This window comes from Mycobacterium sp. E183, assembly GCF_001667735.1.
Classification (GTDB): domain Bacteria; phylum Actinomycetota; class Actinomycetes; order Mycobacteriales; family Mycobacteriaceae; genus Mycobacterium.
Map to the genome: position 1 here is coordinate 1 of NZ_LZJN01000062.1, position 46,746 is coordinate 46,746.

Sequence of the window (46,746 nt, forward strand, 5' to 3'; positions counted from 1 at the left end):
GATCACCGCGATGGTCGTGCGCGAGGACTCGATGACGCTGTACGGCTTCACCGACACCGAGACCCGAGACCTGTTCCTGACCCTGCTGACCGTGTCGGGGGTGGGCCCCCGGCTGGCGATGGCGACGTTGGCGGTTCACGACGCGGCGGCGTTGCGGCAGGTGCTGCACGACAGCGACGTGGTCGCGCTGACCCGGGTTCCCGGGATCGGCAAACGCGGTGCCGAACGAATGGTGCTCGAGCTGCGGGACAAGGTGGGCGCGGTGTCAGCGGGCGCGCCCGCGTCCGTGGTCAACGGGCACGCGGTGCGCGGGCCGGTGGTCGAGGCGCTGGTCGGCCTGGGCTTCGCCGTCAAGCAGGCCGAGGAGGCCACCGACAAGGTGCTGGCCACCGATCAGGACGCGACGACATCCGGCGCCCTGCGCGCCGCCCTCTCGCTGCTGGGCAAGACCAAATGAGCAGCCCCGACGATGACTTCGCCGACCGCGAGCTGTCGCCGGCGCTGGCCGTCGGGGAGGGGGACATCGACGTCAGTCTGCGGCCGCGCTCGCTGCGGGAGTTCATCGGCCAGCCGCGGGTGCGCGAACAGCTGCAGCTGGTGATCGAGGGCGCCAAAAATCGCGGCGGCACACCGGATCACATCCTGCTCTCGGGTCCGCCGGGGCTGGGCAAGACGTCGCTGGCCATGATCATCGCCGCCGAGCTCGGGTCCTCGTTGCGCGTGACGTCGGGTCCGGCGCTGGAACGCGCCGGTGACCTGGCCGCCATGCTGTCCAACCTGGTCGAGCACGACGTGCTGTTCATCGACGAGATTCACCGCATCGCCCGGCCCGCCGAGGAGATGCTGTACCTGGCGATGGAGGACTTTCGCGTCGACGTGGTGGTCGGCAAGGGTCCAGGCGCGACGTCGATCCCCCTGGAGGTGGCGCCCTTCACCCTGGTCGGCGCCACCACCCGGTCCGGCGCGCTGACCGGGCCGCTGCGCGATCGGTTCGGGTTCACCGCCCACATGGACTTCTACGAGCCCGCCGAGTTGGAGCTGGTGCTGGCCCGCTCAGCCGGCATCCTCGGCATCGAGCTGGGCGCCGAGGCGGCCGAGGAGATCGCCCGGCGCTCGCGCGGGACACCGCGCATCGCCAACCGGCTGCTGCGGCGGGTCCGCGACTTCGCCGAGGTGCGCGCCGACGGGGTGATCACCCGCGACGTCGCCAAGGCCGCACTGGCGGTCTACGACGTCGACGAGCTGGGCCTGGACCGGCTGGACCGGGCCGTGCTGTCGGCCCTGACCCGCAGCTTCGGCGGGGGCCCGGTCGGGGTCTCGACCCTGGCGGTGGCCGTGGGGGAGGAGGCCACCACGGTCGAGGAGGTGTGCGAACCGTTCCTGGTCCGCGCCGGGATGGTCGCCCGCACGCCGCGCGGCCGGGTGGCCACCGCGCAGGCATGGACACACCTGGGCATGAGCCCGCCGGCGGGCGTCACCGGGTTGGGCCAACCAGGCCTGTTTGACTAGTGGCGATCGCGAGCGCGGCGAAGGCCGGGCGATGCGGGTCGCCACCGTTTGACTAGTGGCGATCGCGAGCGCGGCGAAGGCCGGGCGATGCGGGTCGCCACCATTGGACTAGTGGCGATCGCGAGCGCGACCAAATCGTGACCTTTGCGGGTCAGCCCGGCCGCGGCGGTCCGCGGCTACGCTGTCCGGCCTGCTCAGGCCCCTGCCACCCCGGCGGACCAGCCACAGCCGGCGTTCCCAGCCGACACCCTGGCGGCCCGCGATCGGTTATGCGTGGGCGTCGTCGGGTAACCAAGCTCACAGCAGTAATACCTGTTGAAGGAGATTCTGATGAGGACCACGCGCTACGACAACGAACGCCCTCGCGCGCTGTACATGCCACGCACCCGCGGCGCGCTAACCGGGCTGCTCCTGATTCTGTTGGGCGCCTGGGGCGCACTGGTGCCGTTCTTCGGGCCCAACATCGACTGGGCCTACCTGACCGACCCGGCGTGGACGTGGACCACGACCAAGGGCTGGCTCGAGGTGCTCCCCGGGGCCGCCACGGCGTTGGGCGGCCTGCTGGTCCTTACGTCGGGCAACCGCGCCAGCGGCGTCTTCGGCGGTTGGCTGGCGGTCCTCGGCGGGGCCTGGTTCGTGGTCGGCCGCGCGTTCGCGTCGACCCTGGGCATCGGCGACCTCGGGCAACCGGTGGCGTCGACGGACCTGAAACGAGCCCTGCTCGAGGTCACCTACTTCACCGGCCTGGGCGCCCTGATCGTGTTCCTGGGCGGGGCGGCCGTGGCGCGCCTGGCGGTGCGGCACGCGCGAGACGTCGTGGTGACCGAGCCGGCCCCGGTGGCCGCCGAGGCGGTGCCGGCCGGCGGCCCGGCCATGTACGACGAGACGCGGGGCGGCATGCCCGCCGCGCGGACGGACCGGGTCGAAGCCGAGCCCCGCGGGCGTGGTTTCTTCGGTCGGCGCGCCGGTGGCGGCCTGTTCCACCGGCACCACCACGCCGGCGTGTAACGAGTGACGCGGGAGGCGCCGGTAGCCATTGGCTACCGGCGCCCTTTCGCGTCCGGGGCGGTCCGGGCGACCGCAGGTCGGTAAAGTTCCACCGCGCAGGCCTCGACCACCGAGGAGGAGCGATGATCACTGCCGGGTTGGTGTTCGCCGGACTGGCGGCTTTACTGCACGTCTACATCTTTGTAATGGAATCGTTCACCTGGACCTCGCCGCGCACCCGCGCCACGTTCGGCACGACGGCCGAGGAGGCCGAGACAACCAAGTTGCTGGCCTTCAACCAAGGCTTCTACAACCTGTTCCTGGCCGTGGTCACCGGCCTCGGCATCGGGGCGATCATCTTGCGGCACAACGCCGTTGGGGCGGCGCTCATCTTCGCCGGCGTCGGGCCCATGGCCGCGGCCGCGGTGGTCCTGCTGCTGTCCGCACCGGAGAAGGGGCGTGCCGCGGTCACGCAGGGCGTCTTTCCGGCGATCGCGATCGCGCTGCTGCTGCTCGGCCTCAGGTTTTAACATCTGTCTCACCAGCCCCAATGGTCACCGCCGGGGGCGGAATTCCGCGCGCCGCATGGGTTACAAGCGGAAATGGTCGGGTACCCATGCCGGGCCGGAAACAGGCCCGGTATTCAACGAGGGGATGTCATGAAATACGCAGAAGACGGCCAAACACGCGGGCTGAGCATGCCGCGTTCGCGTGGCGCGGTCAGCGGACTGCTCCTGGTCATCATGGGAGCTTGGGGGGCGTTAATACCGTTTGTCGGACCGCGCTTCAACTTCGCCTACACGCCCGATCGGGAGTGGGCGTGGAGCACGGCTCGAGGGTGGCTCGAGGTTCTGCCGGGGGCGGCGACCGTGCTGGGTGGCCTCTTGCTGATCGTCGCCGGAAACCGCGTCGCGGCGATGCTGGGCGGCTGGCTGGCGGTCCTGGCCGGCGCCTGGTTCGTCGTGGGCGGCCAGTTCGCGCCGCTGCTGGGAATCGGCTCCGCCGGTGATCCCGTCGCCGCGACCGACCGCAAGCGCGCGGTGCTCGAGGTCAGCTACTTCTCCGGACTGGGTGCGCTGATCGTCTTCGTGGGCGGAGTTGTGCTGGCGCGCACGGCCGTGCGGCTGGCGCGTGACGTCCAGCCCGTCGCGCCGGTGGCCGCCGCCGCGCCGGGCGTCGAACCGTACCGCGAATCGACGTACGAGTCGGCCGAGGTGTCCTCGGGCGCACTGACCAAGCCGCGCACGGCTGCCGACCCGGAGCCCAAGCGCGGGTGGCGTCGCCAGCGCTCGGGCGCGGCGGCGGGTGCCAACGCCGCGTACCTGCGCTGGCCGCATCCTTCGCAGTAACGCGCTCACACAAAGACCGATCGCCGGCCCGAAGCCGGGCTGGCGATCGGTCTTTGCTGCCTTTACAGCAGTCCGAGCAACTGCAGGTCGGTGATGTACTTGACGATGATCGGCGCCGAGACATGCGGGATGTCTTTGTCGGGGCCGACTTTCGCCTCTTGCACCGCGGCGCGGAAGCGGTCGGTCGGTGCCATCGAACCGTTGATCGGCACTGAAGGCTTCTGGTAGTTGTGCAGCAGCGGTAGCAGCGAGTACTGGCGTTGCCGCTCCGGCAGGCCCCGCATCGTCTGCTCGAACCGCCGCAGCCATTCGCCGTAGTCGGCGATGCGCTGGATCCCATAGCCGGCCTCGATCAGCCAGTCGACGTACTCGTCGAGGCCGATGCCGTCGTCGTAGGGGTTCATCACGTGGTACGTCTGGAACCCGTCGCCTCGAGAGACGTCGTCCAGCACCTGCGTGCCCAGCGTGGAGATCGCCGCGGCGATGAACTCCACCGGCAGGCCGTCGTAGTGCGAACGCTGGCGGTTGCCCTCGGCGTCCAGTTCGTAGAACGAACCGGGCGCGACACCGGTGGCGACCAGGCTCAGCATCAGCCGGGTGAACATGTCCGGCAGGTTGAGCTGGCCGGCGTAGGTGGTGTCGGCCAGGATCATGTCGCAGCGGAACACCGCCACCGGCAGGCCACACAGGTCGTGCGCCTCGCGCAGCAGCACCTCGCCGGCCCACTTGCTGGTGCCGTAGCCGTTGGCGTAGTTGTCGTTGATCGCGCGGGTCGCGCTGATCTGCCGGATGTCGGCGTCCTCGACGAACTGGCCGGGCTTGATCTGGTCGCCGACGCCGATCGTCGACACATAGGTGTACGGCTTGAGCTTGGTGGTGAGCGCGATCCGGATCAGTTCGGCGGTGCCCAGCGCGTTGGGGCCGAACAGCTCGCTGTACGGCAGCACGTGGTTGACCAGGGCGGCCGGGTCGACGATCAGGTCGACCGTGTCGGCCAGCCGCTGCCAGGTGTGCGGGTCCAGGCCGAGGTTGGCCTCGCCCTTGTCGCCGGCGATGACCTCCAGGTGGTCGGCGGCAAGCTCCCGGTAGTGCGCCAGCAGCTTGGGGTCGCCGCTGTCGAAGGTTTTGTCCAGCCGGCCGCGGGCCTCCGCGTCGGACTTGGCGCGGACCAACGCAATCACCTTGCCGTCGACCATGTCCATGCGCTCGAGCCATTCCAGCGCCAGGTAGCGACCCAGGAAGCCGGTCGCGCCGGTTAGCAGCACCGTCCGCACCTCGCTGGTGGGCTTGGGCAGGCTGGGCGCGGCGGCCAGCGTCTCGGCCTCGAGGAACTTGTCCAGTGTCAGGTCACCGGCGTGCACCTCGGTCGCGTCACGGCCGTGCACGGCGGCGAAGGTGGGCCGCTTGGTGCCCTGGCGCTCGCCCTCGATGTAGTTGGCGATGGCCTGCAGGTCGCTGGCCGGGCTGACGATGACGCCGACGGGGACGTCGATGTCGAAGATCTCGCGCAGCAGGTTCCCGAACGTCAACGCCGACAACGAGTCTCCGCCCAGGTCGGTGAAGTGCGCGTCGGGCGTCAGCTCGCTGCTCGCCGTGCCCAGCATGGCCGCGGCGGCCCGGCTCACGGTCTGCAGCACGGGCGCGTTCGCGCCGTTGCGCCGCAGTTCGGCCAGCTCGTTGGCCTGTCCCTGGGCCAGCTCGGCGTAGAGCTGCTCGAGCCGCTCGCCGTAGTGCTGCTTCAGCTTCGGCCACGCCAGCTTGCGGATCCCGGTCAACAGACCGTTCTCCAGGCTGAACGGGGTGGACTCTATGATGAAGTCGCGCGGCACCTCGTAGGACTGCAGGCCGGCCTGGCGCGCGACGTGCTGCAGCGAGTCGGCGATCTTGGGCTTGAGGCTCTCCTGGTCGCCCGAGGCCAGCGCCTCCTCCGTCGGGACCACGACTGCCAGCAGGTAGGGCTGGGAGCTGTTCCCGTAGACGTAGATCTGGCGCACCAACGGGCTGTTGCCGAACTCGGCCTCCAGCTTGGCCAGGGTCACGAACTCGCCCTGCGCCAGCTTGAGCACGTTGTTGCGGCGGTCGACGTAGACCAGCTTGTCGGGCGCGACCTCGGCGAACACGTCGCCGGTCCGGTAGTAGCCGTCCTCGTCGAACACGTTGGCCGTCGTCTCGGCCCGCTTGTAGTAGCCGGGGAACATGTTCTCGGTCCGCAACAGCAACTCGCCGCGGGGGTACGGCCGGTCGGTACCGAAGTAGCCCAGGTCCGGCACGTCGACGAGCTTGTAGTCGATCACCGGCGGGCGCTGGATCTCGCCGTCGAACAACACCATGCCGGCCTCGGTGGAGCCGTAGCCGTCCATCAGGTGCATCTCGAGCAGCGATTCGACCCAGGTGCGCAGTTCGGGCGAGGTGGGCGCGGAGCCCGTCATCGCGAAGATGTAGCGCCCACCCAACAGGTACTGACGCTGGTCTGCGAGAACTTGCGCCTCGACCGCTGCGCGGTCGCCGCCGTCGGCGAGCCGCCGTTCCACCAGGCGCTGGAATTCGCCGAACAGGGTCTCCCAGATGCGCGGCACGAAGTTCAGCTCGGTCGGCCGCACCAGCTCGAGGTCCTCGAGCAGGGTCGAGAGGTCGCTCTTGGCGGCGAAGTAGGCCGTGCCGCCGTTGCCGAGCGTGCCGTAGAGGATGCCGCGGCCCATGACGTGGCTCATCGGCATGAAGTTCAGGGTGATTGACGCGGCGCTTTCGCCGAACCAGTTCCTGCTGCCCCGGCGCCAGATCTTGGCGACGTTGCTCTGCGGGTACATCGCGCCCTTGGGCGCGCCGGTGCTTCCGGAGGTGTAGACGAGCAGGGCCAGAGGGTCGGATTCCTCGCTGGCCGGGAGCGGCGCGTCCGGCAACGCCTTGCCGCGCTCGAGCACCTCGGCGAGCGTTTCGACCACGACGTCGGTGTCCGCGAGCCGGGTGCGGGCGGTCTCCACCGCCTCCCGCTCGTCGTCGACCTCGGGGTGGTAGTCGAACACCACCAGCCTGGCGGGCCGGTAGCCGCTCAGGATCAGCTCCACGGCGTCGGGCAGCTGGTTGGCGCTCGCCGCGATCACGGTGGGCTCGGTCTCGGTCACGATCGGCTGCAGCGACGTCAGCGACGCGCTGGTCTGCAGCGGGACCGACACCGCACTGATCGTCGCCAGCGCCATGTCGATGGTGGTGTAGTCGACGCTGTTGAAGCCAAGCACGCAGACCCGGTCACCGGTGTGCACCTCGTCGTCGGACCAGGCGCGGCCGAGCGCGGAAACCCGCTCGCCGAGCTCCCGATAGGTCAGCGTCTCGAACCGGGAAAGCAACTCCAGCCTGGTGCGTCCGCTGGCCGGGTCCTTGACGAACTCCACCGCGCGGTGCGCCAGCGCCGGCCGGTCGGCATACCCCTCGAGCACGGTCCGGATCACCTGCGGGAGGCGCAGCCCGGGCCGCTCGAGCGCCGATTCGACCGCCGGGTCGGGGCGGGCGGCGGCGAACTGGGGGTCGTTGGCGGTCAGGTCCTCGATGCGGCGCTCGAGCCGCTCGTCGTGCTTGGTGGTCGACATAGAAATTCCCTCGCAATGAAAGATATTGAGTCTTCTCGCGCCGATGCGCTGACCATTAGAACGTTAGCTAAAGTAACGGTATTCCACCATGGCCGCGCCGCGGCGCAAGTTGTGAGATTGCCCACCCGGGCCGGTCGACCCCGTCTTACAGGGCGGCCAGCAATCCCGCCAGGACGTCGATGCCCTCGTTCAGCAGCTCGTCGCTGATGGTCAGCGGCGGCAGCAGCCGGATGATGTTGCCGAACATGCCGCACGTCAACACGACGACGCCGGCGGCGGGTCCTGCGGATACGGCCGTGGCTGGGCCGGCGGCCGTCCACCCTGCGGTGCGGGTTGCGCCGGTGCGGGCTGGCCGGGCGGCGCCTGCCCCGACGGCGGGGCGGGGCCGGGGGGCGGCGCCTGCCCGGGCGCAGGCTGGCCCGGCGGCGGCGCCTGCCCGGGCGGGGGCGCCTGCGGCGCAGGCTTGGGCTGGAGCTCCTGCGCCGGCATCGAGTTCAGCACCGGGCGGATGTAGAGACGAGCGGTCTGCCCCAGGTTGCGGGCCTCGTTGCCGTCGTTGCCGGGCACGGTAATGACCAGGTTGTCGCCGTCGACCACGACTTCCGAACCGGAGACGCCCAGCCCGTTGACGCGCGCGCCCGCGGGGAACGCGCCACCGGCCGACGTGCCGCCGGCCGAGCAGCCCGCGCCCCCGGACCCGCGCAAGGAGCTCGCCGATCGCATCGCCGATGAGAAGAAGTGGCGGCAGAGCACCCGCCAGGGCGTCCAGTTCCTGGCGCTGCAATTCCAGGCGACCCGTTGCGACAAAGAGGACATCCTCGCCGGCAACGACGACCCGAATCTGCCCCTGGTGACCTGCTCGACCGACCACAAGGTGGCGTACCTGCTGGCGCCGTCGATCATCAGCGGCGACCAGATTCAGGACGCCACCTCGGGGATGAACCAGCGCGGCATCGGCTACGTGGTGGACGTGCAGTTCAAGCCGGCGGCCGCCAACACCTGGGCCGACTTCACCGCCGCCCACATCGGCACCCAGACCGCCTTCACGCTGGATTCCCAGGTCGTCAGCGCGCCGATGATCCAGGAAGCCATCCCCGGCGGCCGGACGCAGATCACCGGCGGCGACCCGCCGTTCACGGCCGCGACCGCCAAGCAGCTGGCCAACGTCCTCAAGTACGGCTCGCTGCCGCTGTCCTTCGAAGCATCGGAGGCCCAAACCGTCTCGGCGACACTGGGATTGACCTCGTTGCGGGCGGGGCTGATCGCGGGTGCCATCGGGCTGGTCCTGGTGTTGCTGTATTCGCTGCTGTACTACCGGGTGCTGGGCCTGCTGACGGCCCTGTCGTTGATCGCGTCCGGCGCAATGGTTTTCGCGATACTGGTGATCCTGGGCCGGCAGATCAACTACACCTTGGACCTCGCCGGTATCGCCGGTCTGATCATCGGTATCGGCACTACGGCGGACTCGTTCGTGGTGTTCTTCGAGCGCATCAAAGACGAGATCCGCGAGGGCCGATCGTTTCGGTCGGCGGTGCCCCGGGGTTGGGTGCGGGCCCGCAAGACGATCGTGTCGGGCAACGCCGTCACGTTCCTGGCCGCCGCGGTGCTGTACGCCCTGGCGATCGGCCAGGTGAGGGGATTCGCCTTCACGTTGGGGCTCACCACGATCCTCGACGTCGTGGTGGTGTTCCTGGTCACCTGGCCGATGATCTACCTGGCGTCCAAGTCGCCGACGTTGGCCAAACCGGCATACAACGGCCTGGGGGCCGTTCAGCAGGTCGCCCGCGAACGCCGGGCTTCGTCGCAAGTGAAGACGGGACGGGGATAGCCCATGAGTGCCTCCAAGGCATCCAAGGACGCGACCGAGATCACCGAGTCCACCGGCGACGCCGCGCAATTGACCGACGGCGGCGCCGGCGAGCCGCGGCACGGCTTCATCTCGCGGCTTTACACCGGCACCGGCGCGTTCGAGGTGATCGGCCGCCGCCGCCTCTGGTACGGGATCAGCGGGGCCATCGTCGCGGTGGCGATACTGTCGATCCTGTTGCGGGGCTTCACCTTCGGCATCGATTTCAAGGGTGGCACTACGGTGTCCTTCCCGCGCGGCACCGTCCAGACGTCGCAGGTGTCCGACGTCTTCAGGAAAACCATCGGCCGGGATCCGGAGTCGGTGGTGATCGTCGGCAACGGCGGGTCCGCGACCGTGCAGATCCGCTCCGAAACGCTGACCAACGACCAGACGGCCAAGCTGCGCAACGCCCTGTTCGATGCCTTCCAGCCCAAGGGCGCGGACGGTAAGCCCAGCAAGCAGGCCATCAGCGACGCGGCAGTGTCGGAGACCTGGGGTGACCAGATCACCAACAAGGCGCTGATCGCGCTGGTGGTGTTCCTGGCGTTGGTCAGCCTGTACATCACGGTCCGATACGAGCGGTACATGGCCGTCTCCGCGCTGACGACGATGGTTTTCGACCTGACCGTCACCGCGGGGGTGTACTCGCTGGTCGGTTTCGAAGTCACCCCGGCCACCGTCATCGGCCTGCTGACGATCCTCGGTTTCTCCCTCTACGACACCGTCATCGTGTTCGACAAGGTCGAGGAGAACACCCACGGCTTCCAGCACACCACCCGCCGCACGTTCGCCGAGCAGGCCAACCTGGCGATCAACCAGACATTCATGCGCTCGATCAACACCAGCCTGATCGGTGTGCTGCCGGTGCTGGCGCTGATGGTGGTGGCGGTGTGGCTGTTGGGCGTCGGCACGCTCAAGGACCTGGCGCTGGTCCAGCTGGTCGGCATCATCGTCGGCACCTACTCGTCGATCTTCTTCGCCACCCCGCTGCTGGTCACACTGCGCGAGCGCACGGAGCTGGTGCGCACGCACACCCGCCGCGTCACGCGCCGCCGCAAGGGCGGCGCCGAACCCGCGGAGGAGACCAAGGCCGCGGAGGAGCCGAAGGCCGCCGAGGACGACTCGGCGTCGACGGCGTGCACCGCGTCCGCGCCGTCCGACAAGCCCGCACCGAGCAAGCCGGCGCCGGGCGCGCGCCCGGCGCGCCCGACCGGGACCCGGCGTCCGAGCGGCAAGCGAAACGCCGGCCGGCGGTAGTCGCCATGGCCGCCAGGTATCGCCTCGCTTGGGGCGCTATCGGTTTGGCCGCAATGCTCGTCGCGGCCGTCACGCTGGCCGCGTGCTCGGGCAGCGCCGCCTCCCAGATCGACTACGTGGTCGACGGGCGGCTGGTCACCTACAACACCAACACCGTCGTCGGCGCGGCGTCCGCAGGCGCGCAGGCCTTCGCCCGCACGCTCGCCGGCTTCAGCTACCACGGCCCGGACGGGCAGACCGTCGCCGACCGTGACTTCGGCACGGTGTCGGTGGTGGGCGGCTCGCCGTTGGTTCTCGACTACCAGATCGCCGACAACGCGGTGTACTCCGACGGCAAGCCGGTCACCTGCGACGACCTGGTGCTGGCGTGGGCCGCCCAGTCCGGCCGGTACCCGGACTTCAACGCCGCCACCCAGGCTGGCTACCTCGACATCGCCAACGTCGAGTGCCTGCCCGGGCAGAAGAAGGCCCGGGTGTCGTTCATCCCGGACCGCGGCGTCGTCGACTACAACCAGCTGTTCACCGCCACCACGCTGATGCCGTCGCACGTCATCGCCGACCAGCTGCACATCGACGTGACCGCCGCGCTGCTGAGCAACAACACCCAGCTGGTCCAGCAGATCGCCAGGCTGTGGAACACCATCTGGGACCTCAAGCCCGGGCTGGACCTCAAGAACTTCCCGTCGTCGGGCCCGTACAAGATCGAACGCGTCCTGGACGGCGGCGCGGTGGTGCTCGTCGCCAACGACCGCTGGTGGGGTCCCAAGGCCATCACCAAGCGCATCACCGTGTGGCCGCAGGGCCCCGACATCCAGGACCGTGTCAACAACCGCAGCGTCGACGTCGTCGACGTGGCGGCGGGCTCGTCGGGAACGCTGACAACCCCGGACAACTACGTTCGCGCCGATTCGCCGTCGGCCGGCATCGAGCAACTGATCTTCGCCCCGCAGGGTCCGCTCTCGCAGCCCAAGGCCCGGCGCGCGCTCGCGCTGTGCACGCCCCGCGACACCCTCGCACGCGACGCGGGGGTGCCGATCGCCAATTCGCGCCTCAACCCCGCCGCCGACGACCCCGCCACCGCCGGCGACGGCGCCGCCGAGGCCGCCCAGTTCGCCAAGGCCGACCCCGCCGCCGCCCGCGCCGCGCTCGGCGGCGCGCCGACGACGGTGCGGATCGGCTATCCGGGGCCCAACGCGCGGCTCGCGGTCAACGTCGGGGTGATCACCAAATCCTGCGCCGCGGCCGGTATCACCGTCGTCAACGTCGCCCTGGACACCTCCGGGCCGCAGGCCCTCAAGGACGGGAAGATCGACGTGCTGCTGGCCAGCACCGGCGGCGCCACCGGCAGCGGGTCGACGGGGTCGTCGGCGATGGACGCCTACGACCTGCACAGCGGCAACGGCAACAACCTGTCCGGCTACTCGAACCCGCAGATCGACAGCGCCATCGGGGCGCTGGCGGTGTCGGCCGACCCCGCCGAACGCGTCCGGCTGCTGGGTGAGGCGGCGCCGGTACTGTGGGGCGACATGCCCACGTTGCCCCTCTACCGGCAGCAACGCACGCTCCTGATGTCGAAGAAGATGTACGCGGTGAGCAAGAACCCGACGCGCTGGGGCGCGGGCTGGAACATGGATCGATGGGCGCTGGTGCAGTGACGAGCGTCGGCGGGACCTCGTCGGTGGCGGACGTCATCGCCTCGCTGCTGCGCGAGGTCTCGGACTTCCCCAAGCCGGGGGTCCAGTTCAAGGACCTCACCCCGTTGTTCGCCGACCCGCGGGGGCTGACGGCGGTCACCGACGCGCTGGCCGAGATCGCGTCCGGCGCCGACCTGGTGGCCGGGATCGACTCCCGCGGGTTCCTGGCCGCGGCGGCCGTCGCCGACCGCCTGCGCACGGGCGTGCTTGCCATCCGCAAGGGCGGAAAGCTGCCCCCGCCGGTGCACGCCGAGCACTACGACCTGGAGTACGGCAGCGCCACGCTGGAGATCCCCGCGGACGGCATCGACTTACGGGGACGCCACGTGGTGATCATCGACGACGTGCTGGCCACCGGGGGCACCCTGGCCGCGGCCGCCCGGCTGCTGGAACGCACCGGCGCCACCGTGATCGCGGCGGCGGTGGTCCTCGAATTGGCCGCGCTCGGGGGCCGTCGGGCGGTCGCGGACCTGCCCGTGCACAGCCTGAGTCGGGTCTAGCCGGCCAACCGCGCGATATCCTCGAGGTCGGAGGTGACACCGTGGCGGACGAGAAGAGCGCGGCGCAGGCGCTTGACGCGCCCACTGACGTCGCGGAGTCCCTGCTGGTCGGGGAGGCGGTCACGGCCCAGGCAGCCGAGCCGCCGGAGCAGCCGACCGAGACGCTGAAGACGTCCAGCAGCGCGTCGCGCCGGGTGCGGGCCAGGCTGGCCCGCCGGATGACCTCCCAGCGCACCACGCTCAACCCGGTGCTGGAACCGCTGGTGGCGGTGCACCGCGAGATCTATCCGAAGGCGAACCTGTCGCTGCTGCAGCGCGCGTTCGAGGTCGCCGACGAGCGGCACGCCACGCAGTTGCGCCACTCCGGCGACCCCTACATCACCCACCCGCTGGCCGTCGCGAACATCCTCGCCGAATTGGGCATGGACACCACGACTTTGGTGGCCGCGCTGCTGCACGACACCATTGAGGACACCGGCTACACGCTCGAGCAGATGTCCGAGGAGTTCGGCGACGAGGTGGCGCACCTCGTCGACGGCGTGACCAAGCTGGATCGGGTGGTGCTGGGCACCGCGGCCGAGGGCGAGACCATCCGCAAGATGATCACCGCGATGGCCCGCGACCCCCGGGTGCTGGTGATCAAGGTCGCCGACCGGCTGCACAACATGCGCACCATGCGCTTCCTGCCGCCGGAGAAGCAGGCCCGCAAGGCCCGCGAGACGCTGGAAGTCATTGCGCCCCTTGCTCACCGGCTGGGCATGGCGAGCGTCAAGTGGGAATTGGAAGACCTGTCGTTTGCGATCCTGCACCCGAAGAAGTACGACGAGATCGTCCGGCTGGTCGCCGGCCGCGCCCCGTCGCGGGACACCTACCTGGCCAAGGTCCGCGCCGAGATCACCAACACCCTGGGCGCCTCGAAGATCAAGGCTGTCGTGGAGGGGCGGCCCAAGCACTACTGGTCCATCTACCAGAAGATGATCGTCAAGGGACGGGACTTCGACGACATCCACGACCTGGTCGGCATCCGCATCCTGTGCGACGAGATCCGGGACTGCTATGCCGCTGTCGGCGTGGTGCATTCGCTGTGGCAGCCGATGGCGGGCCGGTTCAAGGACTACATCGCCCAGCCGCGATATGGCGTCTACCAGTCGCTGCACACCACCGTCGTCGGGCCCGAGGGCAAGCCGCTGGAGGTGCAGATCCGCACCCGGGACATGCACCGCACCGCCGAATACGGCATCGCCGCGCACTGGCGCTATAAGGAAGCCAAGGGCCGCAACGGCGTTCCGCACCCGCACGCCGCCGCCGAGATCGACGACATGGCCTGGATGCGCCAGCTGCTCGACTGGCAGCGGGAGGCCGCCGACCCCGGCGAGTTCCTGGAGTCGTTGCGTTACGACCTTGCGGTGCAAGAGATCTTCGTGTTCACCCCCAAGGGTGATGTGATCACCCTGCCCAACGGGTCGACGCCGGTGGACTTCGCCTACGCCGTGCACACCGAGGTCGGTCACCGCTGCATCGGGGCGCGGGTCAACGGCCGGCTGGTGGCGCTGGAGCGCAAGCTGGAAAACGGCGAGGTCGTCGAGGTCTTCACGTCGAAGGCACCCAACGCCGGCCCGTCGCGGGACTGGCAGCAGTTCGTGGTGTCGCCGCGCGCCAAGGCGAAGATCCGGCAGTGGTTCGCCAAGGAGCGGCGTGAGGAGGCGTTGGAAGCCGGCAAGGAGGCGATGGCGCGCGAGGTGCGCCGGGGCGGACTTCCCTTGCAGCGCTTGGTCAATGGCGAATCCATGGCGGCGGTCGCCCGCGAATTGCACTACACCGACGTGTCCGCGCTCTACACCGCGATCGGCGAGGGCCACGTGTCGGCCCGGCACGTGGTGCAGCGGCTGCTCGCCGAGCTCGGCGGGATCGACCAGGCCGAAGAGGATCTGGCCGAGCGGTCCACGCCGACGACCATGCTGCGCCGCCCGCGCAGCAGCGACGACGTCGGCGTCTCGGTCCCCGGCGCCCCGGGGGTGCTGTCCAAGCTGGCCAAGTGCTGCACGCCGGTGCCGGGCGACCAGATCATGGGGTTCGTCACGCGCGGTGGGGGAGTGAGCGTGCACCGCACCGACTGCACCAATGCGGCGTCGCTGCAACAGCAGTCCGAGCGGATCATCGAGGTGCACTGGGCGCCGTCGCCGTCGTCGGTGTTCCTGGTGGCCATCCAGGTCGAGGCGCTCGACCGGCACCGGTTGCTCTCCGACGTCACGCGGGTGCTGGCCGACGAGAAGGTCAACATCCTGTCGGCGTCGGTCACCACCTCCGGTGACCGCGTGGCGATCAGCCGGTTCACCTTCGAGATGGGCGACCCCAAACACCTGGGCCACCTGCTCAACGTGGTGCGCAACGTCGAAGGCGTCTTCGACGTCTACCGCGTGACATCCGCGGCGTAAGGGGCGCGCGCCCCGCCGCGAGTCCTGTCAGCCGATGCGCACGGAGTTGATGGTGACCGGGTTGGTGGGGGCGCCGCTCTGCCGATTGCCGGCGATGCCGGCCTCGGCGACCTTGTCCACGACCGCAAGACCGGCCTGGCTGATGGTGCCGAGCACGGTGCTCGTCGGCTGCATTTCGGAGTCCCGGAAAACGAGGGAGAACTGGCTGCCGTTGGTGTTCGGCCCGTCGACGGCCATGATCACGGTGCCGCGCGGATAGAGCACGGTCGCCCGGAGGCCGGGGTCCCCGGCCGGGTATTGGTTGGTCGGGTACTCGTCGGCGAATTGGTAGCCGGGGCCGCCGGAGCCGTCGGACTCGGGACCGCCGCACAGCAGCGATCCGCCGTCGGTGGAGTTGATCAGCCGGGCGCATTGGGTGTTGTCGAAGAACTGCTGCTTGGCCAGGCTGACGAAACTGTTTACCGCGCAGGGGGATTCGGAGTTGGCAAGCTGGATGCCGATGTCACCGAAGTTGGTGGAGATGGTGGCCGCGATTTCCGCGGGTTCGGTGGAGACCCTCCCGGACGGGGGAGGGCTGACGGGTTTGACGATGGTGTCCGCTGCGCTGGGGTACTGGCAGTTGGCGCCCGGATCGGCCGGCGGCGCGAACGCCGGCAACGGGGGCACCGTCGCCATGGCCTGCCCGGTCGGACCGGAGGTTGATCCCGGCCGGCCGGGCACCCGGGCGCGGGACGCGCTGGTGGACGCCGCGCTGTTGGCCGAGCCGTCGTTCTGGGTGACCAGCGCGATGACCAGCGCCACCACCGCGGCCAGCGCCAGCGTGGCCGCGCCGACGATGCCCAGCAGCAGACGCCGGGAGTGGGTGGGGGCGCGATACGCCGGCTGCGGGTCCGGACTGGGGCCGGTCGGGGGGTAGTCCTGCGTGGGCGGCCCGGCGGTCGGAGGCGGCGGCGCGGCCGGCGCCTGCGGCGGATTCCATGCCGCGGTCCCGGCCGGGGCGGCCAAGGCGGCCCTGGCGGCCTCGGCAAGTTCCATCGCCGACTGATAGCGCTGTTCAACGTCTTTGGCCATCCCGCGGGCGACCACGGCGTCGAGGGCCGGGGAGACGCCGGCCACGGTTGCCGACGGCCGCGGCGGCGGCGTGTTGAGGTGCGCGTTGAGTTGCTCCTCGAGGCTCTCGCCGGCGTAGGGGCGCTTGCCGGTCAGGCACTCGTGCAGCACGCAGGCCAACGAATACACGTCGGCGCGGTGATCCGTTGCGCCCCTGAATCGCTCGGGCGCCATGTAGGCGACGGTGCCCATCGTGTGACCGGTCTGCGTGAGCGACGTGTCGGCCAGCGTGCGGGCGATGCCGAAGTCGATCAGGTAGACGAAGTCCCGCGCCTTGGTGACCAAGATGTTCTTCGGCTTGATGTCGCGATGGACCAGCCCGGCCTGGTGGGCGCTGTCGAGCGCCGCGGCCACCTGTTCGACCACCGCGACCGCGCGCTCGGGCGACAGGCGTCCACCGTTTTCGGCGATGTACTGCAACAGGTCGCGGCCCTCGATCAGCCGCATGTCGACATAGAGCCGTCCGTCGATCTCCCCGTAACTGTGGATGGGCACCACATGCGGGTCGTTCAGGCTCGCCGCGATGCGCGCCTCCCGGCGGAATCGTTGCTGAAACTCCTGATCCTCCGCCATGTTCGGCGGCAGCACCTTGAGGGCGACGACCCGGTCGGTGGCGGCGTCGTAGGCGCGGTACACCTCGCCCATGCCGCCACGCCCAAGCACGTCCAGCAATTGGTAATGCCCGAAGGATTCTGACCCCACGCCACGACCTTAAGCGGTGGACCGCCCGCGGGTCGCGCGATCTCGCCAATCGGCGTTGTGCTGCTTGGCTTTAGTCGAGCAACAGCGAGGTGATGGTGACTTCGGAGGCCGGGGCGCCATCCTCGCCGCCGCCGGCCACGCCGGCTTTGGCGATCTTGTCCAGCGTCGCCAGCCCGTCGGGCTGAATGGTGCCGAAGACGGTGTACTGGGGCGGCAGCTGGGAGTCCTTGTACACCATGAAGAACTGGCTGCCGTTGGTGCCGGGCCCGGCGTTGGCCATCGCCAGGGTGCCGCGCGGGTAGAGGACGGGCTGCTGCGCCTTCGGGTCGTTCGGCGGGTACTGGTCGGTCGGATATTCGTTGGCGAACTGGTAGCCCGGGCCGCCGGTGCCGTCGCCCTTGGGATCACCGCATTGCAGGACGCCCAGGTCCGCGGACGTGGTCAGCCGGTGGCACTTGGTGTTGTCGAAGTATTTCTGACCGATCAGGCTCGCGAAACTGTTTACCGTGCAAGGGGATTCGTTGTTGGCCAGCATGAGCCCGATCCGGCCCTGATTGGTCACCATACTGGCGCTCACCTGGGCCGGGTCGGTCGGCACCTTGCCGGTGCGGGGCGGCTTGACCTGCTTGGCGGCCGGTTCTGGCGACGCCGGGTACTGGCAGTTTGCGCCGAGCTCGGCCGACGGCTTGAACGCCGGCAGCGGCGCAACCGGCGGCGTCGGCCCGGCCGGCGTGGTGGTCTCCGGGGCGCTGCTGGGGGCCGAGGTGGTGGAGCTCGCGGCGCTGTTGCTCTTGTGCTCGTGCTTGGTGTTGATCACGGCGAGCACCACCGCGACCACCACCGCGACGGCCACCAGCGAGCCCGCGGCGATCACCACGATCCGGCGCATCTTGGCTTGCTTCGCGCGGCGCTCGAGCTGCCGTTCGAGCTTGCGCTTGGCGTTGGCACGTCGCTGTTCGTTGGTCGGCACGGCCGTATGCCTCCATGGTCGGTAGGTCGGGGGCCCGCAAAAGGCGTCAGTGGCCAGCCCAGGCTAATGTGGGCGCCGCGACCGGTGTCAACTGGGGCCCGTGGGAAACTGGGAATCGTGTTGATCACCGGATTTCCCGCCGGCATGTTGCAGTGCAACTGCTATGTGCTGGCTGAGCGGCCGGGAACGGACGCCGTCATCGTGGATCCGGGGCAACGGGTGATGGGCCCGTTGCGGCGCATCCTCGACGAGAACCGGCTGACCCCGGCCGCGGTGTTGCTCACCCACGGACACGTCGACCACATGTGGTCCGCGCAGAAGGTGTCCGACACCTACGGCTGCCCGACCTTCATCCACCCCGAGGACCGGTTCATGCTCAAAGATCCGATCTACGGCCTGGGCCCGCGGGTGGCCCAGCTGGTGGCGGGCGCCTTCTTCCGCGAGCCCAAGCAGGTCGTCGAGCTGGACCGCGACGGCGACAAGCTCGACCTGGGCAGCGTGACCGTCAACGTCGACCACACCCCGGGGCACACGCGCGGGTCGGTGGTCTTCCGGGTGTCGTCCGACAAGGACGACAAAGACTATGTCTTCACCGGTGACACCCTGTTCGAACGCTCGGTGGGGCGCACCGACCTGCACGGCGGCAGCGGCCGCGACCTGTTGAACTCGATCGTCAACAAGCTGCTGGTGCTCGACGACGACACCGTGGTCCTGCCCGGGCACGGCAACGCCACCACCATCGGCGCCGAGCGTCGTTTCAACCCGTTCATCGAAGGCCTGAGCCCGTGACCGAGTTCTCCGCTCCCAAGGGCGTGCCCGACTACGTGCCGCCCGAATCGGCGCAGTTCGTGGCGGTCCGCGACGATTTGCTGGGCGCCGCGCGCCGGGCCGGCTACGGCGACATCGAGCTGCCGATCTTCGAGGACACCGCGCTGTTCGCCCGGGGCGTCGGCGAATCCACCGACGTGGTGTCCAAGGAGATGTACACGTTCGCCGACCGCGGCGACCGCTCGGTGACGTTGCGCCCCGAGGGCACCGCCGGGGTGGTGCGCGCGGTAATCGAGCATGGGCTGGACCGCGGCGCGTTGCCCGTCAAGCTCTGTTACGCGGGGCCGTTTTTCCGCTATGAGCGTCCGCAGGCCGGCCGCTACCGGCAGCTGCAACAGGTGGGTGTGGAGGCGATCGGCGTCGACGACCCGGCGCTGGACGCCGAGGTGATCGCGGTCGCCGACGCCGGCTTCCGGTCGCTGGGGCTCGACGGATTCCGCCTGGAGATTACCTCCCTGGGCGACGACAGCTGCCGTCCGCAGTATCGGGAACTGTTGCAAGAGTTCCTGTTCGGGCTCGACCTCGACGAGGAGACCCGCAGGCGCGCCGAGATCAACCCGCTGCGGGTGCTCGACGACAAGCGCCCCGCGGTGCGGGCCATGACGGCCGACGCGCCGGTGTTGCTCGACCACCTGTCCGACGTCGCCAAGCAGCACTTCGACACCGTGCTGGCCCACCTGGACGCGCTCGGCGTGCCGTACGTCATCAACCCGCGCATGGTGCGCGGCCTGGACTACTACACGAAGACGACCTTCGAGTTCGTGCACGACGGGCTGGGTGCGCAATCGGGCATCGGCGGCGGCGGCCGCTACGACGGCCTGATGCGCGAGCTCGGCGGCCAGGACCTGTCCGGGATCGGGTTCGGGCTCGGCGTGGACCGCACGCTGCTGGCGCTGCGCGCCGAGGGCAAGAGCGTGGGGGAGACCGCGCGCTGCGAGGTGTTCGGGGTGCCGCTGAGCGAGCAGGCCAAGCTGAAGCTGGCGGTGCTGGCCGCGCGGCTGCGTGCCGCCGGGGCCCGCGTCGACATGGCCTACGGCGACCGGGGTCTCAAGGGCGCGATGCGCGCGGCCGACCGTTCGGGCGCCCGTGTTGCGCTCGTGCTCGGCGACCGCGACATCGAGGCGGGCACGGTCGGGGTGAAGGACCTCGCGACCGGCGAGCAGGTTTCAGTGCCCGCCGATTCGGTTGTCGCCGAAGTTCTTTCGCGACTCGAGCGGTAGTGCTATTTCTTGCTCGGAATGACGATGACGACGATCAGGGTGAGGATCGAGAAAAACAGCCCGAGAATTCCCCAGCCCAGCGGGTTGCGTCCCTTCATCATTGCGATTAATCCGCACACAATTGCGGCGATGACGCTGCCGATGGCGACGAAAATTCCCTTGATGCCGCGGAGGATAAAGCCCGCGGCGACCGGGTCCGAACTCGCCAGGATCACCGAATGCAACATGTCAGGTCCTTTCGTGAGGGGCCCTGTCTTGATACCCGCCCGAATGCGGGATAAAACCGCGGCCTGTTTTATGCGCTAAACCGGAAAGGCGGTTATCCGCGCGGATAACCGCGCCGGACCGTGCGATCCAGAATGCCCAGGGTGGCCCGCAATGCGCCTTCGGACAGAATCGGGAAAATCCCGGCTTCGCGCCACTTCGGGTCGATGTTCGACCAGTCGTAGAACGAGGTGACCACGGTGGCCGAGCCGTCTTCGGTCGGGTGCAGTTCGTAGCCGTAAACGTGGCCGATCGGCGGCTGAATCTGGCCGAGGACCGTCCACGCGATCAGGCGGTCCCGCTCGAATTCCTTGATGTCGACGGTGACGTCATATTTGCCGAATTGCGGAAAATCGTTCAAGGCCTCGCGGTCCATGTGGACGACGAATTGGTCGCCGACACCGTTTACCGGGGCGCCCTCCGCGTCCTGGAGCATTCCGGACGAGTCGATCGCGACGTGGCCCTGCGGGTCACACAGCACGGCGAAAATGTCCGCCGGCGGGGCCGCAATCGTGCGCTGAACCTCGATGCGTTCGGTCATCATTTCCTCGCAGCCGTCGTGGATACGACACGATCGTCGCTCACTCTACGACTCGGCTGCCGCGCGCCGACGCCGATCCGCGCGGAGCGCGCGATGGGGTGGGGTTCATCAGCCGTCCGTGCGCCCTGCGCGACTACGGCAATCAGGCGTCATTCGCCGATCGGGCACGCGCGGCGTGGCGGGAGGCGGGCCGGTCAGGGCAGCCGCGGCTGCACGCCAGCGTGAACTTCGCGTTCGGCGATGAGGACACCGTCGGGCTCGGCCGGGAGCATCTGCGGCGCTACTACGGATTCAAACCGGACTACGCAGCGCTCAACGTCGCCGACATGGTGACCACCCCGCAGGACGCGGCGGCCACCGTGCGCGCCTACCGCGACCTCGGTTTCGATGGGCTGGTGTTCCATCCCAGCGTCGCGGCGCTCGACCAGGTGGATCGCCTCGCCGACGCCGTCCTCTGAACCGCCGCGCCCGAGACCATGTCATCTCGCACCGGGCACCCGTTCGTCGTCCGCGCCGACGACTTCCCAGTCTTTGAGGTTGGCGACGGGACCGAAGAGATCGGTTGGCACGTCGGGCGATAACGGCTTGCCGCGTAGGACTCGATGAGGCCAGTCGCGGTTGGCAAGCGCCGGTTTGGCCAGGGCGACCACATCGGCGGCGCCCGAGTCGATGATGGCGGCGGCGTCGCGCGGGTCGTCCAGATGGCCGTTGGCGATTACCGGCAGCTTGCTGAATTGCTTTGCCAGCTGCGCGAGCGAGCTGTCGCTTCCGGCGAATGCTGGTGCCAGCGCGCGATATTCGGTGGTGTGGATGTAGTCGATGCCGGTCTCGCCCAGCGTGCCGAAGATGACCGCCGCGTCCTCCTCGTCGCCGGCCCACCGATGGTGGTTGTCGGAGACCTTTCCCTGGGAGATCCGGATGCCGACGGCGATGTCGTCACCGACGGCCGACGCGACGTCGTGGCAGACCTCGGCCGCCAGGCGTACCCGACCGGCGGTATCGCCGCCGTACTCGTCGGTGCGCGTATTCAGATAGTCGGTGAGAAATTCGTCGAGCAGATAGCCGTTGGCTCCGTGGATCTCCACGCCGTCGAACCCGGCGTCGCGCGCCTGCCGCGCCGCATTCACGAACGCCCCGCGGACTTGGTTGATGTGCTCGGCGGTCATCGCTTGGGGAATCTTGAACGGACCCGCACCCCGGTACATGGGCAGCTGATCGCCTTTCGGCCGAACTGCGGACGGCCCCCAGGTGATCGGCGTGTGCGGGTTGCCTTGCGACTGGCTGCCGGCGTGCATGAGCTGGGCGAAAAATTTGGCCCCGCAGTTGTGCACGCCGTCGATGACCGGTCGCCAGCCGGCCGCGTGAGCCGCGTTCGCGATGCCCGGCTGGAACAGGTACCCCTGGCTGGTCTGATCGTCGATGTAAAGCCCTTCGGTGATCAACAGCGCGAAGCCGCCCTCGGCGAAAATGCGGTAGTAGGACGCGATCCGGTCGGTGGGCACGCCGTCGGCCGTCGCGCTCACTCGCGTCATGGGCGCCAGCGCGACCCGGTTGGTGAGGGCGACGTTGCCGATGGTTGCCGCCTGGAAGAGCGTCCGATGTGGTGGGCGAATTCGGTCGGGCACAGGTCATCCATTTCCGTGTCGGTAATACGGGGTTGTGATGGGCGCTGCCGTCAGGAGCGCTGCCCATGGTCTCGACGAAGCTGAACGAGATTCACGGCGGCCAACAGCATGAAAACCAGGGGGATGATGGGAGGCTTTATTTTGAGCGGGAGGACGTTGGCGGGCACCTCCGGGTGCACGTGCACGTAGGTGGCGCCCGCCATGTTGGCGATCAGCCCGGCCGAGGCGGCGGACGCGATCGGGCCGACGAGATTCGAGGTCTCCCGTCCGACGCGGGCGGCCGAAAGCAGGCCCAGCCCGATGGATATCTCCCCGGCGATACCCATGGGGATGCAGAGTCGCGGCAGCCCGCTCTTGGTGATCTGGACGTCGAACCACGAACGAAATGGGTCGAAGAACTTCAAGAACCCAAACAAGAACATCGTCGAACCCAGGAACATCGAGTTATATTTCACGGCCTTGTTATCCGATATCGGCGTCATGATTCCTCCCTCGCAGGGTGGGCCGCGCCGCGACCGGCGTCGGGAGCGGTTCGGTGCGGGGGCATGTCGTCTTGTTCGCGGGTCGGGCAGTCCACGCGAAAATTGTGCTGAAGCCAAAATGGACTATCAAGTCCAATCCGCTTTACACTTCGCGCATGTCATCAGAGGAGCGCCCCGGCGCCGGGCGCCTGACGACTCGCGGTGCCGCGACCAGGGCCCGCATCGTCGCCGCCGCGGCATCGCTCGTCCGCGGGCAAGGCGTCGCCGGGACGAGTCTGGACGACGTGATGGCGGCGACCGGCACAAGCAAGTCGCAGCTATACCACTACTTCGCCAATAAGGACGCCCTCATCCGCGAGGTTGTGAAGACCCAACTCGGCGACATCATCGCGGCACAGCAGCCCAATCTGGGCGACGTGTCGTCCTGGGAGGGTCTGCAGCGGTGGTGCGACCACGTCGTGGCCATGACCCGCGCGACGCAAGGCGTCGGGGGTTGTCCGTTGGGCTCGCTCGTGGGTGAGCTTGCCGAGCGGTCGGATTCGGCGCGCCGGGAGCTTGCGCAAGCCTTCGCCGAGTGGCAGTCATATCTGTCCGCGGGTTTGGCGACGATGCGCGACAGCGGCGAACTCTCCGCAGCTGCCGACCCTGCCGAGCTCGCATTGGCCATCATGAGTGCGCTGCAAGGCGGACTCCTGATGGCGCAGACGATGCGCAGCGCGCGACCTGTCGAGCTCGCCGTGGACATGGCGCTGGGGCACGTCGCTGCCTTCCGTCGCGGTCCGTGAAATCACCTGACGGATCCGGCCTTGGCCGGTTCCGTTGGCGCCGAGATCGTTTCGCGGTTCGCGTGGGAGCGCTGACGGTTGCCGGATGTCAGCTGTGGCCGGCCCGGCGTGCGACGATGAGCGGTGCTGCGTCTGATGAGGTGATCCGTTCGGTGGTCGGTCGCTATGCGGCTTGGGATTAGGGGTCCTCGTGGTCCACTGTGAGGCGAACGTGACCGGAGCGATGTTGCGTTGGGCTGCTTGACGTTTTAGTTGCAGCGCAATGTGCGGTCGTCAAGGGCGTGGAGCCGCCCGAAGAGTTTTCAGACCGCAGATCGACCGCGGTTTCTCTACCAGGTGCGTGCAGCTTGCAGCGCCACTGCGACTTGGGCCAGCCAGAAATTGTCGGCCAGCGGCCGTCCGGTGAGTTCGGCGAATCGGCGCAATCGGTAGTTGATGGTGTTGCGGTGACAGTGCAGTTCGTCGGCGGTGGCCGAGACGGACTGGCCGCGCTGCAGCCAGGTGTCGACCGTGGTGAGGAGTGGTTCGCGCCGTTCGGCTGGCAACTCGAGTACTGGTCCCAGTGTGGTTGTCACCACGGATGCGGCGGCGTCTGGCGAGCTGGCGAGCAAGACCGCGATGACGTCGCGGTTGTAGCGGGTGCTCGGGCGACTGTTCGACGAGGCTGACATGGCGACTTGAGCCTGAGCGCGGGCTTTTGAGCAGTCGGCGATGTCGGTGAAGGGGCTGCTGAGGCCAATCATGACGGGGATGTCGGTGCAGATGGTGGCGGCGATGGTGTCCAGCGCGTCCGCGCGGTTTCGTCGAAGCGATACGACCCCCAATTGCGCATGGGACGTGAGACGAAACCACGAGTCCTGAACGGCGGGCTGCGCCGAGATCAGCGTCTCGATGTCCGGAGGTGAATGCTGCACCGAAGGCTCAGCGCTGGTTGCCGAGATGATCGTGAGCTGGCCCGTCCGCGGGAGACCGAGGGCGGCGACCGCGTCCCAGAACGCTGCCCCGATGCTGGATTCGTTGAACAGCACCGTATCGAGGAGGGCGGCACGAACTTGTTCGTTGCGTCGGGCGTTGCGGATGTCGATTTCGCGGAAAACCGCGTGTGCGCGAAGCGAATTGGCGTTCATCCAGGCGAAGATGGACGGTGTCGCCGCGATGAGGGCTTCCTTTTCGATTTCCCCGGTGTCCGCCAGGCGTGCGAGCTCGTCCCAGATGGTCGCCGCGCCGAGGCGGTAGGCGTGCAACAGACTTGACTGCGTCAGACCTTGGCTGGCGCGGTGATGAATGGCGGAATCGAAGCTGTGGTGGCCGGGGTCAGTGCCACGGTCGATCCATTCGAGCATCTCGTCGAGGTACTCGGCGATGTTGCCCCTAACGGTCTCGCCGTTGTCGTCGTCGATGGGCAAATAGTCGGGTACTTCTGCGCGCAGCCGGGCGAGGACCTTGGTCACGATTGCGCCCGACTGTTGTCGTACGCGATTGGTGAGCACGGTCAGCGGTCGTTGCTGCAACATGTAGCGGATCGTAAATCGCCGCGCCCCGTTGTGCCCCCGCACAGGTTTCGTGATCGTAAATCTGGGCTGCTGTTCATTGTGAAGTTCACGCAGAACGATCACGCTTCTTGCTGTGAACGCCCCCTCCGATCAGACCATCGTTTTGATCCACGGCCTGTGGATGACACCCCTGGCATGGGAGGACTGGGTCGCGCGTTACCGCGCTCGCGGTTTCTCGGTCCTGACACCGGGCTACCCCGGCGTGGCCCCCGGCCCGGCCGGAGTCGCCGCGCTGCGCGAGAACCCCGCACCCTTGGCGGACCTCGGGGTGCGGGAGGTCTTCGACCATCTCGCCGAGATCGTCGAGGAACTCGCCGAGCCGCCGATTTTGATGGGCCATTCCTTCGGCGGCACCTTCGTGCAGCTCCTGCTCGATGCCGGCTACGGGCGAGCCGGGGTGTCCATCGACGGTGCCGCCGTCAAAGGCATCAAAGCGCTGCCGTTCTCCGAAGTGCGGGCTACATTCCCGGTATTGAAGAATCCCGCCAACCTGCACCGTGCGGTGCCCATCACGCCCGAGCAGTTCCATTACGCGTTCACCAACACACTCACCGAAGCCGAGTCTGCGAGTGCCTATGAGCGGTACGCGGTTCCAGTACCGGCGCGCATCCTGTTCCAGGGCGGCCTGGCCAACTTCACACACCGCGCGGCCACCACGTACAACTTCGCCAACGACGACCGCGCGCCGCTGCTGTTCATCGCCGGCGGCCACGACCACATCCTGCCGCCCGCTGTGCAGCACGAGAACTACACGAAGAACGCCAAACACTCGGCCGCGATCACCGCCTTCAAGCTCTTCCCTGAGCGAGACCACTTCACTTGCGGCGCACCGGGATGGGAAGAAGTCGCCGACTTCGCCTTGAACTGGGCGCTCAGCCCCGTGCCCGGGGAACTCGACTGACTCCTTTCACAACTGCGAACGAAAGCAACGGCCTTCCATGACCACAGTGCGCGACGCCATCCTCGACCTGTTCCGCTCACACGATCTGACCACCTGGTTCGGCAACCCCGGCTCGTCGGAATTGGCACTGCTGCAGGACTTTCCCGACGACTTCCGCTACTTCCTGGGCCTGCAGGAGATGATCCCGGTCGGGATGGCCGACGCCTACGCTCAAGTCACCCGCCGTCCCGCCGTGGTCAACCTGCACACCGCCCCCGGCATGGGTAACGCGCAAGGCCAGATCTACAACGCCTACGTCAACAAGACGCCGCTGCTCATCACCGCGGGCAACCAGCGCCGCAACATGCAGAACCAGTACTGCCTGCTGACCAATCACGAACCCACCACCACGCCAAAGCCGTTCGTGAAGTGGGCCGCCGAGCCGGCGACCGCCAGCGAGTCCCCGGCCGTGCTGGCCCGGGCGATCCACCTGGCCACCACCCCGCCGATGGGCCCGGTGTTCGTCTCGCTGCCGATGGACGACATGCCGATCGAACTGACCGACGGCCAGCTCGCCGACATCGCGGTGGTGCGCGAACGCACGGTGACCCACGCAACCGGTTTCCCGACCGAGCTGGCCGAGCAGGTCGGCGCACAACTCGACGCCGCCACCTCCCCGGCGATCATTGTGGGCGGCGATATCGACCGCTACGACGCGTATGACGCGGTGATCGAGCTGGCCGAGCGCACCGAATCGCCGGTATACACCGCACCATTGACCGGCTGGAGCGGCTTCCCGGAGAATCACCGGCTCTATCACGGCGCGCTGCCCCCGGGGGCGGGCTGGATCTCCGGGCTGCTCGCGGGCCACGACCTGATCCTCACGATCGGGACGCCGGTGTTCCGCTATTACCCGCTGGTGCCCGGGCCGTACCTGCCCGAGGGCGCTCGCTTGATCCAGATCACCAACGATCCCGACGAGGCCGCCCGCGCCCCCGTCGGTGACGCGATCGTCGCGGACATTCGCGCCGCCACTCGGGCCTTGGCGGCGGCGGTCAAACCCACCCAGCGCTCCGCGCCCGCGCCACGCGCCGCAGTCCCCGAACGGGTTTCGGAGCAGGTGCCGCTGAAGCCCGCGGATCTGTGGACCGCTGTTGCTCACGCCGCACCCGCGGACACGCTATGGGTCAGCGAAGCGGGCAGCAACGAGATCACCATGACCGAAAGCATCCGTCCGGGCAATCCGCGGTCACATCTGTCGGCCGCCGGCGGGGGACTCGGCTGGGGCCTGCCGGCCTCGGTCGGTGCTCAAGTCGCGGCTCCGGACCGGCCGGTCGTGTCGTGCATGGGTGACGGCTCCATCCACTATGCGATCACCGCGCTGTGGAGCGCGGCGCGCTACAACATCCCCCTCACCGTGGTGGTGGCGTCTAACGCCGAATACGGTGTGGTCAAAGAGTTCGGCGTGTGGGAAAAGACCCCGAACGTCCCCGGGCTCGACATCCCCGGCCTCGACATCGTCGCGACCGCGGCCAGCTACGGCGTCGACGCCCACGAAGCGCACAGCTCCGACGAGGTATTCGAACTGGTCAAAGCCGGCATCGCCGACCGCGACCGTCCCACCCTGATCAACGCCCGCACGACACCCGTGCCCGGGGGATTCGGCAGCTAGGAGACTTCTGGTGGACGGCACGATCATTTCGGCGTTCGCCGCGGCGCTTCAGGGCCGCGACGCGGTGGCCGCCGACGAGGCCACCCTGGCCGAACACACCAAAGATTACTGGGGTTTCGGCCGACAACCTGGTCTGGTGTTGCGCCCGCGCAGTCGCGACGACGTCGTCGCCGCCGTCAAAGTTGCTGCTGAACATCATGTTTCGTTGGTTACCCGCGCCGGCGCATCGAACTGCAGTGCCGGAGTCATGGCCGGCGCGGACCGCGTGGTGATCGATCTGACCCAGATGAACCAGATCCTCGACATCAACCCGGCAGCTCGCACGGCTCGGGTCCAGCCCGGTGTCATCAACTTCGATCTGCAACAGCAGCTAGCCCCACACAAACTGGTGTTCTCACCCGACCCGGTATCGGCACATCTGGCTAGCGTCGGCGGCAACATCATCGAAAACGCCGGTGGGCCACACGCTCTCAAGTACGGCGTCACCTACAACCACGTCCTCGGCGTCGAAGCGGTTCTGGCTGATGGCACCGTGATCAACCTCAGCGCGGCCGACGACGGCCCGGATCTGCTCGGGGTGCTGATCGGGTCGGAAGGTACTCTTGCGATCCTCACGGAGGCGACCGTCGCGTTGCGCCCCATTGCGCCGGTCACTCGCAGCCTGATGGGCAGCTTCGACACCGCCCGGGAGGCAGCTGAAACCATCTCCGCGATCATCCGGACCGGGACCGTGCCCGCGGCGGTCGAATGGCTCGACCGAGCCGGCATCAACGGCCTGCAGCAGTTCACCGACACCGGCTATCCCACCGACGCCGACGCGATCGTGCTCATCGACGTCGACGGGACCGCCGCCGAGGTCGACCGCGACGGCGCGATCGTAGAAAAGGTTTTGCGACAACACGCCACCGAGGTGCGCCGCGCCGATGATGACGACGCCCGCGCCAAGCTCTGGTACGGACGCCTGCACGCCCCGGACGCCGTCGTGCACAGCGGCAAAGGCTTCTTCATCGGCGACGTCACCGTTCCGCGCCAACACATTCCGGAGATGCAGCAGGCAATCCAGGACGCCGCCAAACGACACTCGGACGCCCTGCTGTTCATCGCCGTGACCGGACATGCCGGAGACGGGGACCTACACCCGACCACCTTTTACGACAAGGAGAACCCCGACGCGCCCGCGGCTTTGGAAGCCGCCAACAACGAGATCATCGAAGCGGCATTGAAGCTGGATGGCACGATCACCGGCGAGCACGGGGTGGGCACCGAGAAAATCCAATTCATGACGAAACGCTTCACCCCGGTCGAGATCGCCGCGCAACGCATCCTCAAGCGGGTCTTCGATCCCGCGCACACCTTCAACCCCGGCATCATGTTGCCCGAACCCTCACCAGAAGAACCCGCGCTGCCTGCGTTCGAAGCCGCCGTGCGCGCGGCGCTCGAAGGTCATCCGAACACCGCACCGCACGCCGACGGCGACGACACCACGGTCGAGGTCAACACCGGCAACTTGAACCTGGTGGTCGGCGCCGCGGTCACCCTCGGCGACCTGTCGCGCAAACTCCACGAGCAAGGTGTGACCTGCCCGGCCGTCCCAATGGAGGGCCTCGACCGCACCGTCGGCGAACTGATCGCCAACGCGACCGGCCAGGAACGCCTCGAGGTGCGCCACGGGCTGCTCGGCGTCGAGGTCGTCCTCCCCGACGGTGCCGCCGCTGCCCGCTTCGGCGGCCAGAACATGAAAGACGTCGCGGGCTACGACACCAAACGGCTGTTCATCGGCGGGGGAAACGCATTCGGGACGATCACCAGCGCTGTCTTCAAGATCGCGGTCGCACGGTAGACCGATGTCCTGGCAGATGCATGCCATCGCTACCTACGGGCGAGTCGTCCGTCGACCTCGCACCTATGCCACTGCGCGAAGCGCGCGCGCCTATCTCAATCGGCCCAAGAACAGCGGCGGGCCACCGCCTGGGATCGCGACGTCAGCTCGTTACCGTCTGACCCGTGCCACCGTGGGCGGGTTCGATTGCTACACAGTGCAATCGGCGAGCGGTACGCCAATTCCTGCCCGCGGCCCGTCGGTGGTCTACGTCCACGGGGGCGCCTACGTCAACCAGATCGCGCCCGCGCACTGGAAACTCGTCTGCGCGATCGCCGACGCGACCCGGCGCCCTGTGCACGTCCCCCTCTACGGACTCGCGCCGCAGCACCATGCCGAGGAAGCGATCGACTTCCTCGGGCACGTGATCGGCCGAGCCGCGCATGACGGGCCCACCTATCTGGCCGGTGACTCCTCCGGCGGGGGCCTGGCGCTCGCCGCTACCCAGGCGACCATCAGCGCCGGAGCCACCCCGCCGCTCGGGCTCACCCTGATCAGTCCGTGGCTCGACATCGCACTGACCAATCCCGCCATCCCAACCCTCGCCAAGCGCGACCCCTGGCTCGCGGTTCCCGGCCTGCGCGAGTGCGGCCGCGTATGGGCCGGACATCTCCCGGCGGACGACTACCGGGTCAGCCCCATCTTCGGTGCGCTGCACAATCTTCCACCCATCGACCTCTACGTCGGCGACCGCGACATCTTCGTCGCCGACTGCCGCCGGCTGCGGGACACCATCGGCACCGGCCGCATTGCCTACCACGAGCAGCCCGGGGCGATTCACGTCTACCCGCTGCTGCCCGTTCCGGAAGCCAAGCCCGCACGCCGCGCACTGCTCGGCCACATCGACGCCGCCCTCGTCAAAAGTGAGCAATTTTGACGAGTCGCACAGTCGGCCTCCCGCACACCACCACACTCGAAAGCCTGCGCTTCACCACGCTGGTGGCGCTGCCCAACGTGGCCGAGGGCCTCTTCAGCCGCCGACCCGCGGTAACCGCTGCGCTCAACCGAGCCGGTGTCGCCCGCAGCGCACACCGGCTGCTCACCGCGCTGCACCGGCGCTACGGTGACGGACCGATCTGGGTGAAGGTGGGAGGCAAGCCCACGCTGCTCGTCTTCGGCCCGGATCAGATCCGTTTCGTACTCTCCCACGCGCCGGAGCCTTTCGCGTCCGACCCCGAGCCCAAACTCTCCGGAATGAACAAATTCCAGCCGCACGCCCTGACCATCTCACGAGGCGACCATTGGTCCGACCGCCGCCGATTCACCGAGGCTGTCCTGGCGCAAGCCGCCGGTAGCGGCGCGGTCGCCCACCGGTGCGACACCGTCGCGGACCAGGAAGCCCGAGCCATGCCCGACAACCTTGACTGGCCATGGTTTCACAGCGTGATACAGCGAATCGCGCGCCGAATCATTCTCGGCGACAACGCAGCTGACGACCAAAAAATATCGGCGCAACTCGTGACGCTGATGGCCAAAGCCAACCCACCCGGCAGGGGAGACCCCGAGCTTTTCGACACCTTCCTGACCGCGCTGAGCCGCTACGCTCAAGCCGCGGACGCACACAGCCTGGTCGGACAATTCGCCGCGGCGCCCGCCTCCGACGTCACGTACCCGACCCATCAAGTCATCCACTGGATGTTCGCGATGGGTGACACCCTGGCCATCAATCTCTGGCGTTGTCTGGCGCTGCTGGCCACACACACCGAGATTCTCCTCAACGCGCAGAACGCAATCGACGAACACAGTGCCCACGACTACCTCGTGGGCTGCCTATCCGAAGCGATGCGCCTCTGGCCCAGCACCCCCGTCTTGGCGCGAACCCTCACCGGGCCCACCAAGTGGGACGGCGAGATCGTGCCCGCGGGAACACAAGTCATGATCGTCAACACCTTCAACCACCGCGACACCAGCCGTTTCCCCGGGGCCGATCAGTTCAATCCCACAGCGTGGACCCAAGGGGCCGCCCAATCGTCGTGGTCATTCAACTTCTTCAGTCACGGCCCGCAAGCATGCCCGGGCGCCGACCTTGCGCTACGAATCGGCGTCGCCGTATTGACGGCCGTCCTCGGCGAGCGCAGCCCGGCGGCGACCGGTGCCAATCTGGACCCACACCGACCGCTGCCACGCACGCTCGACCACTCGCGTGTCGGCATTCGATTGAGACGCCGGCCCTGAAACACAGGCACCGCGCAGACTCGTCGGCCACGCTCAACGCCTTCGGGGTGCGGCCATCGCCGAGCCCCCGCCGGCGATCGAGGTGCCCGGTCACACCCGACTCGACCCCAAAGCTTGACTCGATGTCGAACGGATGTTCGAATAGAGGTCATGCGCTGGGCGGGCCAGGCGGTCGCCGTCAACGGGGACCCCGTCGAGGACGGGGCGCTACCGGGGCTGCAGCGGATCGGCCTCGTCCGCAGCGTGCGGGCCCCGCACTTCGAGGGCATCACGTTTCACGAGGTGCTGTGCAAGTCGGCACTCAACAAGGTGCCGGACGCCTCCGCGCTGCCGTTCCGGTACACCGTCAACGGCTACCGCGGTTGCTCGCACGCATGCCGCTACTGCTTCGCGCGGCCCACACACGAATACCTGGACTTGAACTGCGGCAACGACTTCGACAGCCAGGTCATCGTCAAGACCAACGTCGCCGAGGTCCTTCGCCGCGAGCTGCGCCGGCCGTCGTGGCGGCGCGAGACCGTCGCGCTGGGCACCAACACCGATCCCTACCAGCGGGCGGAGGGGCGCTACGCGCTGATGCCCGGCATCATCGCCGCCCTCGCCGAATCCGGCACACCGCTGTCGATCCTCACCAAGGGCACGCTGCTGCGGCGCGACCTGCCGTTGATCGCCGATGCGGCGCAACACGTTCCGCTGTCGGTCGCGGTGTCGCTGGCGGTCGGTGACCCGGACCTGCATCGCGACGTCGAGCCGGGCACGCCGAGTCCGCAGGCGCGCCTGGGCCTGATCGCGGCGATCCGCGAGGCCGGCCTGGACTGCCACGTGATGGTGGCGCCGGTGCTGCCGCAGCTGACCGACTCGACGGAGCACCTCGATCGGCTGCTCGGCCAGATCGCGGCGGCCGGCGCCACCGGTGTCACGGTCTTCGGCCTGCACCTGCGCGGCTCGACGCGTGGCTGGTTCATGGCCTGGCTGGCGCGCTCGCATCCCGACTTGGTGGCCCGCTACCGCGAGCTTTACCGGCGCGGTGCGTACCTGCCCCCGGATTACCGCGAGATGCTGCGGGGCCGGGCCGCGCCGCTGATCGCGAAATACCGGCTCGGCGGCGAGCTGCGGTCGTTCCGGCGCCCCGTCGCGGCTACCCCGGCGGAGCCGGAACACGTTCAGGCGACGCTGTTTTGACCTAGGCCGGTTTGTCGCGGCGCGGCTTGGTCAGCGTGAACCGGTCCACCTCGGTGACCGCGCCGAACGGCCCGCTCAACGCGTAGTGCGTGGCCTTGATCGAGGTGTTGCCACCGGGCTGGCCCGGGTCCACGTCGAACGCCGCGAACCCATAGGGATTGTCCCGGTCTCTGAACGCGGACCACGGCGCGTCCTCCACGACGTAGATCGGCGGCTTGGGCCCGAGCGCCGGATCGAACGCGCCGACGCCGGTCAGCACACGGCAGCGCGGCTCGGGGAACAAGAACGCGTTGGTGGGCGCGGACGTGCCGCCGCCGCCGATGACGAGATGCACCGTTCCCTTGGTCGCGTCGATGACGTCGCCGCGGGTGTCGACGGGGATCGGTGTGCGGGTGTCGGTCGGCAGTGTTCCGCGCAAGGGGTGCGAGCGCTCGTAGTGGTGTTCGTGGCCGCACACCACCAGGTCGACCTGGTACTCGTCGAACAACGGGAGCCATGCCTCGCGGATTCCCAGGTCGGCGCCGTTGGCGGGCTTGTCGGCGCTGGAGATCGCCGTCTGGTGCATGCACACGACCACCCAATCAATGTCCGGATCACGCCGCGCTGCGGCGAGTTCGGCTGCCAGCCAACGCTTTTGCTCACCACCCGAGTATCCGTGCACGTAGAAGTTGCCGCCGTCCTGAAACGCCACGTCGTCGTTGTTCAGGCTGATCACCCGCACCGAGCCGGCGGTGAACGAATACCAGAGCCCGCGCGTCTCCGGGCTCGAGCCCGAGTCGGGCACCGCGAAGTACGCCTGATAGGCGCCGTAACCGATTGGGCCGTTGCCCAATTCGTTTTCGTGGTTGCCTGCCGCCGGCATCCACGGCCGGTAGCGCGCCGAGCGGGTGTTGTTCTCGAACCACGCGGACCAGGTACGGATCCGGTCTTGCGCGAGGTTGGCGTAGCACAGGTCGCCGTTGATCAGATTGAACAGCGGCGCCATCCGCTCGACCGCCAGCGTGGTGTCGGCCGACGCGGGCGAGCCGATGTTGTCCGTGCCGTAGCTGCCGTCGGGCATCCTCACCAGCGTCGGCGTGGACTGATCTCCGAAGCTGGTGAATCGGAACGGCTTTCGGCCGGACGGTGCCGTCCTGATGGTGCCCATCTCCGGCTCGGCGCCGTCGTGCACGGCGGCGTACACATAGTCGGTGTCCGGGGCGAGGCCGGTCAAGCGGGCGTGATTCACGCGGACTTCGGTGTTGGACTTGGCATCGCGGTAGGTGCGGGTTTCGGCCGCCACGGTCCGGCCGAGGCCCGACGCCGGCGTGCCGTAGCTGACGCGGGGGTTGCGGATCGCGTCGACGGTGTGCCAGGACACCACCACCTCCGAGGCGGCCTGCCTGCCGAATTGCAGGTGCAGCCCCGTCACCGGCGGCGCGCCGGCGCGGCTCGGCTGGTAGACGAAGGCGGGCGCACCGCGGTGGGACCACACCAAGGCGGCGCCACCCCCGACGCCCGCCCCGAGGGCGGCCGAGACCGCGCTGGTGGTCAACAACCTGCGGCGGCTGATGCCGGGCGCGGCAGCACCGCCGTGGGGCGGTGCGGGTTCGTCGACCACCCCTGCTTCATACCCGAGCGGGGTGAACGTCCGCGGAACGGGCGCGCTAGTGGCTGTGCGGCTCGAGCAGTCCCGCCTGCCCGGTGGAGGGCGGGCGGGCCGCCAGCCACTCGCGGGTGGCCGCGTGCGACCGTTCGATAAGCGTTGCACCGTGGGAGAAGTCGGCCCCGGAGATGGCGACGGGGCACAGCGGGCGGACGACCCGCAGGTCGACCGTTCGCTCGAAGCGTTCGACGTCGACGGCGAGGCGATGGTTCACGGCCAGGGTCAGGGCGTGCAACGCCATGTTGACCGCCGTCTTCGGCGCCGCGGGCAGGGCGCACGAGTAGCCGGTCGGGAGCACCCAGACCCGGTCGGCGCCCAGCGCGATGGCGTGCGACACCGGCGTGTTGTTGACCACGCCGCCGTCCATCAGGTCGCGGCCGTTCACCCGGACCGGTGGAAAAACGCCGGGAATCGCGGCGCTGGCCGCGATCGCGTCCACGGCGTTCCCCGACGACAGCAGGACGTCGCCGCCGGAGACGACGTCGGTGGCCACCACATGCAGGGGGATCGGCGCGTCCTCGAGCCGCGCGAACTCGAGCTTCTCGGCGAGCAGCCGTCGCAACCCGACATTGGGCACCAGGTGCGACCGGCGGCCCAGCATGCCCATCGCGCCTGCGATCGGGTGCGTCGGAAAGATGTCCCTCCGCGACAGCGACGTCCATAGCTCGGCCAGCCCCCGAATCCCCGGGAGATCGGGTCGCGAGGCGATCCACCCGCCGTTGACCGCGCCGACCGACGTCCCGACGATCAGGTCGGGCCGTTCCCCCTCGTCGGCCAGGGCGAGCAGCATTCCGACGTGGATAGCGCCGAGGCTGGCCCCGCCGGACAACACGAAGGCCGTGGGCACAAATGCATAGTAGGGACCTGCGAGCACGCGTAGCGCCGTAACGAATTGGGTAGCGTTTTCGATATGACGAACGTGCGAATAGTGACCACGGGGGTCGCGGTGGCGACGTTTGCGGCCGCCGCAGCGGTGGCCGTCACGCCCGCGACCTCATCCGCGGACCCGGCCGGCCACCAGGTGACTTACACCATCACCGCCACCGGCAACCTCACCGGCAACGTCCGGTACATGAACACCGATCCGCCGAGCCAGGCTGCCTTCGACGCGAACTCGTCGCAGTTCCTCAACAGCGTGCAGACGGCGTTCGCCGCGGGGCAGCCGCTGGTGTACAACACGACGTTGAACGACCCGAATAAGTGGGCGTTCGTGAACGCGAGCGGCGGTTGTCACTGGCCGGATTGCGATTCGTCGAACACGCCGCAGATCCAGTGCCAGATCGCCGTCGACGGTCAGGTCGTGGTGACGCAGAGCGCCACCACCGGCGTGACCTGCTCGACGCGGCCCTGGTGAACCGGTAGGTCCGCTCAGCGGTGCACCCGCAGCGCGAGGTAGTACTCGTGCCGCCGGGTGTGGTCGAGCGTGTAGCCGACCGCCCTGGTCACCCCGTCGTGGTCGGACTCCAGCCAGCGTTCGGTGTGCTGGCGTTCGAATTCGGTCCACGACGGCACGGTGAACCGCTCGAGGACCGTGTCGGGATGCTCGAGGCTGTGATAGAGCCCCCAGCTGTGGCCCCCCGTGCGCAGCCGTGAGCGCCGCACCGCGCTCATCGCCTCGACGAAGTCCTGGAGGGTGTCCGTCGCGACGCGGTAGCGCACGGTCACCAGCACCGGTCCGTCGTTGGGGCATGGCTCGAACACGACCATCGGCATCGGCCAGGCCCGGGAGATGTCGCGGCTCAGCTTCCCGGTCTCCGGGCGCAGCCCGAACGGGACGACGCTCAGCGCGGTGACGCCCAGCAACACCGCCGCCACGGTCAACGCCACGCCGAGCCCCTCGCGCGTGGCGACGACACCCCAGAGGTACGAGCCGACCGCCTGGGAGCCCGTGAATACCAGCAGGTACATCGCCAGCCCGCGGGCGCGAACCCAGCGCGGCAGATGCAGCTGCGCCGCGGCGTTCAACGTCGTCAACGTGATCAGCCAGGTCATCCCCGACAACACCAGGAAGGGCGCCGCCGCCGCGAACGGCAGAAAGACCACCGCAAGGGTGGCGGCGCCGTACGCGGCCGCGCACACCGCCAGCAGCGTGTTGGGCGGCACCTTCTGGCGTAACGGCGCCGGGACCGCGACGGCGAGCACCGCGCCCACACCGATGGCGCCCAGCGCCACGCCGTAGCCGCCGGCCCCCAGGTGCCAGGTGGCGGCGGCCGTCACGGGCAGCAGGGCCAGCAGGGCCGAGGCGGGGAAGACGAACAGGGCCGCGCGCAGCAGGATCCTGCGGAAGATCGGACCGTTGACCACGTAGCCCAACCCGGTCAAGATCGCCTGGCCGAGGTGCTCCCGTTCGATGGGCGCGATCTGCTTGGGTCGCCGCCACCCCGCCAGGGCGACGATGATGCCCACGAACGAGATCGCGTTGATCGCGAAGACCGCCGCCGGGCCCGCCACCGCCAGGACGATGCCGCCGATGGCGGGCCCGACCACCCGGGCGACGTTGACCGAGACGCTGGCCAGCGTTGCGGCGGACGTGATCTGCTCGCGGGGGACGACCTCCGGTTGGATCGCCTGCCAGGCCGGCGCCGTGATCGCGGAGGCGATGCCGATCGCCAGGGTGAACAGCAGCAGTGCGGTCGGGGTGAGGCGCCCGAAGTAGGTCAGCCCGGCCAGCGCGAGCGCTACCACCACCGCATACGACTGCAGGACGATCAGCAACCGTCGCTGGTCGAAGACGTCGGCGAGCGCACCGGCGAACAGCGCCAGCACGAGCGTCGGCCCCAGGCTCGCGGTCTGGACCAGTGCGACGACGGTGGCGCTGCTGTGGCCTTCGACCAAGACCCATTGCGCCGCCACGCTTTGCATCCAGGTGCCCACGTTGGAGACGAACTGCGCGACGAACAATGCGCGGAAAACCTGATTGCGCAACGGCGCCCAGACCGATATCTCCCCGCTGTCGGTGCGCTCCTGCGTCATATCCGACATGCGAGCCTTTCGCGTCGTGCGGCGGGGTAGAAGTCTAAGACACGCACCCAACGCGCGCATGACGGCGCGGCGTCACCGCCGGTGTCCGCCTCGTGATCGGCTGGCCGCCGTAATAGACCTCGACGCCGCCAGCGGGCACGAGAAAGATTGGGGCTAGCCCAAATTCGGAGCGGCGAAGGTGTCGCACTTCTTCGGGTCACCCGTCTGGTAGCCGACGGTGAACCAGTGCTGCCGCTGCTCCGACGAGCCGTGCGTCCACGACTCGGGGTTGACCCGCCCCGTCGCTTCCTTCTGGATGCGGTCGTCGCCCACCGACGCCGCGGCCGAGAGCGCGTCCTGGATGTCCTGATCGCTCAGCGGCTGCAGATAGGGCACGCCGGTGCTCTCCTGCTTGACGGTCGACGCGTAGTGCGCCCAGATCCCGGCGTAGCAGTCCGCCTGCAGCTCCGTGCGCACGCCGTTGCCGCCTGCGCCCTTCGCCCCCTGCTGCGAGCGGCCCAGGATGCCCTGCAATTGCTGCACGTGGTGGCCGTATTCGTGGGCCACCACGTACTCCTGCGCGAACGGCCCACCGCTGGAACCGAATTTGTCGACCAGCTCCTGGAAGAAGTCGGTGTCGAAGTACGCCGTCTGGTCAACGGGGCAATAGAACGGCCCCACCGCGGTGGTGGCCGGCCCGCAGCCCGTGTCCACCGAGCCGGTGAACAACCGGACGTGCGGCCGGGTGTAGCCCTGCATCAGCTGCTTCCACACCGCGTCCACCGAGTTGCCGGTGGCGACCACGCGGCACTGCACGTACTTGTTGGCGTCGGCCCCGGTCTTGCACTGGCTCAGGTCGAACCCGGGCGCCGAGTAGCCGCCGGTGTTCGTCTGCTGCTGGTTGAGCACGCGGCCCGGGTCGACGCCCAACAGCAACGCGCCGATCAGGATGAGCAGCCCGAGGCCGCCGCCCCCGACGGCCATCCCCATGCCGCCGCCGCCCGACGACGACGCGGTGCTGGTGTCGATCTGCATACCCTCGTTGAAGCTCATCGCCCGCTCCTAACGTTGCCCGGTTTCGGCGAACCGCGTATCGGTGTAATTGCGCAGGTTGCGCAGGAATCGGCGGAGCCCCAGGTTGAGCAGCGGCCCCACCGCGTACATCGCCAGCCGCGCCGGGCCCGCGGGCTTCTGCGCCATGGTCCACGTCAGCCGGCACCCACCCGGGATGACCTCGACCCGGTAGTCCTCGGCGAATGCCGCGACGGCCTGCGTCGAGCATTCGTTGAACCGAAAAGCCATGTGGCTGAACGGCTCCCACGCCAGATACTCTTCGTTGCCGACCAGGCCACCGCGCATCTCGACGACGCGGGTGGTGCCCACGCCGCGCGGCTCGGGGCTGGTCCAGGTCACCTTGGTGATCACGCTCGCCCAGCGGGGCCAGGACTCCGCGTCGGCGAGCACCTCGAACAGCTGCTCGGGGGTGATCGCGAGGTCGACGCTGTTGCGATACACGAAGGGCGCGCTGTCGATGAAGCTCAGGTCGACGCGGTCGCAGGGGAACATGGAAATAATCTAGCCGGGGCCGTCGCTCGCCGCGGCCAGCAGCGGCACAAGGACGTCGCTGATCGGCGTAGCCAGATCATGGGCGCGGCCCTTGCGGCTGATCACCCCGTTGCGGATGTCCCACTCCATCCGCCGGCGGTTCTCCCGGTCGGCCAGGATCGAGGTGCCCATGTCCTCGGCGACGTGCCGGAACATCTCGGCCAGCTCGTCGACGATGGTGTCGGGCAGCTTGGCGCCCTCGGCCCGCGCGACCGCCAGGCATTCGGCGACGTAGCGCCGCGACAGTTCGGTGACGTCGTCGCGGCGGAACATGCCGGATCGCCGCCCGGACAGCGCCATGAACCCGGCCAGCGCATTGGTGAGCAACTTGCGCCAGGCGGCGGTGACGAAGTCGGGGTCGCAGTCCACCCGGCACCCGGCTCCGCGCAGCAGGTCGGCGACCGTCTGCGCCGCGGGCCCGCTGGGCAACACCAGCGTCGCTTCGGTGCGCAGCCGCACCCAACCCTCGGGCTGGGTCTCCGCCGAGTACCACACGATGCCGGGCACCACCGGCGACGACGGGCAGTGCGGCTGCACCTGCTCGGCCTGCTCCACGCCGTTCTGCAGCACGACGACGATCGTGTGCGGGTCGCACAGCCGGGTCAGCCAGCCCGACGCCGCGTCGTTCTGGGTGGCCTTGACCGCCAGCAGCACGACGTCGACCGGCCCGGTGACCTCGCCCGGATCGGTGTGCACGGGGCCGGGTACCACGATCGGATCCGCGCCGTCCGGCCGCAATTCGATGCTTTCCCGGGGGGTGTGACCGCACACCAGCACCGAATGCCCTGCCTGGTGAAGCAGCGCGGCGATCGTGGTGCCGACGGCGCCGGGACCGACGAGTGCGATGTTGGTGACGATAGGACCGAAATTACCTCCCTCTAGACTGGGCACTCGTTCCAACCGCGGGAAAGGGAGTGTTTGTGCTGCGCAGCCACGCCGCCGGGTCGCTGAGAAGCAGCGACGCCGGACAGCAGGTGACGCTAGCGGGCTGGGTGGCTCGCCGCCGCGACCACGGCGGCGTCATCTTCATCGATCTGCGCGACGCCTCGGGGGTCGCGCAGGTGGTGTTCCGCAACGCTGACGTGCTGGCGCAGGCGCACCGGTTGCGCGCCGAATTCTGCGTCGCGGTCACCGGTGTCGTCGAGATCCGGCCGGAGGGCAACGCCAACCCGGAGATCGCCACCGGCGACATCGAGGTCAACGTCGCCACCCTGACCGTGCTCGGCGAGAGCGCGCCGCTGCCGTTCCAGCTCGACGAGCCCGCCGGCGAGGAGCTGCGGCTGAAGTACCGCTACCTCGACCTGCGCCGCGACGGGCCGGCCGCGGCGCTTCGCCTGCGCTCCAAGGTGAATGCCGCCGCCCGCGCGGTGCTGGCCGGCCACGACTTCGTCGAGATCGAGACGCCGACGATCACCCGGTCGACGCCGGAGGGCGCGCGCGACTTCCTGGTGCCGGCCCGGCTGCACCCCGGCTCGTTCTACGCCCTGCCCCAGAGCCCGCAGCTGTTCAAGCAGTTGCTGATGGTGGCCGGGATGGAGCGCTACTACCAGATCGCCCGCTGCTACCGGGACGAGGATTTCCGCGCCGACCGGCAGCCCGAGTTCACCCAGCTCGACATGGAGATGAGCTTCGTCGACGCCGAGGACATCATCGCGATCTCCGAGGAGATCCTGACCGCGCTGTGGACGCTGATCGGCTACCAGGTCCCCACACCCATCCCGCGGATCACCTATGCCGACGCGATGCGCCGATTCGGCTCCGACAAGCCGGACATGCGGTTCGGGCTGGAGCTCGTCGAGTGCACAGAGTTCTTCAAAGACACCACGTTTCGTGTCTTCCAGGCGCCGTACGTGGGCGCGGTGGTGATGCCGGGCGGGGCGTCGCAGCCGCGTAGGACGCTGGACGGCTGGCAGGACTGGGCCAAGCAGCGCGGCCACCGCGGGCTGGCCTACGTGCTCGTCGGAGATGACGGCACGCTGGGCGGCCCGGTGGCCAAAAACCTGACCGACGCCGAGCGCGACGGCCTGGCCGCCCACGTCGGGGCCGAGCCGGGGGACTGCATCTTCTTCTCCGCCGGCCTGCCCAAGCCGTCGCGCGCACTGCTGGGCGCCGCCCGCGGAGAGATCGCCAGCCGGCTCGACATGATCGATCCCGAGGCGTGGGCGTTCGTCTGGGTGGTGGACCCGCCGCTGTTCGAGCCCGCCGACGAGGCGACCGCCGCCGGGGACGTGGCCGTCGGCTCGGGCGCGTGGACGGCGGTACACCACGCGTTCACCTCGCCCAAGCCCGAGTACTCCGACGTGGTCGACACCGACCCCGGCGCCGTGCTGGCCGACGCCTACGACATCGTCTGCAACGGCAACGAGATCGGTGGGGGATCGATACGTATCCACCGCCGCGACATCCAGGAGCGCGTATTCGCCGTGATGGGCCTGGACCAGGTCGAGGCCGAGGAGAAGTTCGGATTTCTGTTGGAGGCGTTCACCTTTGGCGCGCCGCCGCACGGCGGGATCGCCTTCGGCTGGGACCGGATCAACGCGCTGCTGTCGCGCGTCGACTCGATCCGCGAGGTGATCGCGTTCCCGAAGACCGGCGGCGGCGTCGACCCGCTCACCGATGCGCCCGCGCCGATCACCGCGCAGCAGCGCAAGGAGTCCGGAATAGACGCCAAACCGGAGAAGGTTGACCGGGCATGACGGAAATGCCTGACACCCAGACCATCAACGCGTTCAACCAGAGCATCATCGACGAGTTCCGATCCAACGGCGGCAAGGTCGGCGGCCAATTCGAGGGCGCCAACCTGCTCCTGCTGCACACAACCGGCGCCAAGTCGGGTGAGCCTCGGGTGTCGCCGCTGGCCTACTTCGACATCGACGGCAAGCTGATCATCATCGGCTCGTTCGCCGGCGCGCCCGTCAGCCCGGCGTGGGTGCACAATCTCCGGGCCAACCCCGCGGCGCATGTCGAGGTTGGCACCGAGGAGTTCGACGTGGCCGCCCACGAGTTGCCGCGCGCCGAACGCGACGCGCTGTTCGACAAGATCACCGCGGCCGCGCCCGGCTTCGCCGAGTACCAATCCAAGACCAGCCGGGTCATTCCGCTGTTCGAGTTGCGGCGCACTTAGGTGTCGTGAACAGCTCGCGGCCGTCGGTTGTTCTCGCCGCCGCGCGTGCGGGCAACAAAAGGCTGCGACTGGTGTGGTTCAACCTGATTCAGACCTCCGTGGCCGCGGGACTGTCGTGGTATCTCGCGCACGACGTCTTGGAACATCCGCAGCCGTTCTTCGCGCCGATCGCGGCCGCCGTGTCGTTGTCGACGAGCAACGTGCTGCGCGCGCAACGCGCCATCCAGATGATGGTCGGGGTAACTCTCGGCATCGGGCTTGGTTCGGTGGTGCAGGCCGTGCTCGGCCCCGGGGCGGTCCCGATCGCGATCGCCGCCTTGGTCGCGCTCGGGGCCGCGGTGTTCATCGGGGGCGGCTTCATCGGACACGGGATGATGTTTGCCAACCAGACCGTGGTGTCGGCGATCCTGGTGTTGGCGCTGTTTCACAGCGGCCTGGGCTGGGAGCGCATCTTCGACGCGCTGATCGGCGGTGGGGTGGCCATCGTGTTCGCCGTCTTGCTGTTCCCCGCCGACCCGCTGAGGGTGCTGCGCAACGCGCGCGTCGGCGTGCTGGGCGTGCTGCACGACGTCTTGTCGCGGGCGGCGGACGTCGCCGTCGGACGCAAGGTGCCGCCATCCGACTGGCCACTGACGGCGGTCGACCGAGTGCACGAACAGCTCAGCGGACTGCTCGAGGCGCGCACCACGGCCCGCCAGGTGGTGCGAGTCGCGCCGCGCCGCTGGGGCATGCGCGACACGGTCCATGCCGCCGACCGCCAGGCCGTACACGTGGCCTTGCTGGCCGGTTCGGTGCTCCAACTGGCCCGCGCCGTCGCCCCTACCGCCGACGGCAGTCGCGACGGGCTTCCGCAGACCGTGCCCACCGTCTTGGTGGTGCTCGCGGCCGCGACCGCCCTCGCCGACGCCGATCCGGCCGGCGCGTGCGCGTACATCGCGTCCGCGCGTCATCACGCTTCGGAATTGCAGTCGATCGCCCGCGAGAAGACGCAGCTGATCCTCGCCGACGTCGTCAGCGCCTGCGTCGACGACCTGCAACGCGTGATCGACCTGCGGCACGTGTGAGGTTCAGCGGGAGTCGGCCAGGAACTCCTGGACCAACTTCCTGGGGGCCTGCGTCAGCCACGCCTCGGTGATCAGCTCCTCGAGGTCGCGGACCGAGATCGCGTCCAGTTTGACCAGCACCGCCGGGTAGCCGTCGAAATGCGGTGTCGTGAAATAGACGTCCGGCTCGTCGGCGATCAGCCCGAACTTGACGCCCTCGTCGGACACCCGCACACCGAGGATGTCGCCGCCGGGCGGTTCCGCGCCCCCGTCTGCCAGCGCCTCGCGTTCGGAGGGGCGCAACGGCCGCTCCCACGCCAGCAACTTCTTGCCGACCCGCCAATCATGCGGGGACGGCTCCGAGGTGAGTGCCAGCTCACGGACGATGCGGGCGACGTCGTACCACGTGGCCACATCTCGATTGTGCTCCCGGTTTGGTCTGCGTGCCGCCGGATCGGCAAACGATTTCGCGTCGCGGACGGCGCGCAAGCGGCCGGCGTGTGATGTGATCAGCCTTGTGTCTGAAGCTGACGCCGGGACCGCCCGCCGCCACCGAGTCACCCACCGCACCGAGTACCGGTACTCCGACGTGGTGACCGGCTCCTACGGCCGCGGCTTCCTCACCCCGCGCGATTCGGCGCGGCAGCGGTGCGTCGCGCACCGGCTGACCATCGACCCGGCCGCCGCCGACGTCTCCACCAGCGTCGACGTCTACGGCAACATCAGCTCCTACTTCCACGTCACCGAGCCGCACCATGCCCTGACCGTGACCAGCGACTCCATCGTCGACGTCTATCCGCCCGCCCCGGGGCGCTACACCAGCGGGCCCGCGGTGCAACCGTGGGAAGACTCCCGCCCAGTGGGCGGCAGGGGCGCGCTCGCCGCCGAATTCACGCTCGACCTGAATCCGCCCGAGATCACCGACGAGATCCGGGAGTACGCGGCGCCCAGTTTCGCCCCGGGGCGCCCGCTGGTCGACGTTCTGCGTGACCTCGCGTCGAGGATTTTCGCCGACTTCACCTACCGCTCGGGGTCGACGACGATTTCCACTGGTGTCAATGCGGTTCTGGCGGCCCGGGAAGGGGTATGTCAAGACTTTGCCAGGCTGGCGATCGCCTGCCTGCGCGCCAACGGTCTTGCGGCCAGCTACGTGTCCGGGTACCTGGCCACCGACCCGCCACCGGGAAAGGATCGAATGATCGGGATAGACGCCACCCACGCCTGGGCGGGGGTGTGGACCCCGCAGGAACCAGGCCAGTTCGAATGGCTCGGCCTGGATCCCACCAACGACCAGCTGGTCGACGAGCGCTACATCATCGTGGGACGCGGCCGCGACTACGCGGACGTGCCGCCGCTGCGCGGCATCATCTACACCAATTCCGAACACAGCGTGATCGACGTCGCCGTCGACGTGGTGCCGTTCGAGGGGGATGCGCTGCATGCGTGACTTCAACTGCCCCAACTGCGGCCAGCGCCTGACGTTCGAGAACTCCACCTGCCTGAATTGCGGCAGCGCGCTGGGGTTTTCGCTCGAGCAGATGGCTCTGATGGTGATCGCCGAGGAGAACGCCGGCGACCACGCCGGGTTCGTGGACGCCGCCGAGTATCAATTGTGTGCCAATCTCCAACTGGCCGAATGCAATTGGCTGGTGCCCGTCAACAATCCCCGGCTGCTTTGCACGTCCTGTGCGCTGACCACCGTGCGGCCCAACGACGCCGACACCGCCGGTCTGGCCGAGTTCGCCCGGGCGGAGGCGGCCAAGCGGCGGCTGATCGCGGAGCTGCACGAACTCAAGCTGCCGATCATCGGGCGCGACGAGGATCCCCAGCAGGGCCTGGCATTCCACCTGCTGTCCAGCGCGCACGAGAAGGTAATGACCGGGCACGACAACGGCGTCATCACGCTCGATCTCGCCGAGGGCGACGACGTGCACCGCGAGCAACTCCGGGTGGAGATGGAGGAGCCGTATCGCACCCTGCTGGGGCACTTCCGGCACGAGATCGGGCACTACTATTTCTACCGGCTGATCGCGCCGTCGAGTGACTACCTCGCGCGGTTCAACGAGCTGTTCGGCGATCCCGACGCGGATTACCAGGAGGCGCTGGACCGCCACTACAGCGAGGGGCCACCCGAGGACTGGCAGGAGGACTTCGTCTCGTCGTATGCCACCATGCATCCCGCCGAGGACTGGGCCGAGACGTTCGCCCACTACCTGCACATCCGCGACACCCTGGACACCTCGGCGTGGTGCGGCTTCGCGTCGGCGTCGGCGACGTTCGACCGGCCGGCGTTGGGCCCCAGCGCCTTTCAGACGATCATCGACATGTGGTTGCCGCTGTCGTGGTCGCTGAACATGGTGAACAGGTCAATGGGCCATGACGACCTCTACCCGTTCGTGCTGCCCGTCGCGGTGCTGGAGAAGATGAAGTTCATCTACACCGTGATCGACGAGGTGACGTCGGAGTCACGGGGACCGGCCGCCATCGCGGGGTAGGTCGAGACGATGTGCTTCTCCATCACGGCGGACCTGGTGGTGGGCACCGCCCTCGTGCCGGTCGCGGTGGCCAGCCTGCGCGAGGTGAAGCACTGGCGCGAGGTGCCTTTCGCTTCGCTGCCCGCGGTGTTCTCGGTCCACCAGTTTCTCGAGGCGGCGGTGTGGCCCAATCGCTTCGTCTCGGCCGGGGTGGCGGAGTTCGCGATGCACGCCTATGTGTTCATCGCGCTGCCGGTGCTCCCGCTATTGGTTCCGTTGGCGATCCTGATGCTCGAACCGCGCGGCGCGCGGCTGCGGGTTGCGCCGTTTGCGGTGCTCGGTGCGGTGGTGTCGGCCTATCTCGCGATGGTCGTCCTCATCAAGCCGGTCGGGGTGACGAGGTGCCCGCACGCGCTGGAATACCAGACCGCCGCTCGTGAAAGTTACTTGTGGGCAACGCTCTACATTGTCGCGGTCATCGGGCCCGCGTTGCTGTCGGGCTATCGCTCCATTGTGGCGTTCGGATTGGCAAACCTGGTGGGGCTGATCGCGGTCGGCCTCCTCTACTTTGAAGCGTTCGCGTCGTTCTGGTGCATATATGCCGCCGTGCTGTCGGTTTTGGTGCTGGTGCACATGCGACGTCGGCGGCGGTTGCCCGACGAGCACCGCTTCCGGGGTGATGACCTGGATCGCGCAGCATCGAACGTGTGATTCTCTCAAATCCCTTGTGTCACTTTAGCTTCAACCGTCACAATGCGGGCTTTTTTGTCGGTGGGGGTTTCTAGAGTTTGAGGTATGGAGGCCAGTCGTGAGGAGATCGTCGACGCTATCGACGCGCTCGACGGCGACGCGGACCGCCTGT

At 68.5% G+C, this 46,746-nt stretch carries 41 protein-coding genes and 2 pseudogenes; 27 read left to right on the plus strand and 16 right to left on the minus strand.

What is annotated here, in order from left to right; all coding sequences use genetic code 11:
- From ruvA to A5691_RS06155, 5 genes are all read left to right on the plus strand, one after another.
- On the plus strand, positions 1-457 hold a 457-nt coding region (gene ruvA / locus A5691_RS06135; RefSeq protein WP_068019426.1), incomplete at its 5' end, for a Holliday junction branch migration protein RuvA.
- Entirely contained in the window at positions 454-1,509 is a 1,056-nt protein-coding gene (gene ruvB, locus A5691_RS06140) for a Holliday junction branch migration DNA helicase RuvB (RefSeq protein ID WP_067784382.1), read from the plus strand. The genes ruvA and ruvB, both read left to right, overlap by 4 nt.
- A gap of 330 nt (positions 1,510-1,839) precedes the next feature.
- Positions 1,840-2,517, plus strand: coding sequence for a hypothetical protein (locus A5691_RS06145; protein WP_067752103.1), 678 nt, complete (start codon positions 1,840-1,842; stop codon positions 2,515-2,517).
- A gap of 122 nt (positions 2,518-2,639) precedes the next feature.
- Positions 2,640-3,026, plus strand: coding sequence for a DUF1304 domain-containing protein (locus A5691_RS06150; protein ID WP_067752097.1), 387 nt, complete (start codon positions 2,640-2,642; stop codon positions 3,024-3,026).
- A 129-nt stretch (positions 3,027-3,155) separates the two neighbouring features.
- On the plus strand, positions 3,156-3,845 hold the full coding sequence (locus A5691_RS06155; protein ID WP_067752094.1) for a hypothetical protein: 690 nt from the start codon (positions 3,156-3,158) through the stop codon (positions 3,843-3,845).
- A gap of 62 nt (positions 3,846-3,907) precedes the next feature.
- On the opposite strand, the gene car is transcribed toward A5691_RS06155, so the two are convergent.
- Positions 3,908-7,429 (minus strand): carboxylic acid reductase, encoded by a 3,522-nt coding sequence (gene car, locus A5691_RS06160; RefSeq protein WP_068019412.1) that lies wholly within the window; start codon positions 7,427-7,429, stop codon positions 3,908-3,910.
- Positions 7,430-7,574: 145 nt separating this feature from the next.
- Positions 7,575-7,718 (minus strand): annotated as a pseudogene (locus A5691_RS28535) (4-aminobutyrate--2-oxoglutarate transaminase); the annotation flags it as partial.
- A gap of 106 nt (positions 7,719-7,824) precedes the next feature.
- Here A5691_RS28535 and secD point away from each other — a divergent pair.
- The 5 genes and pseudogenes from secD to A5691_RS06190 form a co-directional block, all read left to right on the plus strand.
- Positions 7,825-9,257: pseudogene (gene secD / locus A5691_RS06170) on the plus strand (protein translocase subunit SecD); the annotation flags it as partial.
- Between the two features lie 3 nt (positions 9,258-9,260).
- The gene (gene secF, locus A5691_RS06175; protein WP_068266483.1) at positions 9,261-10,535 is read left to right on the plus strand and encodes a protein translocase subunit SecF; all 1,275 of its coding nucleotides are present in this window, start codon (positions 9,261-9,263) and stop codon (positions 10,533-10,535) included.
- A gap of 5 nt (positions 10,536-10,540) precedes the next feature.
- Positions 10,541-12,190 carry an ABC transporter substrate-binding protein gene (locus A5691_RS06180; RefSeq protein WP_067782875.1) on the plus strand — a complete coding sequence of 550 codons (1,650 nt, stop codon included), beginning with the start codon at positions 10,541-10,543 and terminating at the stop codon, positions 12,188-12,190.
- A complete protein-coding gene (locus A5691_RS06185) occupies positions 12,172-12,729 on the plus strand; it encodes an adenine phosphoribosyltransferase (RefSeq protein WP_067782872.1) in 558 nt (185 codons plus the stop codon). Before A5691_RS06180 ends, A5691_RS06185 begins: the two co-directional genes overlap by 19 nt.
- A 41-nt stretch (positions 12,730-12,770) precedes the next feature.
- Positions 12,771-15,164, plus strand: a complete 2,394-nt coding sequence (locus A5691_RS06190) for a bifunctional (p)ppGpp synthetase/guanosine-3',5'-bis(diphosphate) 3'-pyrophosphohydrolase (protein ID WP_067782869.1) — start codon at positions 12,771-12,773, stop codon at positions 15,162-15,164.
- A gap of 27 nt (positions 15,165-15,191) precedes the next feature.
- Here A5691_RS06190 and A5691_RS06195 read toward each other — a convergent pair whose 3' ends face one another.
- Positions 15,192-16,976, minus strand: a complete 1,785-nt coding sequence (locus tag A5691_RS06195) for a protein kinase (RefSeq protein ID WP_068266486.1) — start codon at positions 16,974-16,976, stop codon at positions 15,192-15,194.
- Positions 16,977-17,046: 70 nt separating this feature from the next.
- A complete protein-coding gene (locus A5691_RS06200; protein ID WP_068019402.1) occupies positions 17,047-17,946 on the minus strand; it encodes a peptidylprolyl isomerase in 900 nt (299 codons plus the stop codon).
- A 117-nt stretch (positions 17,947-18,063) separates the two neighbouring features.
- Here A5691_RS06200 and A5691_RS06205 point away from each other — a divergent pair, with 117 nt between their 5' ends.
- Both A5691_RS06205 and hisS read left to right on the plus strand, forming a co-directional pair.
- Entirely contained in the window at positions 18,064-18,735 is a 672-nt protein-coding gene (locus tag A5691_RS06205; protein ID WP_068019400.1) for an MBL fold metallo-hydrolase, read from the plus strand.
- Entirely contained in the window at positions 18,732-19,994 is a 1,263-nt protein-coding gene (gene hisS, locus A5691_RS06210) for a histidine--tRNA ligase (protein WP_068019399.1), read from the plus strand. Before A5691_RS06205 ends, hisS begins: the two co-directional genes overlap by 4 nt.
- 2 nt (positions 19,995-19,996) lie before the next feature.
- Here the strand turns inward: hisS and A5691_RS06215 are convergent, their stop codons facing one another.
- Entirely contained in the window at positions 19,997-20,221 is a 225-nt protein-coding gene (locus tag A5691_RS06215) for a deoxyribodipyrimidine photolyase (RefSeq protein WP_067752684.1), read from the minus strand.
- A gap of 92 nt (positions 20,222-20,313) precedes the next feature.
- On the minus strand, positions 20,314-20,799 hold the full coding sequence (locus tag A5691_RS06220) for an SRPBCC family protein (protein WP_067752746.1): 486 nt from the start codon (positions 20,797-20,799) through the stop codon (positions 20,314-20,316).
- 98 nt (positions 20,800-20,897) lie between these two features.
- Between A5691_RS06220 and A5691_RS06225 the strand changes: the two genes are divergently transcribed.
- Positions 20,898-21,257, plus strand: a complete 360-nt coding sequence (locus A5691_RS06225; RefSeq protein WP_231968707.1) for a hypothetical protein — start codon at positions 20,898-20,900, stop codon at positions 21,255-21,257.
- A 21-nt stretch (positions 21,258-21,278) separates the two neighbouring features.
- On the opposite strand, the gene A5691_RS06230 is transcribed toward A5691_RS06225, so the two are convergent.
- On the minus strand, positions 21,279-22,424 hold the full coding sequence (locus A5691_RS06230) for an NADH:flavin oxidoreductase (protein ID WP_197694473.1): 1,146 nt from the start codon (positions 22,422-22,424) through the stop codon (positions 21,279-21,281).
- Between the two features lie 50 nt (positions 22,425-22,474).
- Positions 22,475-22,906 carry a hypothetical protein gene (locus tag A5691_RS06235; RefSeq protein ID WP_067752682.1) on the minus strand — a complete coding sequence of 144 codons (432 nt, stop codon included), beginning with the start codon at positions 22,904-22,906 and terminating at the stop codon, positions 22,475-22,477.
- Between the two features lie 155 nt (positions 22,907-23,061).
- Between A5691_RS06235 and A5691_RS06240 the strand changes: the two genes are divergently transcribed.
- Positions 23,062-23,691, plus strand: a complete 630-nt coding sequence (locus A5691_RS06240) for a TetR/AcrR family transcriptional regulator (RefSeq protein ID WP_067752740.1) — start codon at positions 23,062-23,064, stop codon at positions 23,689-23,691.
- A gap of 329 nt (positions 23,692-24,020) precedes the next feature.
- On the opposite strand, the gene A5691_RS06245 is transcribed toward A5691_RS06240, so the two are convergent.
- Positions 24,021-25,307 carry a CdaR family transcriptional regulator gene (locus A5691_RS06245; RefSeq protein ID WP_156670050.1) on the minus strand — a complete coding sequence of 429 codons (1,287 nt, stop codon included), beginning with the start codon at positions 25,305-25,307 and terminating at the stop codon, positions 24,021-24,023.
- 10 nt (positions 25,308-25,317) lie between these two features.
- Here A5691_RS06245 and A5691_RS06250 point away from each other — a divergent pair, with 10 nt between their 5' ends.
- From A5691_RS06250 to A5691_RS06275, 6 genes are all read left to right on the plus strand, one after another.
- Positions 25,318-26,145, plus strand: coding sequence for an alpha/beta hydrolase (locus tag A5691_RS06250; RefSeq protein ID WP_082950164.1), 828 nt, complete (start codon positions 25,318-25,320; stop codon positions 26,143-26,145).
- Between the two features lie 37 nt (positions 26,146-26,182).
- Entirely contained in the window at positions 26,183-27,796 is a 1,614-nt protein-coding gene (gene mdlC / locus A5691_RS06255; protein WP_068019397.1) for a benzoylformate decarboxylase, read from the plus strand.
- 10 nt (positions 27,797-27,806) lie between these two features.
- On the plus strand, positions 27,807-29,636 hold the full coding sequence (locus tag A5691_RS06260; protein WP_369827177.1) for an FAD-binding oxidoreductase: 1,830 nt from the start codon (positions 27,807-27,809) through the stop codon (positions 29,634-29,636).
- Between the two features lie 241 nt (positions 29,637-29,877).
- Positions 29,878-30,552, plus strand: coding sequence for an alpha/beta hydrolase fold domain-containing protein (locus A5691_RS06265; RefSeq protein ID WP_197499060.1), 675 nt, complete (start codon positions 29,878-29,880; stop codon positions 30,550-30,552).
- Positions 30,549-31,850 carry a cytochrome P450 gene (locus A5691_RS06270; RefSeq protein WP_068019395.1) on the plus strand — a complete coding sequence of 434 codons (1,302 nt, stop codon included), beginning with the start codon at positions 30,549-30,551 and terminating at the stop codon, positions 31,848-31,850. Before A5691_RS06265 ends, A5691_RS06270 begins: the two co-directional genes overlap by 4 nt.
- Before the next feature lie 150 nt (positions 31,851-32,000).
- Positions 32,001-33,032: an Rv2578c family radical SAM protein gene (locus A5691_RS06275; RefSeq protein ID WP_067752670.1), complete on the plus strand. Its 1,032-nt coding sequence runs from the start codon at positions 32,001-32,003 to the stop codon at positions 33,030-33,032.
- Position 33,033: 1 nt separating this feature from the next.
- Here the strand turns inward: A5691_RS06275 and A5691_RS06280 are convergent, their stop codons facing one another.
- Together A5691_RS06280 and A5691_RS06285 are read right to left on the minus strand one after the other, a co-directional pair.
- A complete protein-coding gene (locus A5691_RS06280) occupies positions 33,034-34,632 on the minus strand; it encodes a metallophosphoesterase family protein (RefSeq protein ID WP_068019392.1) in 1,599 nt (532 codons plus the stop codon).
- A gap of 46 nt (positions 34,633-34,678) precedes the next feature.
- Positions 34,679-35,524 carry a patatin-like phospholipase family protein gene (locus tag A5691_RS06285; RefSeq protein ID WP_068019417.1) on the minus strand — a complete coding sequence of 282 codons (846 nt, stop codon included), beginning with the start codon at positions 35,522-35,524 and terminating at the stop codon, positions 34,679-34,681.
- A 63-nt stretch (positions 35,525-35,587) separates the two neighbouring features.
- Here A5691_RS06285 and A5691_RS06290 point away from each other — a divergent pair, with 63 nt between their 5' ends.
- Positions 35,588-36,031 carry a hypothetical protein gene (locus A5691_RS06290; protein ID WP_067752663.1) on the plus strand — a complete coding sequence of 148 codons (444 nt, stop codon included), beginning with the start codon at positions 35,588-35,590 and terminating at the stop codon, positions 36,029-36,031.
- 14 nt (positions 36,032-36,045) lie between these two features.
- On the opposite strand, the gene A5691_RS06295 is transcribed toward A5691_RS06290, so the two are convergent.
- The 4 genes from A5691_RS06295 to A5691_RS06310 all read right to left on the minus strand — a co-directional run bounded on the left by A5691_RS06295 (position 36,046) and on the right by A5691_RS06310 (position 40,101).
- A complete protein-coding gene (locus A5691_RS06295; RefSeq protein WP_231982291.1) occupies positions 36,046-37,659 on the minus strand; it encodes an MFS transporter in 1,614 nt (537 codons plus the stop codon).
- Positions 37,660-37,812: 153 nt separating this feature from the next.
- Positions 37,813-38,691 (minus strand): neutral zinc metallopeptidase, encoded by an 879-nt coding sequence (locus A5691_RS06300; protein WP_067752656.1) that lies wholly within the window; start codon positions 38,689-38,691, stop codon positions 37,813-37,815.
- Between the two features lie 9 nt (positions 38,692-38,700).
- Entirely contained in the window at positions 38,701-39,204 is a 504-nt protein-coding gene (locus A5691_RS06305) for an SRPBCC family protein (protein ID WP_067752653.1), read from the minus strand.
- 9 nt (positions 39,205-39,213) lie between these two features.
- Positions 39,214-40,101: an oxidoreductase gene (locus A5691_RS06310; RefSeq protein WP_197499049.1), complete on the minus strand. Its 888-nt coding sequence runs from the start codon at positions 40,099-40,101 to the stop codon at positions 39,214-39,216.
- A gap of 56 nt (positions 40,102-40,157) precedes the next feature.
- Here A5691_RS06310 and aspS point away from each other — a divergent pair, with 56 nt between their 5' ends.
- The 3 genes from aspS to A5691_RS06325 are packed head-to-tail and all read left to right on the plus strand — an operon-like array spanning position 40,158 to position 43,431.
- Positions 40,158-41,939 carry an aspartate--tRNA ligase gene (gene aspS, locus A5691_RS06315; RefSeq protein ID WP_156675770.1) on the plus strand — a complete coding sequence of 594 codons (1,782 nt, stop codon included), beginning with the start codon at positions 40,158-40,160 and terminating at the stop codon, positions 41,937-41,939.
- Positions 41,936-42,367, plus strand: coding sequence for a nitroreductase family deazaflavin-dependent oxidoreductase (locus A5691_RS06320; RefSeq protein ID WP_067752650.1), 432 nt, complete (start codon positions 41,936-41,938; stop codon positions 42,365-42,367). The genes aspS and A5691_RS06320 overlap by 4 nt, the downstream gene beginning before the upstream one ends.
- A 5-nt stretch (positions 42,368-42,372) precedes the next feature.
- The gene (locus A5691_RS06325) at positions 42,373-43,431 is read left to right on the plus strand and encodes an aromatic acid exporter family protein (RefSeq protein WP_068019386.1); all 1,059 of its coding nucleotides are present in this window, start codon (positions 42,373-42,375) and stop codon (positions 43,429-43,431) included.
- 3 nt (positions 43,432-43,434) lie between these two features.
- On the opposite strand, the gene A5691_RS06330 is transcribed toward A5691_RS06325, so the two are convergent.
- Entirely contained in the window at positions 43,435-43,824 is a 390-nt protein-coding gene (locus A5691_RS06330; protein WP_067752644.1) for an MmcQ/YjbR family DNA-binding protein, read from the minus strand.
- 91 nt (positions 43,825-43,915) lie between these two features.
- Here A5691_RS06330 and A5691_RS06335 point away from each other — a divergent pair, with 91 nt between their 5' ends.
- From A5691_RS06335 to A5691_RS06345, 3 genes are read left to right on the plus strand one after another with little or no spacing between them, the layout of a single operon-like run.
- The gene (locus A5691_RS06335; RefSeq protein WP_231968714.1) at positions 43,916-44,857 is read left to right on the plus strand and encodes a transglutaminase family protein; all 942 of its coding nucleotides are present in this window, start codon (positions 43,916-43,918) and stop codon (positions 44,855-44,857) included.
- Positions 44,850-45,905 (plus strand): putative zinc-binding metallopeptidase, encoded by a 1,056-nt coding sequence (locus tag A5691_RS06340; RefSeq protein ID WP_067781832.1) that lies wholly within the window; start codon positions 44,850-44,852, stop codon positions 45,903-45,905. Before A5691_RS06335 ends, A5691_RS06340 begins: the two co-directional genes overlap by 8 nt.
- A gap of 9 nt (positions 45,906-45,914) precedes the next feature.
- On the plus strand, positions 45,915-46,595 hold the full coding sequence (locus A5691_RS06345) for a DUF6629 family protein (protein WP_067752642.1): 681 nt from the start codon (positions 45,915-45,917) through the stop codon (positions 46,593-46,595).
- Positions 46,596-46,746: the final 151 nt, after the last annotated feature.

Bases quoted from the DNA above. Each gene is read 5' to 3' on its own strand.
- ruvB (WP_067784382.1), top strand. From the start codon at position 454: ATGAGCAGCCCCGACGATGACTTCGCCGACCGCGAGCTGTCGCCGGCG.
- A5691_RS06145 (WP_067752103.1), top strand. From the start codon at position 1,840: ATGAGGACCACGCGCTACGACAACGAACGCCCTCGCGCGCTGTACATG.
- A5691_RS06150 (WP_067752097.1), top strand. From the start codon at position 2,640: ATGATCACTGCCGGGTTGGTGTTCGCCGGACTGGCGGCTTTACTGCAC.
- A5691_RS06155 (WP_067752094.1), top strand. From the start codon at position 3,156: ATGAAATACGCAGAAGACGGCCAAACACGCGGGCTGAGCATGCCGCGT.
- car (WP_068019412.1), bottom strand. From the start codon at position 7,429: ATGTCGACCACCAAGCACGACGAGCGGCTCGAGCGCCGCATCGAGGAC.
- secF (WP_068266483.1), top strand. From the start codon at position 9,261: ATGAGTGCCTCCAAGGCATCCAAGGACGCGACCGAGATCACCGAGTCC.
- A5691_RS06180 (WP_067782875.1), top strand. From the start codon at position 10,541: ATGGCCGCCAGGTATCGCCTCGCTTGGGGCGCTATCGGTTTGGCCGCA.
- A5691_RS06185 (WP_067782872.1), top strand. From the start codon at position 12,172: ATGGGCGCTGGTGCAGTGACGAGCGTCGGCGGGACCTCGTCGGTGGCG.
- A5691_RS06215 (WP_067752684.1), bottom strand. From the start codon at position 20,221: ATGTTGCATTCGGTGATCCTGGCGAGTTCGGACCCGGTCGCCGCGGGC.
- A5691_RS06220 (WP_067752746.1), bottom strand. From the start codon at position 20,799: ATGACCGAACGCATCGAGGTTCAGCGCACGATTGCGGCCCCGCCGGCG.
- A5691_RS06235 (WP_067752682.1), bottom strand. From the start codon at position 22,906: ATGACGCCGATATCGGATAACAAGGCCGTGAAATATAACTCGATGTTC.
- A5691_RS06240 (WP_067752740.1), top strand. From the start codon at position 23,062: ATGTCATCAGAGGAGCGCCCCGGCGCCGGGCGCCTGACGACTCGCGGT.
- mdlC (WP_068019397.1), top strand. From the start codon at position 26,183: ATGACCACAGTGCGCGACGCCATCCTCGACCTGTTCCGCTCACACGAT.
- A5691_RS06275 (WP_067752670.1), top strand. From the start codon at position 32,001: ATGCGCTGGGCGGGCCAGGCGGTCGCCGTCAACGGGGACCCCGTCGAG.
- A5691_RS06290 (WP_067752663.1), top strand. From the start codon at position 35,588: ATGACGAACGTGCGAATAGTGACCACGGGGGTCGCGGTGGCGACGTTT.
- A5691_RS06295 (WP_231982291.1), bottom strand. From the start codon at position 37,659: ATGTCGGATATGACGCAGGAGCGCACCGACAGCGGGGAGATATCGGTC.
- A5691_RS06300 (WP_067752656.1), bottom strand. From the start codon at position 38,691: ATGAGCTTCAACGAGGGTATGCAGATCGACACCAGCACCGCGTCGTCG.
- A5691_RS06305 (WP_067752653.1), bottom strand. From the start codon at position 39,204: ATGTTCCCCTGCGACCGCGTCGACCTGAGCTTCATCGACAGCGCGCCC.
- A5691_RS06320 (WP_067752650.1), top strand. From the start codon at position 41,936: ATGACGGAAATGCCTGACACCCAGACCATCAACGCGTTCAACCAGAGC.
- A5691_RS06340 (WP_067781832.1), top strand. From the start codon at position 44,850: ATGCGTGACTTCAACTGCCCCAACTGCGGCCAGCGCCTGACGTTCGAG.
- A5691_RS06345 (WP_067752642.1), top strand. From the start codon at position 45,915: ATGTGCTTCTCCATCACGGCGGACCTGGTGGTGGGCACCGCCCTCGTG.